This window comes from Dyadobacter psychrotolerans (assembly GCF_004349265.1).
Taxonomy (GTDB): domain Bacteria; phylum Bacteroidota; class Bacteroidia; order Cytophagales; family Spirosomataceae; genus Dyadobacter; species Dyadobacter psychrotolerans.
The window spans coordinates 634,386-692,056 of the sequence record NZ_SMFL01000002.1 but is presented as its reverse complement, the minus strand read 5'-3'; the positions used below and the strand labels follow the sequence as shown (position 1 = coordinate 692,056).

Here is a 57,671-nt window from a genome sequence, read left to right as displayed (position 1 = left end):
AGTTCCATTCAACCTGAAACCGGATGTCACAAACTTACTTCAGTATAATTGGGAGTTAACTGAAAACGGAAATGTTACCACGACTGTCCTTGATGCTGCTTCTCAGGGGATTTTCTCCAAAACATTTACGCTTCCACAGGGCTCAACAACAGTAGTCAAAAATAAACTAACTCTGTCTGTTCTAAATGCTGTTCAAGGCTGTCTTTCAGCTTTGGTTGAACATACAATAGTAGTGTTGCCGCAATTGACTGCAACAATAGGTTCTAATGTGGCAACTATATGCGAAGGAACTACGGTTGCCGCTAAATTGACTGCCAACGTAGTTGCATCGCTGGTTGACGGCTTAGGTGTAGGTTACACGTATGCCTGGTACAAAGGAACTGAGCTTATCTCAGGTGCCACAAGTGAATCCCTTGATGTTACAACAGTGGGGGAATATATTTGCAAAGTAGTTTATCAAACTCCAAGTGGTTCTCAAAAACATTCATCGGTGCTGACTGCAATAACACAAGGTACAAAATCGGTTGTTGTTACACCGCTTGCTTCTGTACCGCTTCTTACAATCGACTAACATAAACAACATCAGGAAACGATTATCCGTCGATTACATGAAAAACATTGCAACAGTCATGTTCCTGTTACTTCTTTCCCGTCTTGCCTTTGGGCAAGGCGGGACCAAAGAAGTTGTGATATGTAATGGAACAAACGTCAGACTCAAAGCCGCCTCCACAGGAGCAAATGGCTTCGAATGGCGTAAAGACGGACAAATTATTCCCGGCTTTTCCGGTAGTGAACTTTTGATTTCCGAAGAAGGCAATTACGCGGCCGTTGCGCTTAACATTGATGGATGCGCGTCTGACCAATCGGTGGTCATTATCCTGGAATTTCGCAGGCCACTTGCTGTCAACGATTTTTACCGGGGACAAAAAAATGTCGAACTTACTATAAACACACTTGATAATGACCAAAGCACCTGCGCAGAATTTGACCCTAATACACTAAATATAAAATCAAGCCCAAATTTTGGAAATGTAATAATTCAAAACGGAAAATTTTTATACACACCACCTACAGGCTTTACGGCAGAAGCAAAGTTTCAGTATTCGGTTAAAGACAAAAATGGACTTGAATCAAACGTTGCCACGGTAACATTAGACTATACCGCACCGTTACCTGTAACATTAACCGCTTTTAACGCGGAGAAAAAAGAATCCGTTTCTCTGCTTACATGGACAACATCCGAAGAATTGAGAAGTGACCGATTTGAGATTCAGAGAAGTACCGACAGTAAAAGCTGGGCTTCAATTGGTAATATTGCTGCCAGAGCAAACGGAGCCCAAAAACAAAACTACGACTTCACAGACGAGCTGCCTGAATCGGGCATCAACTACTACCGGCTTAAGATGATTGATTCAGACGGAACTTTGGCATTTAGTCAGATCCGTTCTGTACACTTTCCTGAATTCTCATGGGCCAAGCTCTATCCAAATCCGGTTAGTCATACACTTCACATCAGCATCAGAAATAAACAAGCAAAAAAATTACGTTTGATTAACCTTGCAGGACAGGTTCTTTACCGGACCAACATCCTTTCGAAGGATATGGATCTGAATATGCAGCCTTATGCTTCCGGTGTTTACTTTGTACATCTTGAACAGGAGAACGGCTTGGTTTCTATATTTAAAATTATGCACGAGTAAATTTCCAAACACATTAATTGCCCGTTTGCGCACGGAAACTGTTCATTATCGAACACGATTATACTTACACTCACTTAACAGGGCCCCAAAAGGGCCTTTTTTTATATTGGTATATATTTTATACACAGAACTATGTTATACAATGTACCGGTTGTAGATTCGGTATAAATAAGCAATTTATTAGCCAACATATAAAATCGCATGACGTGATGTGTGATAAAATCAAAACGTTCTGCCAAATTCACAAAACCATGTTCAACAGTTACTTCAAAATTGCCTGGCGGAATCTTTTGCGAAACCGCGCTTTCTCTGCCATTAATATTGTAGGGCTGTCCATAGGCCTGGCTTCCTGTATGCTCATCAGTCTATATGTCCTGGACGAGTTAAGTTTTGACCGTTACAATGAAAAAGCGGATCAGATTGTGCGCGTATCGTTTAAAGGCACAATGCAGGGAGGAAAAATGGATGAGGCACACGTAATGGCACCAACCGCCCAGGCTTTGAAAAATGATTATCCCGAAGTCCTGTCGGCAACCCGTTTACGTCAGGGAGGATTTCCAAAAGTTGTTGTTTCCGGCAAACAGTACACCGAAGACCCCATGGCTTTTGTCGACAACAATTTCTTTGAAGTTTTTACGCTGCCGTTCACAAATGGAAACCCAGGAAATGCACTGTCCGAGCCGAATACGGTTGTTGTAACGCGGAAGTTGGCGGACAAATACTTTGGGACTAACGATGTAATCGGAAAAATTATCAGCTTCAAAGGTTCTGACATCGCTTATAAAGTTACAGGCATATTAGAAGAAGTTCCAAAGAATTCACACTTCCATTACGAGCTTTTTGTCTCAATGGCTGGTTTGGAAGAAGCTAAATCGACCTCCTGGATGCAATCAGAGTTTTTCACCTATCTTCTGCTTCAAAAAGGATTTGACTATAAAAAGCTCGAAGCCAAATTGCCGCAAACGGTTGAAAAATATATGGGGCCTCAGTTACAAAAAGCTATGGGCGTCACGCTGACCGAGTTCCGTAAAGGAGGAAATGACCTTGGATTATACCTCATTCCCTTAACGGATATTCATCTTTATTCAACCGCCTCATATGATCTTGGAAACCCGGGAGATATTAAATACGTTTATATTTTTGGAGCAGTTGCAATTATTATGCTGCTGATTGCCTGTATTAATTTCATGAATCTTTCTACTGCCGGCGCTTCCAAAAGGGCACGTGAAGTGGGGGTAAGAAAGGTTATGGGATCAAACAAAATGGAATTAGTATGGCAATTTCTATTGGAATCTGTGCTGCTGACTTTGATCGCGCTGGTTCTGGCTTTGATTTTTGCATTTATTGCTCTTCCGCTTTTTAATAATTTATCAGGAAAAGATTTGGCATTACAGATCAACTCCGCCCCTTCCCTTATACCCGGGCTTTTGTTATTTGGCTTAACTGTCGGCATACTAGCCGGAAGTTATCCGGCCTTTTTTCTCTCATCTTTTAAACCTATAGCCATTTTAAAAGGAAAATTCACTTCTGAAAAAGGTAGTATTGGGTTACGCAGCGGGCTGGTTGTTGTTCAGTTTTTCATATCAGTCACCCTGATGGTTGGAACAATTGGTATATACCAGCAACTGAAATTTATACAAAATAAAAAACTGGGTTATGACAAAGAACAGGTTTTGGTAATTACAACATGGCCATTGGGCAAAAACCAGGAAGTATTTCGTGAAGAAATACTGAAAGATCCTAATATATTGAGCGTCAGCTCATCAAGCTACATCCCTGCCGGACCGTCGAATAACAATAATTTTACGATTTATCCTGATGATAAAACTACGCAGCTCGTAAAAACGCTCAGATACGATGTCGATGCTAATTACATTCCTACGCTCGGGATGGAAATGGCAGCAGGCCGTAATTTCTCAAAAGAATTTGGAAACGACACGTCAGGTGTAATCCTGAATGAAACGGCAGTTAAAATGCTGGGATGGAAAAACGACGCAGTTGACCGAACCATAAGCAACACCAGTAACGACGGAACAAAACATGAATACCGGGTAATCGGAGTCGTTAAGGATTTCCATTTCAGATCGTTACACGAAGGTATTTCGCCTCTTGCCATGGTATTAAAGGGTGATGCCGGAGCTATGATCGTTAAAATTAAAACCAGCAAGATTGAAAGCTTACTTGCAAAAATGAAAGATAAATGGAACGGGTTCAAACCGGACATGGCTTTTACCTATTCATTTATGGATGACAGAATTAACGATACTTATGCTGCTGAACAAAAGACCGGGCAGATTCTGGGTGTGTTTTCCGGGCTGACAATCTTTGTTTCGTGCTTAGGACTATTTGGTTTGGCAACATTTACAGCCGAACAGCGTACAAAAGAAATTGGCGTTCGTAAAGTGCTCGGTGCTTCCGTAGCCAGCATAGTTGGTCTTCTTTCAAAAGAATTTCTGAAACTAATCCTGATTGCTATCATTGTCGCCATACCGGTGGCCTGGTATGGAATGAACAAATGGCTTCAAAGCTTCGAATACAGAATCGATATTTCGTGGTGGATGTTTGTTTTGGCCGGTTTTCTTTCAGTAGCGGTTGCCCTGGCAACTGTCTCATTTCAGTCAATCAAGGCGGCACTGATGGATCCCGTAAAGTCTCTCAGGTCGGAATAAATTTTCTGATTATGTAAGTTTTTGATGCCCTTAAACTACTAATAGTAAAAGTGGTTTAGGGGCACTATTATGAAAAAATCAATTTGGCAGAAAATCATAATCCTTTGGGTACATTTCGAAATCGTCTTCATCATTTGGATAAGTTATTCGATGGCTTCCGTTTTGGAGACCCTTCCGCTTCCGTAACCCGAGAAGACGATCAAAAAGTTGTTCTTAAAAGTCTAATTTCCTTCATCAATTACTGACAGATTAATGGAAGAGAAATTCCTGAAAATTCTGAAAGAGAATCAGAACATCCTTCATAAAATATCAAGACTATACCGCGATTCCCATGATGATCAGCAGGACCTGTTTCAGGAAATTGTTTATCAGTTGTGGAAGTCATTTCCGGCTTTTCGCGGAGATGCCAAAATAAGTACCTGGATTTACCGCGTTGCACTAAATACGGCCATTGCCTCATTTCGAAAAGCAAAGATTTCAACGGACCACTTTGACAGCATTCCTGAACAGTTGCAACACAATGATAATTCCGGAATTTCAGAAAACGAAGAGCGTTTATTTGCAGCCCTGCGAAAGTTGAACGATTCGGAAAAAGCAATTATTTCCCTGTTTCTGGAAGACTATTCCTATCAGGAAATTGCGACCATTACCGGGATAACAGAAAACTATGTTGGGGTAAAAATAAATCGGATCAAAGAAAAATTAAAAATGATTATAAACAAATAAGACAATGGATATCAAAGACTTAAAAGCCGAGTGGCAAAAGGCAGGAAGTGGCTCGGTGAACGAAGAAACACTTAAATTGATGACCAAAATCAGTCAGCACCCAACGCTTAGAAAGCTAAGGATTAAGCTAATTTCAGAAGCTATATTCTTAATCATCCTGCTGTTCGTTTACTACGATGGATTCGATGGAGACAAAAAGCCGATTTATGTTAATGTTCTTCTTGTGTTAAGTATTTTGCTATATATTACAAATAATTTCCTGGGATTTCTCTTTATAAAAAATCCGGTTCGCGGAAACAATATCATAGTTTCATTACAAAAACTTTGTTTAGTATTAAAGCGCATGACTGTGTTTTCATTATTGTCTTCCACTATTTACGCCGCAACCTTAATATTTTATTTTTCTGTTTCAGTTGAATTTACCTTTCTAAAATATATCCTTCTCGGAACCATGATGCTTATTTTTGTAATTATATCTTTCTTTTCATATAAAAAATGGAAACAGAAGATTGATTATTTTAGTCATGTATTGTCTGCTTACATAAAGGACGTCGCCTGATTGCTTATGAATTTCAAAGCTTTTGAGATTTCGGATTTATCGAATCTATCCGAACTACAACCGGCGGACTGGGGTGATTTGCTGCCCAGATTTCAATACTTTATTGATTCAACCTACTGTCACCCGATTAAGTTGGTTGAAAACGGACAGATGATCGCGGTTGGAACCAGCATGCTTCATAATGACACTGCCTGGCTTGCATGCATCGTTGTCCACCCTGATTTTAGAAACAGGGGTCTGGGAAATAAACTGACACAGCAGCTCATTGATGGCATCGACCATCAGCAGCATCCGACTATTTATCTCGACGCAACCGATTTTGGTTATCCCGTTTACAAAAAGCTGGGATTTGAAATTGTATCGGAATACATCCATTTGAAAAAGCAACAGCCTATTGAACCTTACACACTCTCGAAAAACATTTCTCCGTTTCGTTCGGAATTTACCGATTCATTGTTAAGACTCGATAAAGAAATTTCCGGAGAGTGCCGACAAGGAATTTTGACCGATTTTTTAGGATCTGCGCAGGTTTACGTCACAGGAGAAGATGTTCAGGGATTTTATATTGCTGACTGGGGCGACGGGCCTATTATTGCGAAAAATAATGAAGCCGGCTTGGAATTATTGAAACTACGCAGTCAGGAAAGAATGGGCGCCGTCATCCCTGATTCAAATGAAACCGCATTGAATTTCCTAAAAACTCATGGTTTTGAAACCTATAAAACATCTAGACGAATGTTGCTTGGAAAACATAAGAACTGGCAACCTACCGGAAGTTTCAACTGGATCAGCGGGCAATTGGGGTAAAGATATCGGGAAGTTTTATTAATGCCTTGATATTTGCTAATTGCAGTTAACTATCTAACAAATTAAAATATGAAGAAAATTACCAGCATTTTAACATTATTTATTCTAAGTACTGCTTTCACTTTTGGGCAGAGCAGTCCGGCATACACTGAAAAACTTAAAACGATGTTTGAGGTGTCCGGATCGGCTGTTTCGTACAAGGCTGCGATTAAACAAATGTTTTTAATGTTTAAAAAGCAAAAGCCTAGCGTTCCGGAAGATGTCTGGACAGAATTTGAGGCGGAGTTCCTGAAAACGTCATTGGATGACTTGGTAGTGATGCTGGAGCCTGTTTACGCAAAACATTTAACGATAGAAGATCTAAATCAATTAATTACCTTTTATGAAACCCCAACTGGAAGGAAATTTGCTAAAAAAACGCCGATGATCATGACAGAATCAATGCAGGTCGGTCAGCAATGGGGTACAAAAATAGGCAAGGAATTTCAGGAGAAATTAAAGGTTAAAGGATATTAGTTGAATCAAGTATTAAAGGTCATCACCGACTAGGCATCTCATAACTAATGGCATCTTCGGAGATATAAAGTGCATTTGAAGCGATTTCTTCCTTCAATATCACCACAACTGCAATTCACCAATTGTCGCTGCAAACTCGGTGTGAGGAGACATCGCTTTAACGACTCCGTTTTTATCAAGCAAAATAAAAAAAGGCGTTTCGCCAATCTTATAGCGGTGATTGAAACCATAGGATTCAGGAACAGGAATGAAACCGCAATTACGTTTTGGAATAAACTCCCTGCATTCCTCCTCAGTATTCAGGGTTGTTCCCAGTGATACGATATCGATTCCCTTTTTATGATTTTTGTCAATAAACGCAGAAATTATTTTCGTGCTGGCTAGGGTGTAAAGAGGTTTTTCAAATTTTACCCAAAAACCAAGCAACACATATTTACCCCGAAGTTTCTCGGAATTATATTCCTTTCCATCCAGTCCTCGCATCACAAATGGCGGAAGCTGCTCGCCTACTTCAGGCATCAGGTCCGCATTCATGATTATCGATCCATCTGAATGTATATCTTGTGCGTTCTTTTTAATCAAGGCATAGGAAGAAGCCTGACCATATTTATCAAAAACAGGCTGTGTCCTGTATTTTCCAGGATTTCTGCTCAGGATATCATCATAGGCAGCATAGGAAATCCGCCTACCGGTCGATTGGTCGATGATTACGGACTCCTTATTCATTACAAATTGCTGGCTTACTTTCCCTTTGTAATTGGTAACCTGGGCCAAAGTCTCACTACCACACAACACACAAAAAGGGACAAAAAATATCCCAATTTTCCTCAGATTCATTTGGAATGGTTTTAGTAATTTTATATTGGAAATAATCCAAATTCAATATTGGAATTTCGCACTAAAGCTGTGCCGACGATGTTCTAATAACTGAAAACTATATGTGATTATTTTAGGCAACTCAATTTTTTGAAAGACTTTATATGTTTGAACGGATTCGTGAGAAACTGGAAATACTTGCCGATGCGGCAAAATATGACGTATCGTGTTCATCCAGTGGCAGTAACAGAAAAAATCACAACAAAGGCATAGGCGACGCAGAAGGTACAGGCATATGTCACACCTACACGGAAGATGGACGCTGTGTTTCACTTTTGAAGATCTTACTTACCAATCATTGCATTTACGATTGCGCCTTCTGCGTTTCCCGGAGAAGCAATGACATCAAACGCGCTGCTTTCACAGTAGACGAAGTGGTTGAGCTGACGATGAATTTTTACAGGAGAAATTATATCGAAGGTTTGTTTCTAAGTTCAGGAATTTTTAAAGATGGTGATTATACCATGGAGCGGCTCTTACGAATCGTGAAAAAACTCAGAGTAGATGAGAAATTTAACGGGTATATTCATTTGAAAACGATTCCCGGCGCCAGTCCTGAATTGCTCCATGAAGCAGGATTGTATGCTGACAGAATGAGTATCAACCTGGAAATGCCTACAGAAGTGGGACTGAAATTACTTGCTCCGGAGAAATCACATGAAGATGTAAAAAAGCCTCTTGACCAGATTCAAAAAAGTATTGTGCAATATAAAGACGAAAAAGCGCTCATCAAAAGCACTCCGAAGTTTGTCCCCGCAGGACAAAGCACGCAAATGGTCATTGGCGCAACTCCTGAGTCCGATAAGAGATCATGCATACCGCTAATGCTTTCTACAAAAATTTTTCTCTGAAAAGAGTATATTATTCAGGCTACATACCGATAAGCAATGATACGCGGCTGCCCATTATCGGCAGTCAGCCACCATTGATCAGGGAAAACAGGTTGTATCAAACCGACTGGCTTATGCGGTTTTATGGTTTCAATGTGGAAGAGATCCTAAATGATTCCAATCCGAATCTGGATGTTGACATTGACCCGAAATTAAGCTGGGCTTTGCGAAATTTGGACCAGTTTCCTGTTGATATCAATAACGCGGACTATCGTATGATCCTTCGTGTTCCCGGCATAGGGGTAACTTCGGCTTTAAAAATTGTGCAGGCCAGAAAGTTCGGCAGACTTCACCAGGATCAGTTGAAGAAGATTGGTATTTCCTTTAACCGGGCCAAACATTTTATCCGTTACGCCGATAGTCCGGTTCAGCTTAAAGATTTTGAAGCAGGGCACATCAAAGGTGTGATACTTTCTGAAAGTAATAGTAAGTATCTTAAAGTACCGTCAAACCAGTTATCGCTTTTTTAATGGAGCTATATGTTTTCGACGGAACTTTGGAGGGAATTCTGACGGCCGTTTTTGACAGTTACGAACGAAAAGCATCTCTGGTAAAACTGGTGAGTTCAGAGCATCATTTGCCGGATGCATTTCAGGAAACCTTCACAGTGATCAGTGAAGATTATAAAGCGAAGCGTGTTTGGAACGGATTGATAAAAAAACTGGATAAGGAATGGATGAAAAGGTTTTACAAATCCTTTCTGTCTGAGCAACCGCAGACTTTTCAGGATCTGTTTGATTTTGCGCATTATATTTTTGACAACCTTCCCGGAGCAGAAAACAATTTTGGAAATCCGGTTGTGCTGGCCGTTTCACAAATGGACCGGAAAGTACATCGTGAGAAACATCGTATGGAAGCATTCATTCGATTCCAGCAAACCGGAGATGGAATTTTTTACGCACACATCGATCCGGATTTTAATGTTTTACCGCTTATTTCAGATCATTTCAGAAAACGGTATGCAGACCAAAAATGGATCATTTACGATCTAAAAAGGAAATATGGGTTATTTTATGACCTGGAAAAAGTAGAGGAGATCACTTTCGATTTTACAACCGAGATGTCTTCCAGCCTGAATGCTTTGCCCGCGCAGGTTTTAGATCCAAAAGAAGAATTGTATTCACTTTTATGGAAAGATTACTTCCGCAGCACAAATATCCCGGCACGCAAAAATATGAAATTGCATATCCGTCATGTTCCCAAGCGCTACTGGAAGTATCTTTCTGAAAAACAGGTTTAAATAATTATTTGATTTTGCTATCCAGCCAGGATTTTCTAAAATTTTTCATTTCATCTGTTACAGGCAAAGACAGCTCTTCGTTGAGACGAACAACCAATTTTGGATTTCCTGTCAGTTTGACAATCGCTGTTTTACTCTCACCCCTGTGCGTGAATTCAATGACCACCTCCTCACCAGGTTTATGAGAAGCTAGAATTGTCTCCAGAGAAGCTCTTGTATTAACCGGCTTGCCATCCAGCTTTACGATCTGATCATCAATATCTAAACCTGCTTCATATAACGGAGTATCAAATCTTGTGTTTGTAGTTACCTTTAAAGAATTACCCTCATCGAACCTGTAGTCACCCAGCCAGGCTTGATCCTCAAATTGCTTTTGCAAACTCAAACCTGCCTTTTGTAATAACGGCGTATAATTAAATGACTGAAAGCCATTCACATATTTTTCAAAAAAGTTTGATGCAAATGTTTTATCCTTTGTAACCGAGGCTAATACATTTTCCAGATCTGAAACAACATAGGCTTGCTCTGGCTTGCCCAGCTTTAACCAGACGGCTTTCATAAATTCATCCAGCGACAAACCACGTGACCTAAGTTCAAGGTCTAATGCAAGCGCGATAGACCCGCCGTAGGGATAATAAGAAGTGTAGTAATTTGGATAGTTAGTTTTGTCTACCGCAACGCCGGCATCTACGAAAATAGCCAGGTTGCTTGCATCAACGGGGGAAACTCTTTTGGCGCCGGATGTATTTTCTTTTGTATTAATGAGCGAACTCAATGTCCCGCAATAATCTTTCAGGGATCTGAAACCTGCCCTTTCCAGAATCAGCTCACCGTAATATTGTGTAAAGCCCTCAGCAAACCAAAGCTCAAAACTCATGTTGCTTTTTTCATAATTAAATGGTTCCAGACTCTTGGGACGTATTCTTTCGACATTCCAGGCATGAAAAAACTCATGTGAGAAAACACCTAATAAATTGTCGGATCCGGTAAAGGTGGTTGGCATGGCGATCATCGTGCTATTTCTGTGCTCCATCCCATCCCCCTTGACATAAGGATTGATACTGGCAAGAAATGTGTATTGTCCGTAGTCAAATGCGGGAAATTCGCCATAAACCTGCTGTGTTTCCTGAGTGACCTTTTTTATTTTTCCGGCAAAACTACTTATCAGAGAATCACTTCCGGTTGCTTCCAATGCTAACCGGAAACGATAGTTTTTTTTATCCGGATTTGCAAGATCCCACTCCTTTATCACCAAACTTCCTATTTTCACAGGAGAGTCCATGAAGTACTGTAAATCAGGAGCAGTGAAAATATTTTGGTTTTCCGAAGGTCTAAGTTGTGTGGCGATTGTCCATTTTTTATCGGACGGCAAATCAAATTTTATTTCAACCGGTGCTTTCTCCAAACCCTTAATCCACATAAAAGATGCTGGTGCGTTCAGCTGAATACTGGACGGATCAATTCCGGCATATGTTCCGTCAGGATGATTGGCATAAAGCGTATACTGGACTTTTACAAAGCCATCTGAGTTCGGAACTTGGTATACATCACCATCCAGGCGGGAAACCTTTACCACTTTTCCTGATCTGTCAAATGCCTTGACATCATAAACATTTTTTCCAAATTCGTGAGTTGCATAGCGCCCCGGAGACGACCTGCTCATTCGGTAAACTAAGTCTTTCTGACCAGCTCCTGTAACTGTTACATCAATTTTCGCTTCGTGATGCACAATGTTTGGAAAGGAAACCTGGTAGGAAACCTTTTGGGAAAAAACTGTATAATTAGATAGACAAAGTAAGGCAGCTGCGACAACTTTTTTCAACATATCGAAAAGATGATTTTACATTTATGCCTCTAATTTAAAGCTATATCTGCTATATTTAGCGGTGGACCGCTATTTATATCACACCACTGTATGTACCTTAGAAAATATCAGGAAAGCGATTTTCATATACTTAACAATTGGGTTACCGATCCCGATACGCTTTTTCGGTTTTCAGGAAGTGCCTGGTCTTACCCGCTTTCCTATGAACAACTAAAAAAATTTTATCAGACGAATCCTTTTCGCTTTCCATACCTTGCATTTTCAGATGACAATTCGCCTGTCGCTTTTGGTGAAATTATCAGTGGAGACAGCCACACACCAAGATTAGGACGTTTGCTGGTTGGCAACAGGGACAGTCGTGGAAAAGGTCTGGGGCAAGAATTTGTTTATATAATGATCAAGGAATGCCAAAAATTACTCGATCCGGATAAAATACATTTATTTGTCCTGGAAGATAATTTTCCTGCAATCCGGTGTTACGAGAAAATAGGATTTATATTTGATTCCGAAGTTCAAATAACTGAAACCTTTAACGGTGAGCAGAAATCAATTTTGTTAATGACCCTTACGCTGAAATGAATACGAAAAAGTTATTGACAAATGCCGCCTTTCTTCTCGTTGTCCTGGCAAATGTCGGCTGCGATCAGATTTCCAAGCGTATCGTTAGAGAAGAAGTAAGCAGTTATGTAACGATTAGTCTGATCAAGCACCATTTCGTTCTGACTAAGGTCGAAAATACAGGTGCTTTTTTAAGTGTAGGAAGTGCCTTGCCTGATTTTCTGAAATTCTTTTTACTTTCTATCATTCCGCTATTAGCACTGAGTTATGGAATTGTCTATCTGGTAACCAAACCAAATCTGACCAAAATAAGCGCTTTGTCCCTGAGCTTTGCGATTGGCGGTGGGATCGGCAATATTTATGACCGTATCATTCACGGTTCTGTAACTGATTTTATGCATATCGATCTTGGCATCGTTCAGACCGGTATTTTTAACATGGCCGATGTTTCCATTACCTTCGGGATGATTTTGTTTTTTGTGCAGTCTTATTTCGTGAAAAAGAAGGTTGTTAAAGGATAGTCACCGAATGGTTTGGAATTGAGCAACCCGGTAGCATAGTCATGAAAAAACAAAAAAAACCCCGTTTTCAGGAGTTTTTTTTGTCTTTTAGAAATAAGTTCGAATTATGCTCCTACCGAGCGGCGAATAATGTTCAGTGCAGAACCTGCTTTAAACCATTCAATTTGCTGCGAATTGTAAGTATGATTTACCGGAAATTCGTCAGTTGTTCCGTCATTGTGATGCAGAACAATTGTCAAAGGCTGACCTTCCGCAAAAGTTTCCAAACCAATGATATCGATACTGTCATCTTCCTGAATTTTCTCGTAATCAGAGTTGTTGGCAAAAGTTAGCGCCAACATACCTTGTTTCTTTAAATTCGTTTCATGAATTCGGGCAAATGATTTTACCAGGATTGCACGAACACCAAGAAACCGAGGCTCCATTGCAGCGTGCTCACGTGAAGAACCTTCACCATAGTTTTCATCCCCAACTACAATTGTTCCAATTCCGTGTGCCTTGTAATCACGCTGCACAGCAGGGACTTCCGAATATTGATTATTAAGCTGATTTTTAACGGTGTTGGTCTTTTCGTTATAGAAATTAACCGCACCAATCAGCATGTTATTGGAAATGTTATCCAGGTGACCTCTGTATTTCAACCATGGGCCTGCCATAGAGATGTGGTCAGTCGTGCACTTGCCTTTTGCTTTAATCAGCAGCTTAAGTCCTTTAAGATCTGTACCTTCCCATTCCTTGAATGGTTCAAGAAGCTGAAGACGATCCGATGTTGGACTTACCAATACCTTCACTTCGCTTCCGTCTTCCGCAGGTGCCTGATATCCTGCATCCTCCACATCAAAACCTCTCGTTGGAAGTTCCAGTCCGGATGGTTCATCGAGCATCACTTCAACACCGTCCACATTGGTCAGCGTGTCCGTCAAAGGATTAAAGGTAAGACGACCGGCGATAGCCATGGCCGTTACAATTTCAGGAGATGCTACAAAAGAGTGCGTGTTTGGATTTCCATCTGCACGTTTTGAGAAGTTCCTGTTAAAAGAAGTAATGATTGAGTTTTTTTCTCCTTTTTCTGCTCCATGTCGTGCCCACTGACCGATACAAGGTCCGCAAGCATTGGCAAGAACCACACCACCAATTTTAGCAAATGTGTCCAGAAACCCGTCACGCTCAACGGTAAAACGTACCAGCTCAGAACCAGGTGTGATCGTATATTCAGAAGTTACCTTCAGATTTTTGTCAACTGCCTGTTGCGCCAGTGAAGCAGCACGGCTCACATCTTCATATGAAGAATTGGTACATGAACCGATAAGACCTACTGAAAGAACTTCCGGCCATCCGTTTTCGCGAACCGCGGTAGCAAATTTAGAAATCGGCCACGCCAGATCCGGTGTGAATGGACCGTTAATATGCGGTTCAAGTTCTGAAAGGTTAAGTTCAATAACCTGATCGTAGTAAGTTGCGGGATCGGCATACACTTCATCATCTGCACGAAGATATCCTCTCACCTGATCGGCAGCATCAGCTACATCGGCGCGTTCTGTTGCCCTCAAATAAGCTGCGCTTTTATCATCATAGGCAAAAATTGAAGTTGTTGCTCCAATTTCAGCACCCATGTTACAGATTGTACCTTTACCTGTTGCAGAAATACTTTCAGCACCTTCGCCGAAATATTCAACTACATAACCGGTTCCACCTTTAACAGTTAGCTGGCCAGCAACCCAAAGAATGATATCCTTTGCGGCAGTCCATCCGCTTAACTTTCCGGTCAGTTTAACACCGATCAAACGTGGCATTTTTAATTCCCATGCAAGACCTGACATTACATCACTCGCATCCGCACCACCTACCCCGATCGCAATCATTCCCAGTCCACCTGCATTAGGAGTATGTGAATCCGTTCCGATCATCATCCCGCCCGGAAATGCATAGTTTTCAAGCACAACCTGGTGAATGATACCTGCCCCTGCTTTCCAGAAACCTAAACCATACTTATCAGATACAGAAGAAAGGAAATCGTAAACTTCTTTATTTTTATCTTCGGCATTTTTCAAATCCTGAACAGCGCCGACCTCGGCCTGAATAAGGTGATCGCAATGAACCGTTGAAGGAACAGCAACCTGCGGCCTGCCGGCCTGCATGAATTGTAAAAGTGCCATCTGAGCCGTAGCGTCCTGCATGGCAACCCTATCCGGAGCAAAATCTACGTAAGACTTACCACGTTCATAAACCTGAGATGGAGAGCCTTCCCATAAATGAGAATATAAAATCTTTTCCGACAGCGTTAAAGGCCGCCCGACAACTTTTCGGGCAACCTCCACTCTTTCCTGCATTCGGGTGTAAACACCCTTAATCATATCTAAGTCAAAAGCCATAGTAATTAAATTAATGTCTAACATTCACTTAACAAAAACCGAACCACCAACAACTACCTAAACAGCTTTATCTGCTTAATTGCTTTACCGGAGGTGCAAACTTGGTAAGATCAATGCCAACCACAGCAGCTTTATACTCACTGATATTAGGTATACGTCCAAGAATTGCTGAAAGAACAACAACCGGCGTAGAAGCAAGTAAAGACTCTCCCTTTTTACGATCCGAATCTTCTACAACTCTTCCCTGGAAAAGACGGGTTGAAGTTGCCAAAACAGTATCTCCTTTGGCTGCTTTTTCCTGGTTACCCATGCAAAGATTACAGCCTGGACGTTCCAGATACATCATATTTTCGTATTCGGTACGCGCCGCTCCTTTCGGTGCATTGTCGTCGAATTCGAAACCAGAATATTTCTGTAATACATCCCAGTCACCTTCATTTTTAAGCTCTTCTATAATATTATAGGTAGGCGCTGCCACTACCAGCGGAGCATGGAATTCAACCTTGCCTTGCTGTTCCTCTATATTTCTGAGCATTTGAGAAACAATTTTCAAATCTCCCTTGTGCACCATGCAGGAACCTACAAAACCGAGATCCACCTTTTTATCTTCCCCGTAGAAAGAAAGCGTCCGAATGGTGTCATGCGTATAGCGTTTGGAAACATCTTTATTGTTGACATCAGGATCCGCGATCATTGGCTCAACGATCACGTCAAGATCAATAACAACCTCCGCATAATATTTCGCATTTGCATCCGGAATAAGGCCTGGTTTTTCACCGGATTTAATCTCAGCAATTCTTTTATCTGCTTTGTTGATTAATCCCTGAAGAACCTGTCTATGATTATCCATACCTTTATCAATCATGATCTGAATTCTGCCTTTGGCAATTTCCAGTGATTCAATCAGCGTATCATCCTCAGAAATACAGATGGAGGCTTTTGCCTTCATCTCCGCCGTCCAGTCTGTAAAAGTAAATGCCTGGTCAGCAGGAAGCGTTCCAAGATGAACCTCAATGATTCTGCCCTGGAATACGTTCTCTCCACCAAACTTCTGAAGCATCTGAGCCTGGGTAGCATGAACTACATCACGAAAATCCATGTGATTCTTCATGTCACCTTTAAACGTCACTTTCACGGATTCCGGAATTGGCATGGATGCTTCACCTGTAGCCAATGCAAGTGCGACCGTTCCTGAGTCAGCTCCAAAAGCAACACCTTTTGACATTCTTGTGTGAGAGTCGCCGCCGATGATGATCGACCATTCGTCCACAACGATGTCGTTAAGAACTTTGTGGATCACATCAGTCATCGCGTGATATTCGCCTTTCGGGTCACGGGCTGTGATAAGACCGAAGTCATTCATGAATTTCATCAGCCTTGGGATGTTGGCCTGCGCTTTTTTATCCCATACCGAAGCAGTATGACAACCTGATTGGTAGGCACCATCAACAATTGGAGAAATCACCGTTGCAGCCATAGACTCCAATTCCTGAGAAGTCATCAGACCAGTCGTATCCTGAGAACCAACGATATTAACTTCCACCCGAACATCCGAACCGGCATGTAAAACTTTGCCCGGCGTTGTTCCAACTGCATTTTTATTAAATATTTTTTCTACTGCCGTTAGGCCTTGTCCTTCGTGAGAAATCTCTTTTGAAGGTGCATAAACAAGAGGAATATCAATACCAAGAATTCTGGCAGCAACGGTCTGTATCTTTTTACCAAATACTATGGCGTAAGATCCACCTGCTTTTATAAACTCCATTTTCTGAGGCGTAAGTGCCTTAGAGATATCGATCAGTTCCTGATCACCATTATAGAGTTTCTTTGTTTTCGTATTAATTGTTAAAACAGTTCCTGTCTCTACTGAATATACTTCTTCAAGAACAGGGTCACCACTTTCATTACGGATAACCGTTCCATTTTCATCAACCTTTTTTACCCAGTTTTTTAGGTCAATACCAATACCGCCGGTAACGTCAACCGTAGTAAGGAAAATCGGAGAAATACCGTTAGTACCTCCGACAATCGGCGCAATGTTAACGAATGGTATATACGGGCTCGCTTTTTTACCGGTCCAAAGTGCTACGTTGTTCACACCAGACATCCTGGATGAACCTACACCCATGGTACCTCTTTCAGCGATCAGCATCACGCTTTTGTCAGGATGTTCTTCCTGCAATGCCTTGATTTCGTGCTGCGCCTTCGTTGTAATCATACACAGACCATGAAGTTCCCGGTCAGATCTTGAGTGAGCCTGGTTACCCGGAGAAAGCAAATCTGTTGAAATATCGCCCTCACCGGCTATATAAGTAACAATCTTAATTTCTTCGGCCACCTCCGGCAGCTTGGTGAAGAACTCAGCCTGTGCGTAACTTTCAAGAATTTCCTTAGCGATTTCGTTACCGCTTTTGAATGCCTCCTTCAAACGGTCAACATCGGCATCGTAGAGGAAAACCTGCGTTTTAAGAACCTCTCCCGCTTGTTTTGCAACGAAGGTATCCTCACCGAGAGCCAGGTCGATCAAAACCTCAATCGAGCGTCCGCCTTTCATGTGAGATAATAACTCAAAAGCGTAGGCAGGCGATATTTCTTCAACGACGGATTCCCCGAGGATGATTTCCTTCAAAAACCTGGCTTTTACGCCAGCTGCGCTTGTGGTACCGGGTAACGTGTTGTAAATAAAAAAATGAAGAGAGTCGGCGCGGTATTCATTGTTTGAATCTTTAATCTGCCAAATGATTTCGCTTAGCAATTCGGCACCATCAATTGGCTTCGGATTAAGCCCCTGGGCTTTTCTTTCTTCAATCTCTTTGATGTAATCCTTATAAATATTCATTAAATTAAATTGAATTATCTGTTGTCATTAAACGTGCGAAAATACGAAATTACAGAACATACAAAGGAGTTCTATACGTAATTGATGCTATTTAGTATCATTATATACTAGCCAGCTATTATTACAACCACCCCTCTTCGTTTTTTGTTCTGATGTTGTGCCAATTATTGAGAATAAATCCCTGAAAATCGGCTCAGAAAAGGCATTAAAAAACAATTTAAAAACTTACCTTTCTCTACATACTTTGATTTTTTGCTTGTTTCTGCCCTATATTTGAGCATCCAAAGTGCTACCCGGTACATTAAATTCAAAATTATGTCTAAAAATCTGGTGATCGTTGAGTCACCGGCGAAGGCCAAAACCATTGAAAGTTATCTAGGCTCAGATTATACTGTGAAGTCAAGTTTCGGACATGTTCGGGACCTGCCTGAGCATGATATGGGCGTTGATGTTGAACATGGTTTTCAACCCTCCTACGAAATCTCAGCCGATAAAGTAAAGGTAATTACGGAACTTAAAAAGCTGGCAAAAGGCGCAGAAGTGTGGCTTGCAACGGATGATGACCGCGAAGGAGAAGCTATTTCATGGCATTTAAAAGAAGCATTGGGACTTCCTGACGATACGAAAAGAATCGTTTTCAGAGAAATTACCAAAACCGCATTGCAAAAAGCAATCTTAAAACCACGTACCATTGACGTGGATCTTGTGGATGCACAGCAGGCGCGGAGGATTCTGGACAGGCTGGTTGGATACGAGCTTTCGCCTGTACTTTGGAAAAAAATAAGAATCGGAAAATCCAATCTTTCTGCGGGAAGGGTGCAATCCGTTGCGGTACGTATCATCGTAGAGCGTGAAAGAGAAATTGAAGCTTTTAACAGCAAGGGAAGCTTTAAGATCACGGCACACTTTGACCTTGGAAACGGGAAAGTACTCAACGCCGAACTTTCCAAAAACTTTGCTGCCGAAAGCGACGCGATGACCTTTTTGGAAAAATGTATCGGCGCTCAGTTTTCGATCAAAAATCTTGAAGTCAAACCTGCTAAAAAAACACCTGCACCCCCATTTACAACTTCTACACTACAACAGGAAGCATCCAGAAAATTAAGTTTTTCGGTTGCGCAAACCATGACAGTTGCCCAGCGTCTTTACGAAGCAGGTAAGATTTCCTACATGCGTACGGATTCTACCAACTTATCGGAAGAAGCACTGGAAAAAGCACAAACTCAGATTGTAAAAGAATACGGTCAGGAATATTATTATAAGAGAATTTTTAAAACCAAAAACGAGTCGGCACAGGAAGCTCACGAAGCCATTCGCCCGACGGATTTTTCTACCTTAAATGGCAGCAGCGACCGCAACGAACAGCGTTTGTATGAGCTGATCTGGAAGAGAGCAATCGCTTCTCAAATGTCAGATGCTCAGCTTGAAAGAACGACTGCAACCATTGCTATTTCAACCACTTCCGAAGAGCTTGTTGCGCAGGGCGAAGTCATCAAATTTGAGGGTTTCCTGAAAGTATATCTGGAATCCAGCGATGATGAGAATGATGAAGAACAAAAAGGGATGCTTCCTCCGCTGAATATCAGCCAGATACTGAATCTTGCGGACATGAAAGCAACGGAACGTTTTACCCGTAACCCGCCACGTTATACGGAAGCGAGTCTGGTAAAAAAACTCGAAGAAATGGGCATCGGACGCCCGTCTACCTACGCGCCAACGATCTCAACTATATTAAGAAGAGAGTACGTGGTTAAAGAAGACCGTCTGGGAATTGACAGAGAATTCCGTGAAATGATTCTCACAAACAATAAAATTGAAAGTAAGGTAAACAAGGAAACCTACGGTTCGGAGAAATCAAAGCTGTTCCCGACAAGCACCGGAATGGTCGTTAACGACTTTCTTGTCAATAACTTTGAGGACATTGTAAATTACTCATTTACAGCCAAAGTAGAAAAAGATTTTGACCATATTGCCGATGGCACTTTGGCCTGGCAGCAGATGATAAAAAGCTTTTACACGCCTTTTCAACAGAAACTAACGCAAGTTAAAGAACAGGAAATTGACCGGACTCTTACTTCCAGGGATTTGGGTGAAGATCCGACTTCAGGCAAAAAAATCTCTGTTCGCATAGGAAAATACGGCCCTTACGTACAGATCGGTGATGCCGAAGATGAGGACAAACCGAAGTTTGCCAGCCTGATGAAAGGTCAGCTGATGGAAACGATCAAACTCGAAGAAGCGCTCGAACTGTTCAAATTGCCAAGAACAGTTGGTCTTTTCGAAGAGTCTGAAATGATCGTCAACATTGGAAAATTTGGTCCTTATGTAAAACATGGCGGCAAATACTATTCGCTTACGAAAGATGACGACCCGATGGCCGTTACTGAGGAACGCCTGATCGAAATTATCGAAGATAAAAGAGTCATAGAAAGCAATCGTACAATAAAAGAATTTGCTGAAAATGAAAACGCAAAAGTTCTCAATGGCCGTTACGGACCCTACGTTGCTTTTGAAAAACGAAATCTAAAAATACCAAAAGGAACAGAGCCCGCCAGTCTGACCTACGACGACGTATTGAAAATGGCGGCCGAACAACCAGAAAAACCAGCTGGCCGTGGTTTCAAAAAAGCCGCTCCGCGAGCCGCCGCTCCGCGAGCCGCCGCTCCAAAAGCAGCAGCTCCGAAAAAAGAAGCGGCTCCTAAAAAGGCGGCAGCAAAAAAACCGGCGGCCAAGAAGGTTGCAAAGAAAAGTTAAATAAGAAGGTTATCACTGAAGAAGAGATAAAAGAACGCAAAGGACGAAATTGATCTTTGCGTTCTTTGTGTAAAACTTCTCTACTTTGCGTGAAAATAAGTGGACAAAATGAAAAAACTTGTTGTTCTTACCGGTGCAGGTATCAGTGCTGAAAGCGGCATCAGTACCTTTCGTGACAACGGCGGCCTTTGGGATAATTACAGAATTGAAGACGTGGCAACACCAGAAGCATGGGCACGTAATCAGGAGTTGGTTTTGGATTTTTACAACCAAAGAAGAAAGCAGGCTGAGTCTGTAAAACCTAATGCTGCACATTATGCTCTTGTAGAGCTCGAAAAGAACTTTGAAGTAACAGTTATCACCCAAAACGTCGACAACCTGCACGAGATTGCCGGCTCCTGCAATGTAGTTCACCTGCATGGAGAGCTTTTCAAATCGAGAAGCACCAAAAATCCCGATCTTGTTTATGAGATGAAATCCTGGGAGCTTAAAACCGGAGATCTTTGTGAGCTCGGCAGCCAGCTTCGTCCGCACATTGTATGGTTTGGAGAAGAAGTGCCGATGATGGAAACCGCTGTTGAAATTACCGAAGAAGCTGATATATTTGTCGTAGTAGGAACATCCCTGGCCGTTTATCCCGCTGCAGGATTGGTTCATTATGTGGACCGGAACAAACCTATTTTCCTGATTGATCCCGCAAGACCTGATATCAAGCTCAAAGACAACATGACTTTTATCCAGGAAAAAGCGACGGTGGGGATGGGAATGCTTATGGCGGAACTGAAGAAAATATAACGCCAGGTACGATCAGTTAAAAGGTCAGGGATTGTCATTTGTTGCAAGTAAGTCTTAACCTTACTAACCAGACCAAAAATGACTACTCCTTACTTTAAATGACCACCACTTGACAAATAAATTAACAACATAGCAATATACTGATGCAATTACTTGACGGGAAAGCCATTTCTTCCCAAATCAAATCTGAAATAAAAATTGAGGTAGAAAACTGGATTGCTGCCGGTGGAAAAAAACCGCATTTGGCTGCCATTTTGGTTGGACAAGACGGAGCCAGCGAAACATATGTAGCTTCAAAAATCCGCAGCTGCGAAGAAATAGGTTTTACCTCGACGCTTGTAAAATTTGAAGCGGACATTACAGAGGAAAAGTTGCTTGAAGCCGTTGCCTCGTTAAACAATGATGCTGACGTAGACGGATTTATCGTCCAGCTTCCGCTTCCGAAACATATTTCAGAAAACACCGTTATGGAGGCTGTTGATCCCAAAAAGGACGTTGACGGATTTCACCCGATTAATGTGGGAAGAATGTGTAAAGGACTGCCCGCCTATATTTCGGCTACCCCATTCGGAATTCTCGAAATGCTGATCCGAGCCGGAATTGAAACCAGTGGAAAACACTGCGTAGTTATTGGCCGCAGCCAGATCGTGGGTTTGCCGATGAGCATATTGATGCAGCGTAACGAATATCCCGGAAACTGCACGGTGACTATTACGCACAGCAAAACCAAAAACCTGAAAGAGGTTTGCCAAACCGCAGATATTCTGATCGTGGCCCTGGGTCGTCCTGAATTTGTAACAGCTGATTACATCAAGGAAGGAGCAGTAGTTATCGACGTCGGTATCAGCCGCGTTGCTGACGCTACCAAAAAAAGTGGATTTGCCATTAAAGGCGATGTCAATTTTGCAGACGTAGCGCCTAAAAGCAGCTTTATTACGCCAGTTCCTGGTGGTGTTGGCTTGATGACAATCTGTGGTTTGCTGACGAATACACTGAAAGCAGCACGGAAGGAGATTTATAAATGAGAATTTAATAGCTTATAGCAGTAATTCCCTGTTGAACTTACTTTTTCACGAAGTGAGTTTGGCGGGGAATTTTTTTTAACTGTTGATTTACTTCTCAGAAGACCAAAGTTTAAACAACGGAATTGAGTTTGAAAATCTATTCAAAAAAGGTTAAATTTAATCAAGTCAACTAATGCCACGCACACTAAATTTCACGACACTCATAATCTTCGTACTCATCAGTCTTGCAACTGTTGGACAATCTATTGATACAGCCGTTGTGTCAATTCCAATGGTTCGGTCTGATTCATAACCTCTGTCAAAAATCCCCTCAGAAGTGGTATACAAGGATGAAATTTCACCTTTATTTGGTCTTTTTGAAATTATACTGGTTGGCGCTATTGGAATGGGTATTGGCGCTGGTATGTTGATAGCTATCTTGGCTTTTCTGACAGTAATGGGAGTCATTTCCACCGGGGTAATTTCCAGCGCAATTATTGTTGGATACTATGAAAAATCGCTCACAAAGGCACTCCGAACCATTGTCATTTTGAGTTTTACAATAGCCGGTCCTGTAATTGGAACAATAATTCCGTGGATCGTGATTGAAATTCTTGATATACCAAATATGCAAATCCTCATTATAATTGGCGCAGTTTGCGGCCTAATAATTGGATACGGTTTGGGACACTTAGCATTGTGGTTTTTAAAATTCGTAATTCTCTATTTTAAACGGAAGTTAAATATTAACTACTAAATTATCTTTTAGAAAAGTTGCCTTGTTGTTACAACCCAAACTCCACTACCCCGATATTTACATAAGCACCTTTCTCTCCGATACGTTTTTTTAAAACTGCTACACTGCTGCAAACACAGCTTTGGGGATAAACTACTTCGGGGTTTTGTAAAGCGTCAAAAAGTTCGCGGTTTACGTATCGGGCCAGTGTCAGGTGCAGATTTAGTTTGGTAATTTTCCCGCCAACAGCAGTCATAAAAAGACTATTAAAATCCAGCACAGGCTTAGGATATTGTATACCAAGCTTTAAAGTAATCCCACCCCTGCCCGGAAAATATCCGACTTCACTGAATTCAACATTCAGATGGCATTGTGTTGAAAGAAATGTTTTAATGTCATTCATAACCTTTTCATCATTCTCGGGGCAGGTAATTCCGTCGATTGAAATATGCGGCATTTTCGTGAACTGAGATTGTTTTAAACCGAAATCTTTTATTAAAATCCGGTTTAAAAATTCGATCTCCTTTAACGTTTCCGGATCGGGCAGCAGTACCGGGTAATATTCGCAGCGGATTGTAGGCGCACCAAATAATTCGATCTGATTTTCCCGTGTTAATGTCATTTAAATATAATTTTATAAAAAATAAAAAATCAATTCCTACTCCCATTTCTCCCACTCTAGTTTCCTCCAAGCTTAAAGATATCGCAATCCTTTACGAAGCCATGAAACAAACCTGTCCGAGTAAGGAGGATAAAGAAACTTCATCGTTCCAAATCTCCTTCGCATCACACCTTTTGCATTTGAGAATTCTTTAAATCCGAAAAAACCGTTTGACTTACCAATTCCGCTGGTATTAACACCTCCAAAAGGCAATTCCGGATTACCAAATTGTGTCAGGACTTCATTAACTAAAGCATTCCCCGAGCTGCTGTTCTGTAAGATAGAATCAATATTTTTCCTGTTGTCGGAATGTATGTAAAGTGCAAGTGGTTTCGACTTACTGTTTACATAATCAATCGCTTCGCTTAGTTCTGAGTAGGACATTACCGGTAATATCGGACCAAATATTTCTTCCTTCATAACCTTCATTGAATCACTTACATTAGACAGAATCGCTGGCGGAAAATAGCGTGTTTTATCATTTGCTATACCTTCTGTTTCCAGTAATGCCCCTTTTTCCAGCGCATCGTCCAAATAAGTTAGTAAACGCTCAAATTGCTTTTCATTTACAATCCTGGCGTAATCCCGCGAATTTTCGATCCCTTTTTCCTGCGGGTCATACATCGAAATAATCGCTTCTTTCATTCCAGCTATAAGTTTTTCTTTAACGGATTCATGCACGAGAATATAGTCCGGAGCGATGCAGGTTTGTCCGTTGTTAAAAAATTTCGCCCAGCAAATACGTCTGGCGGTAGCAGCGATATTAGCTGTTTCGTCGACAATCGAGGGAGACTTCCCGCCCAGCTCCAATGTTACCGAAGCAAGATTCTCAGCCGCCGCCTTCATGACAAGTTTACCAACGGCCGGACTTCCTGTAAAAAAGATGTGGTTAAAAGGGAGCCTTAATAACCCGGAAGCGGTATCCGCATCGCCCAAAATTACCGCGACTTCATCGGCATCAAACACATTTTCAACAACTTGTTTTACAAAAACAGAAGCATGAGGTGTAAGCTCAGAGGGCTTTATCATAGCAGGGCACCCGGCAGACACGGCAGATACCAATGGCTTCAATGCCAGCGCAATCGGATAATTCCATGGAGAAATAATCAGCGAACAGCCCTTTGGTTCATAATGAATTAGAGACGAAGTTCCAATCATGCTAATAGTTGCCGGAACGCGTTCAGGCTGCATCCACCGTTTGAGATTTTTTATGCTAAAATTGATTTCGCTGATCAGTACCATCAGCTCACCGATAATTGTTTCCGCGGCAGGTTTCCCAAAATCCAGATGAGTCGCTTCGCAGGCTTCATCAATGTGTGAAAGCAGATATTCTCTTAATTTTTTTAGCTTGGCAATTCTTTCCTGCGGCCCGGATTGGGCAATCCTTCGTTGATTCTTACGTTGTTTAGTAAAAATGTTTAGCAACTCATCGGAGTTAGTCATACAGGATTAGGTTTCGGTTTTTGTGGACTTATTCGCCCATTCGGTTTCACTGGCTATTGAAGCGGTTTATTTTTCTTTTTAAAAGGATAATGGCAGTAAAAGTATTCCTTAAATATGCAGAATTTGTTTTTTACTAAAAAATTTGTCAATTAGTCCGTAACTTTCCCGAAACGGCTGTTTATCATGAGTATCGTAAGCAACAACATCAAATATCTTCGCAGGCTGAACGGCCTGACACAGGAACAGTTTGCACGAAAAATTGCGATAAAAAGATCTCTTCTCGGTGCTTATGAAGAAGCGCGCGCCAATCCAAATCTAACCAATTTGAAAAACATGGCCGCTGCTTTTGGCATCAGCGTGGACAATTTACTAAAAAATGATCTAAGGAAATTAAGGGAAACGCCGGATATGTCGCTTCCTTTGAATGCGTCACGGCAAATGACGGTATCCCATTCCGGATCCACCTCTGCTCCGGCCCCCGCACGCATGCCTACGTACGCAGAGCCTCAGCCGCTTTCTAAAATTGTGGAGAAGTTCCAGCAGCCAAAACAGGAAATAAGAATGGTTTCGCGCCAGGTTAACCTGAAGCCTGTAAGCGGAGAAGCTCCGTTGCCTGCTGCCACTGCTCAGCCAACTGTCCAAAAATCTGCCCCAAACAATCCGTATGCAACCAGCAACGTTCAGTCCAATTCATACCCAACTCAGCAATTACCGGTTTTTAACAATCAATATGAAGGTAGTGCATTAACGCATAGGCCGAATGTACCGGCAACAAACTATCCGACGATTCAGTGGGTTGCACAAAATCAGAGTAAAGAATATCTGGCGCATTATCAGAATCCTGCTTTTTTAACTCAACTCCCTTTATTTCAATTACCGAATTTACCATCAGGTTATTACCGCGCTTTTGAAAGCGGAGCAGATTTTATATATCCTGGCTCACTGCTGGTGGGCACATTTGTACGTAACTGGTATGAAATTCAGAACGGCAGTCCTTATATTTTTGTGCTTCGTAATCAGGGATTTCTTTACCGGAGAGCCTTTAATCAGGTTAAGGAAAAAGGCTTACTGCTGCTAAATTCGGATATTTCGGGAATACCGGATATTCAAATTCCGCTGCATGATGTCCTTGAAGTATGGGATATAAAAGCTTTTGTCAGTCTGCGCATGCCCGCGCCAATGCCATCCATTGAGCGGATGGGACAATTGGTCGACGAGATGTATAAGGAATTAAATCAGCTCGGTTAAATCAGCCTTTTGAAAGCGACCCAAACAGTGATTCGATTTTAGCAAGTTCTTTGCTTTTAGCAGAAGGTTCTACCACGGCAATTCCAAGCTGATACCAAAGCCCGTCTCCTGCGGTAATATAACTGCCATTTTTGGATGGTTTCTTTTCAGACGCATTGTCCTCAATAAATTCGGCCTTGTAAACCGTATCCATCACTTTCTGAAGTTGTGTCCAGTTAAGGCTTTCAGGTGCATTGCCGTCTTTTACTACGGTAAAGGATTTATTAGCAAATGAAGCTTTCAGCTCAACTAGTTTTGATGTACCTTCTGAAATATTAAGATAAGTTAACTCAAAAGGTTTTTCTCTGCCTCCTGATTCGAAAATTGCCTGCATAAACTCCTGAAGAAAATATGACCAGCGCTCCTTGTCAACAGGATATACGGTTACATCTTTCTCATTTTCTTCCAGTTCAATCTCTATAAAATCTTCAAATTCCTTTTCTTCCCGCTGTCTGATGATTTTTGAAGAAGCAAAAATGTTTTGAAATTCTTTTGTCCAAATGGCAGGTACCGAACCTTTCCATTTGTAATCATCATCCAAAGTAAAACCTTCGTCCAGGATTTCATCCTCATCAATTTCGTCCCGATCCGTGTAGGAAATCGAAAAATCTACATCCAGTTCTGTTTCTGAAAGGATATTCAGTGTTAATGTGTAATAATGCGAAAACGGCGCGGGAACAACGGGTGCCGACTGGTAACGAACAATATATTTACCGGGAATCTGAATATTTTTATCCATTGATTGATGTGAAAAGCATTTCTGCTGTGCGACGTTTATCTATTTTATCCGTCTGGGTTTTAAAAAACTTATTTGCAAAGTAAACATGTTTTGGTGTTTGATAAACCGAAACTGCCTTTCTTATTTCTTCAAGAAGCTTTTGTTCTGCAAAGTTTTTACCTGTTTTTTCAACAATCAGGATCAGTTTCTGTCCCAATTTTTCGTCCGGCTGATACCAGCAATAAAAGGTTGCCTTATAATTTAATTCGTAGAAAACCTTGGCGATCTGTTCATCTACACGATCCAAAATAATTTTCACACCTCCGGAATTAATTACATTGTCGATCCTTCCAAGCCATTTAAAAGCCGATTCACCGGTAAGTTCAATAAGGTCATTGGTCTGAATTTTTTCAAAATTTGTCATCGGGCCTGAAACATACAGACAGCCGCGGCTGTCAATCCCGGCATTAACTTCCGGTAAAAAACTATATTCATCTTTGATATCCGATCCGTTTAATCTTTTCAGCGCCACATGAGAGACCGTTTCAGTCATTCCGTAGCTCTGATAAACCGGATTGTCCATTGTCGATATTTTTTCAGCCAATGCAATTCCAACAGGAGCGCCGCCAAGTAATATTTTACCAAAACTATTAACCCTGCCGAAGGTTTGATTATCTTTAAGAGCAGCAGTCAGCTGCATGGGCACCAACGCAGTGAAGTCAAATTGTTTACTTTCGCCGAGTACTAAAAGCGGATTGGAAACCGGCTCAACAATAGTCAAATCCCAGTTCAGTTCCATGCCTCTTACAAGCATCATCAATCCCGCAACATATTCAACATTTAAAGCCACCAGCGCCTTTGTGCCGGGTCTTAAATCCAGAGCCTTTCCCGTCATTGCGGCGCTGCTGCTCAGCTGTTTTCTTGTAACGCGAATGATTTTAGGTGTCCCGGTTGAGCCTGATGTCTGTAATTCGAATTGCTCTTTGCCGCTTAACCATAGCTGAATAAAATCAAATGCCTTTGCAAAGTATGGCTGTAACGGACGTGACTGCTTTTGTAGCAGTTCTTTATTCGTATACCAATTGCTGTCGAATGCGGATTCTTCCTGCTTCATTTTGTGTTATTCATCGTAACCAAACCGAAAGTTATTGATTCCTTTTTGAAGGAAAGGTAAACAATCTGTAATTTCGGGGATTAAAACATAAAGTGGGTCGTCCGATACTGTTATCACAGATAAGTGTCCAGGACTGATTCACTCATTAATAAAATCATTCATTCATTGCTCTATATGTCCAGTTCAGTTCAATGGGAAACCATTAAGGAATACGAAGAAATTCTGTTTTCAATTCACGAGGGAATCGCTAAAATCAGTATCAACCGTCCGCATAAGCACAACGCGTTCACGCCGAAAACGGTTGATGAAATGATTAACGCCATGCACATATGTCGTGAAGATCCACAGATTGAAGTCATTATTTTAACAGGAGAAGGCGGCAAGGCATTTTGCTCAGGCGGCGATCAGTCGGTTCGCGGAGATGGCGGATACATCGGTGACGACCACGTTCCGAGATTAAACGTACTCGATCTGCAAAAAATGATCCGGTCTATCCCCAAAGCAGTTATCGCCATGGTTGCCGGATGGGCAATTGGCGGCGGACACGTCCTTCATGTGATTTGTGACTTATCCATCGCTGCTGAAAATGCGCGTTTTGGACAAACCGGACCGAAAGTAGGAAGCTTTGACGGCGGTTTTGGTGCTTCTTACCTTGCCCGGGTTGTAGGACAGAAAAAAGCGCGGGAAATCTGGTTCCTTTGCGATCAGTACGATGCGCAGGAAGCTTTGCAGATGGGATTGGTTAATAAAGTTGTTCCTTTGGAAGATCTTGAGACAACGACGATAGCCTGGTGTAAAAAAATTCAGGAAAAAAGTCCGCTGTCCATCCGTATGCTGAAAAGCTCGTTCAATGCAGAACTTGACGGTCAGGCGGGTATTCAGGAACTTGCGGGAAACGCAACACTTCTTTACTACTTAAGCGAAGAGGCCAAAGAAGGAAAAAATGCATTCATCGAAAAACGCCAGCCGGATTTCAGCAAGTTTACCAAGTTTCCGTGAGGAGAATTAAAAATTAATAGTGAAGAATGAAGAATAAATTGAAGTGATATCCAACTGCTTTCTATTCTTTTTCCTTTATCAAATTATTTTTCATTCTTGATTCAAAACTCTTAATTAATACTATGAATTATTGGCTTATAAAATCTGAACCTGATACTTATTCATGGGATGACTTCGTCAAAGAAGGAAAATCGATGTGGGATGGTGTTCGTAACCATACTGCACGACTAAATATGATGGCGATGAAAGAAGGCGATCTCGCCCTTTTTTATCATAGTAATGAAGGAAAAGAGATTGTCGGTCTGGCTAAGGTTGTAAAAGAACATTATCCTGATCCTACGGCAGACGATCCGAGATGGGTGGTCGTTAACTTTGTTCCGGTAGAAAAATTTCCGAAACCGGTAACGCTCAAACAGATCAAGGCAGACAAAAGATTTGAAGACATGGCGCTTGTCCGTTTATCACGCTTATCTGTCGGGCCGGTTAAACCAATGGAGTTTGATTTTATTATGCAATTGGCACATGATTAAAGGACCTCGCCCTTTTTCGCTGAATACATTGTTGTTTTTGACTTTGCTAATGGCAACTTTTTCCGCCACAGCGCAAAGCGTAAAACGGATAGAACTTCCTTTGGCCGGAAACAATACAACTTACCAGGCAATGCCGTTAGGTGAAAAAGGCGTTTTACTTATTTCAAAACCAGATAAGGGCACTTTTAATGTTCAGAAGTTTGATGCCAATCTGGAAAAGATATGGTCAATTGACGGGCCCGTGGAGGATAACCTGGATTACATCGCATCCTCCTACGACGGACAGTCTGTTTTTTTATTGTTCAGCAAATACCGAAGCTCTCTTTACCAGATCGTGAAAGTAAATGTCGGTCCTGGCTTTGTAGAAACTTTCACGATCAACACGATTGACCGGTTTGAGATAACCGACTTTAAAACATTAGGTTATTCGGTGTTTATGGCAGGCATGGTTCGCAATGAACCGGTGCTGATCCATACTTTACTTACAACGTCACAAACCAGAATACTGCCAACCGCCATCAAAGGCTCAAACGCAATTCAGACCGTTGAAGTGGATACGGTTAACCATTTGGTGAATGTATGTTTTGCAGTAAAAAAAGGCAGACAGACAAAAATCGTGGCACGTGCATACGAAGAAACAGGTGAACTTTACACGCAGGTTTCGATTGATCCCGAGGATGATTTCTCCTTACTCAGCGGCCGTTTACAGGTTTTGAATGATTCGGTAAGGATGGTTATCGGAACCTATGGCTATCGGAACATGCAAAGTTCCAGCACTGCTGCATCCCAGGGTTTATACATCAGCAAAGTTGTTAACAATGATGTGGTGTTTACCCAGTATCATAGTTTTACCGACTTCAAGAATTTCTTTAATTATATGAATGAACGCCAGCAGGAAAAGATGGAAAAGCGTATTCGTAAAAAGAAGGAAAGCGGTGATGATGTGAAACTAAGCTACCGGCTTTTGGTCCATGACATTGTGCCAAAAGGAAATAACTTTCTGCTGGTGGCAGAGGTGTTTTATCCTGAGTACCGATATCAAAATCCTAACATGATGGGCGGCTTAGGCTATGGCGGCATGATGGGATATCCCTTCGGAATGGGACTTTACAACCCATACCTCTGGAACCCGATGTACGGCGGAAGCAGAGGATACAACCAGCAGATTTTTGATGGCTTTACCTACACGCACGCTATTCTTGCAGATGTAGATCAAAACGGAAAACTGCTTTGGGATAACAGTATCAGCTTTGATAATGTCAAAAGCTTGGAGCTGCGTCAAAAAATCAAAGTTCAGGATGCTGCAAACGGCAATACACAACTTGTTTACAGCCATGACGGAGCGATCAGAAGCAAAATCATCAAAGGCAGCCAGGTGATAGACAACGACAAGGTCATTCCGAACGGTACCAATGTAGAGGGCGACAAAGTCCGTAAGACAAGCACCGACGATATTGATTACTGGTACGGTAACTTTTATTTAGCCTGGGGCGAGCAGCGTATTGTCAATGCTGCCGGTGACCCGCAAACAAGGGGCCGTCGCAATGTTTTTTACTTAAATAAAATAGCTTTTTAGCAGTCGGTGACCAACTGTGAGCGACCAGCTGTGAGCGACTAGCTGTGAGCGACCAACTGTGAGCGACTAGCTGTGAGCGACCAGCTTTTGGCTCGCTTTTGTTTGGTTACCCTTCTCTAAATTTTTTATTGCTTAACCACTTATTTGAATGCTCTTACTTTCCCCCGACCAACATACCGATTATCAGCTGATAGATTCAGGAGGCTTCGAGAAACTTGAACGTTTTGGTCAGTATATATTATCCCGTCCCGAGCCACAGGCCATTTGGGATAAATCCCTGTCTTCACAGGAATGGGAAAAACAGGCACATGCTACTTTTAAACGTGATAAAAATTCACAGGAAAAAGGCCAATGGATCTCAAAACCGGAAATGCCGGATAAATGGGTTTTTCAGTACCGTACAAACGCTTTGCACTTAAGAGCAAAACTGGCTTTGTCCTCGTTCAAACATGTCGGTATTTTCCCCGAGCAGGCTACAAACTGGGATTATATTGCTAAAAAGCTAAAACAGATTCCGGAAGATAAACCAAACGTACTTAACCTGTTTGCCTACACCGGCCTGGCTTCCATTGCCGCAAAAGTTTCAGGTGCAGACATAACACATGTTGATTCGGTAAAACAGGTGATCAACTGGTCGCGCGAGAACATGGAACTGACAGGCGTTGATAATATCCGCTGGGTCGTCGAAGATGCGCTGAAATTTGTACAGCGGGAAGTGCGCCGTGGAAACCAGTACAATGGCATTATACTGGATCCGCCAGCTTACGGACGCGGTCCGGACGGTGAAAAATGGCTTTTGGAAGAAAACCTGAATGAAATCCTGAGACTGTGTGCACTTCTACTCAAAAAGAAAAACTTCTTTTTTATCATCAATTTATACTCGCTGGGTTTCTCCGCACTAATTGTCGAAAACCTGATTAAAGCACATTTCGGAGATCAGATTCACCACGAATTCGGCGAATTGTTTATTCCCGATACATTTGGTAAGAAGCTGCCGCTTGGAGTATTTTCCCGATTTTCGGATCAAAATGTTTAAATTAAATATAGTTTGTTCAATTTTGTATTCTGACTGAGGCAGCAAAAAGAAAGTTAACTGACTCATTGGCTTTACATGCGTATCAAAAGCATTTTATATTCTTCAATCTGGATTCTGACATTGGTTTCGATGTTGGCGTTAGAATCGTGTCAAAGCGATGCAAGAAATAGTACCCGCATACCTCCCGTGATCAAAAAGTCCAAAGCACAGTGGGAAAAGGATGCACTTCTGTCCCTGTCGGATCTTATTTCACGCAGTATCGATCTGGATGTAAATTACTTTAAAAGGGCGCGTATCTATTTTGACCAGGAACAATACAGACCGGCCCTGGAAGATATCAACGAAGCAATTGACGAACAGGAGAACGTTGGAGAGTATTTTTTACTAAGGGGTAAAGTATACCGTGAACTTGGAGAGCTGGATAAAGGTCTGGAAGATGCAGAGCGTGCGGAAGCTTTGCAACAGGGAAGTCCGGAACTTTATGTCTTACTGGCAGATCTTCTGCAGGCAAAGGGGAGATTTCGCGAGGCCAGCCGCTATCTTTCTCACGCCATGAAACTGGCTCCTTACGATGCATCCGCCTATTATGTGAAAGGAATGCTGGAAGCGCGGCAGGGCGATTCGCTGGCTAGTCTTTCCAGTTTGAATTATGCGATGGTCAACAATCCACGCATGCTTCGGGCGTATATTCAGAGCACCATTATTAACAGAAGATTAAACAATTTTGGGCAGGCAATTGTGATCAATAACCGGGCAATTCAACGATTCAAAAATATCCCGGAACTCTATTACGAGAGAGGTGAAATTTACAATGTTCTTGCCAAACCTGATACAGCTGTCATTTATTACCAAATGGCATTTAAAGTAAATCCAAACTATACCGAGGCAATTATTAAACTGGCGAATATCGAGCTTTACCGTGGACATTATTATCAGGCGTTAGTTGCTTTTCAGCAACTACAGAAAACGAGCCCCCAGTATCCCGGCATCAATAATCTGCTTGGTTTTTGTTATGAAAAACTGGGTGATTATACCAAGGCCAGAGAATACTACACTGTTGCGCTGACCATGAATCCGGATGACAGGCCCGCTCATAATGGTATGTGGCGTATGAGGAGAAATGAGATGGCCGGGAGTCAGTTTCCCTCCGAAGAAGGCAACGGAGATGAATACCGGTCATTGGATTCAGCACGTGTAAAAATCAATATGATACAACCGCGTAAAACCATAAATATGCAGGTGGATTCGTCACGAAAAGCTAAAATTCAATAGATTTGTGAGTTCTCGTTTTTGAACAACTCAATATTCGGACGAAAACCAGGATTTTTTTGTTAAAGAATAAATAAAGTCTGAAGTAAACAGTCAGGCGAAAAACACGTATAACGTTTACAGTACACCATTTAATGAAAGACGAGTCTCAAATTAAAATTACCCTGCCCGATGGTAGCGAAAGGTTTTATCCAAAAGGTATTACCGCCATGGGTATTGCATTAAGTATAAGTGAAGGGCTTGCCCGCAACGTAATTGCTGCAAAAGTGAACAGTGAAGTATGGGATCCGACGCGGGAAATAACGGAGGACTCTCTTGTGAAGCTGCTTACCTGGAATGATGAGGATGGAAAAGCCACCTTCTGGCATTCTTCTGCTCACTTGCTTGCAGAAGCACTGGAGTCGCTATATCCGGGTGTGAAATTTGGTACAGGACCTTCTTTGGAAAAAGGATTTTACTATGACGTCGACCTGGGAGAGCATACACTGTCGCAGGATGACTTCCCAAAAATTGAAGCAAAAATGCTTGAATTGGCCCGTCAGAAAAACGACTATTTAAGAAAACCTATCAGTAAAGCCGACGCTGTTAAATTATTTACAGATAAAGGCGATCAATATAAATTAGAGCTGATTGACGGTCTAGAAGACGGTTCAATTACGCTTTACGAGCAGGGGAACTTTACGGATCTCTGCCGCGGGCCGCATATTCCAAATACCGGAATTATCAAGGCTGTAAAACTGACTAACGTTGCGGGTGCTTACTGGCGCAACAAGCAGGAAAATAAAATGCTTACCCGTATTTACGGTATCACTTTTCCAAAACAAAAAGAGCTGGAAGAGTATGTTGTGATGATGGAAGAAGCAAAAAAACGCGATCACCGACGTTTAGGTAAAGAGCTGGAATTGTTTGCGTTTTCAGAAAAAGTAGGTCAGGGACTTCCATTATGGCTGCCAAAGGGTGCCATGCTTCGCGAGCGCCTTCAGGCATTTTTGAGCAAAGCACAATCCCGTGCCGGCTATTTACCAGTAGTAACGCCACATATCGGCAGTAAGGATTTGTATGTTACTTCCGGGCATTGGGAAAAATATGGAAAGGATTCGTTTCAGCCGATTAAAACACCAAACCTGGGTGAAGAATACATGCTGAAACCGATGAACTGCCCTCATCATATTGAGATATACAAAACTGCTCCGCGTTCGTATAAAGACCTGCCTATCAGGTATTCTGAGTTTGGAACGGTTTATCGTTATGAACAAAGTGGTGAGCTGCATGGTTTGACACGTGTTCGCGGATTTACACAGGATGACGCGCATATTTTCTGCCGTCCCGATCAGGTTAAAGAAGAATTTATCCGGGTGATCGATCTGGTACTGTACGTTTTCAAATCCCTGGGATTTGAAGATTATAGTGCACAAATTTCGCTTCGCGACCCGAGCGACAAGCAGAAGTATTTTGGGAAAGATGAGGATTGGGAAAAAGCAGAAAGTGCTATTATTGAAGCATCACAGGAGAGAGGCCTGAACACGGTTACTGAACTCGGTGAAGCTGCATTTTATGGGCCGAAACTGGATTTCATGGTGCGCGATGCTTTGGGCAGAAAATGGCAGCTTGGAACAATTCAGGTTGATTATCAGCTTCCACAGCGATTTGCCCTTGAATATACCGGCTCAGACAATCAGAAACATCGCCCGGTTATGATTCACCGTGCGCCGTTTGGTTCTATGGAGCGTTTCATCGCGATATTAATTGAAAACTCAGCCGGACAATTCCCGCTTTGGCTTGCACCGGACCAGATTGCGATTTTGCCGATTTCTGAAAAATATGCAGAGTATGCAGAAGAAGTTTTCCTTCAATTGCAGGAACAGGACATCCGAGGTTTTGTAGACAACCGTGATGAAAAGATAGGTCGCAAGATCCGTGATGCGGAAGTTACCAAGGTTCCTTTCATGCTAATCGTTGGTGAAAAGGAAGCGGCCGAAGGTAAAATATCCATTAGAAGAAAAGGTGAAGGTGACTTGGGAAGCATGTCTGTGGAAGAATTTACAGCTTATTTCAAGAATGAAGCAAAAATTATTTGATCATTTTATAGTTTTTTGCTATTATTCCGCCACGAAGGCACTATTTTTGTGATAACAATGTTAACTTTTTTGATTTTCACCCAAAAACCCAAAAATCACCAATCCCAAGTTATATGGCATTAAGACCCCCAAGTGGACGTTTCAGAGTTGTAGAAGAACCTTATAAAATAAATGAACGCATCACTGCCAAGGAAGTACGCCTTGTTGGTGAAAATATTGAAGCAGGTGTTGTAGATATTAATACGGCAAGAGCGATCGCGAAAGCGCAAAATCTTGACCTGGTTGAAATTGCACCAACAGCTGTACCTCCTGTTTGTAAAGTAGTAGATTACTCGAAGTTTAAATACGAGCAGAAGAAAAAACAGAAGGAGATTAAAGCCAAGGCACAGAAAGTAGTTATTAAGGAAATCAGGTTCGGTCCGAATACGGATGATCACGATTTTGATTTCAAATTGAAGCATGCAATAAACTTCCTTAAAGAGGGCTCAAAAGTAAAAGCATACGTTCACTTTGTTGGACGTACTATCGTATTTAAGGAAAGAGGGGTTAATCTTTTGAATAAATTTTCAGAAGCTCTTGCAGATTACGGTAAGCTTGAAATGGAGCCAAAACTGGAAGGAAAAAGAATGACAATCATTCTTGCGCCTGCTCCTGCTAAAAGCAAATAATTTGTTGTCTGTTATCTCTTATTTGCATACAGATATCTTTATACATTTAAAATTGAAGACGTGAGACGGATGTAATATCTGCCTCACGTTTTTTGTTTTAGCAAGAAATGACTAATTTTGCGGGCTGTTTTATATTATTCAATTATTACTAATTTGTATCATGCCTAAAATGAAAACCAACTCCGGTGCCAAAAAGCGTTTTACGCTGACCGGTACAGGAAAAATCAAACGCAAACATGCGTTCCACAGCCACATTTTGACCAAAAAATCAAACAAGCGTAAGCGTGGTTTGGTGAAAACAGGTCTTATTGATGTGTCTAACCACAAACAAGTATTGGCCATGCTTGGGAAGTAATTCCAAAAGCCAGTAAAATTAAATTACCATTTCGGTTTTTTGTTCAACCCGATAGAAGGCATTTAAAGTCTCAAATGAGCGCCGACCGTCAAAAACAGTTAAATCATGCCACGTTCAGTAAATCATGTTGCGTCACGTGCAAGACGTAAAAAAGTATTAAAGTTAGCGAAAGGCTATTTCGGCCGTCGTAAAAATGTTTGGACCGTAGCTAAAAATGCAGTTGAAAAAGCATTGGGTTACGCTTACACAGGTCGTAAACAGAAAAAACGTAATTTCCGCGCATTGTGGATCCAGCGTATCAACGCAGGTGCACGGCTTCACGGATTGTCGTATTCTGCTCTAATGGGCAAACTTAATTCAAATGGAATTGAGCTTAACAGGAAAGTACTTGCAGACCTTGCAATGAATCATCCGGATGCATTTAAGGCAATCGTTGATCAGGTAATATAAAAACAGCATCCCGCTTCGGCGGGATTTTTTTTGGAACAGATGTTTTGATCTATGTGACTTTTCTTACAAAGCTTCGTCCAGACATCCGTACTTAAACTAAAACTTCATGTTAGATCAACTCCTTGGCCTGATTCAGGAAAATTCTCAACACGCTATCGTGCAGAACCCAGCAGTTCCAAACGAACAAAATAACGACGTTATGCAAACTTTACTTGGTTCAATAACCGGTGGTTTGCAGGATCAGGCTCAAAGTGGCAACCTGCCGGGTATTATGAGCCTGCTTTCAGGAAATAGCGGAACATCCGGAAGCAGCCTGATGAACAATCCGATTGTAGCATCCATTGCATCAAAGGCTGTGAGTGCAATTATGGAAAAGTTTGGCATGAGCAGCGGAGCGGCAGGCGGAATTGTTTCTTCTGTACTTCCTGGCGTTTTGGGCGGGCTGATAAGCAAAGTAAGTAACTCAGCTGATTCCAGTCTGGATTTTAACAGCATACTAGGTGGATTGCTTGGCGGATCCAACCCTGGACAGCAGGCTGCGCAAAATTCAGGATTTGATTTCAACGAAATCGGATATGCAATGGCGGATGGTAAACTGGACATGAACGACCTGATGCGTATGGGCGGAAGCCTGATGGGTGGCTCGAACACTACGGCACCTGCCAGTAATAACCAGCAACAAAGCGGAGGACTTGATTTGGGCGGCTTACTTGGCGGTCTTTTCGGAGGAAAATAAAAATTAGAATATAATAAGTAAAAGCAGGCTATTACCGTGAAGGTAGTAGCCTGCTTTTGTTTTCAGGGTGAAAGGTTTTAGAAATAAGGGATTATTCAATATATTCAAAAAATGATTTAACATACCGATAAACTAAGGAATAGTACATTTGCGTCAAAACAGGGTATTCATTCCAACAGATTATTCCTACAATCACCCATGGACTCAAGAAGAGATTTTATTAAAAAGGCCGCTATGCTTACAGGCGGTGCAGGATTGTTCAGTGCCCTACCCGCTTCGATCCAGAAAGCGCTTGCTATCAATCCCGCTCCGGGAAGCACGTATCTGGATGCGGAACATGTAGTGATCCTGATGCAGGAAAATCGTTCTTTTGATCATGCCTATGGAAGTTTGCAAGGTGTAAGAGGCTTTAACGACCCAAGGGCGATTCGTCTTCCGAACAAAAATCTGGTTTGGATGCAGACCAATGCTTTTGGAGAAACCTATGTTCCCTTTCGTTTAAATATGAAAGAATCCCGTGCGACCTGGATGGGCTCTTTGCCGCATTCATGGACCAATCAGGTAGATGCCCGGAATGACGGGAAATATGATCAGTGGCTGATTGCCAAACAAGCGGGTCATAAGGATTATAAAAAAATGCCGCTGACGCAGGGTTTTTATAACCGGGAAGATATTCCCTTTTACTATTCTCTTGCCGATGCTTTCACAGTTTGCGATCAGAATTTTTGTTCCTCCCTGACCGGCACCACGCCCAACCGGCTTTATCTATGGACCGGAACCGTGCGTGAAAAACCTGAACCAAATTCCTACGCCAATGTCCGGAATGAAAATGTAACAGAACGCAATGAAGCATCCTGGAAAACTTTTCCTGAAAGACTTGAAGACAATGATGTTTCCTGGCGCATATACCAGAATGAGCTGAGTATCAGCACGGGTCTTGTAGGCGAAGAAGATTCCTGGCTATCAAACTTCACGGATAATCCTATTGAGTGGTTTAGCCAATACAACATTCGTTATTACACGGGTTATCAAAAATATTTGAAAACCAGATCTGAACAATTGCCTCAGGAGATTGCGGATACTGAGAAAAGACTAAATGGCTTAACAGGAGAAGAGGCTGTTAAAGTCGGTAAAATATTAAAAGAAAAACAGACACATCTTCAAATAGCCAAAGAAGAACTGGTAAGATGGAGCAAAGAAAATTTTGATAAGCTTTCGCAAAAGCAGAAGAATATTCATCAAAAGGCTTACACTACGAACATCAGCGATCCCGATTACCGCAGCGTAGCAACAGTTTCCTACAATGATGGCGATATTATTCATGAAGCCAAAGCACCGCAGGGAGATGTGCTCCATCAGTTCAGGACGGATGTTACTTCCGGTAAACTCCCGACCGTATCCTGGCTGGTAGCTCCTGAAAATTTTTCCGACCACCCAACTTCTCCATGGTATGGTGCATGGTATGTTTCAGAAGTAATGGACATTTTAACCCAAGATCCGGAAGTCTGGAAAAAGACTATTTTTATTTTGTGTTATGACGAAAACGACGGATACTTTGATCACGTCCCTCCCTTTGTTGTCCCAAATCCTTATGAAAAAGAAACAGGACTGACATCTGCCGGCATAGATACCAAGATTGAATATGTCACGCTTGAGCAGGACATGACCAAAAAGGATAAAAAGGACGCAAGGGAAAGTCCGATCGGGTTGGGCTACCGTGTACCCTTGGTCATTGCTTCGCCCTGGAATCGTGGCGGAAATGTTTGTTCAGAGGTATTTGACCACACCTCCGTTTTACAATTTCTGGAAAAATTTGTCAGTCATAAATCAGGAAAGCAAATTACGGAAACGAATATCAGTGAATGGAGAAGAACAATCTGTGGCGATCTGACTTCAACCTTCAAGCCTTATGACGGAAAGGATATTCCACTTCCCAAGTTTGTAGCGCGCACCGAATTTATGGAAGGCATTTATAATGCGCAGTTCAAAAAACTCCCTAACGGATATAAGGTACTGTCTGAATCTGAAATTGAGGCCATCAATAAGGATCCATTTTCGTCAGCGATTATGCCAAAGCAGGAGAAAGGAACGAGACCTGCTACGCCCCTGCCCTACGAATTATACGTCGACGGCTATCTAAATACTGCCAAAAATGCATTTGAAATCAAGTTTAAGTCAGGAAATGGCATATTTGGCAAACAATCTGTCGGAGTTCCTTTTGTTGTTTATGCCTACGGATTAAAAAGTGATAATGTCAAGGTGAGAAATTACACTGTGAAAGCAGGTGATACGCTTGCAGATTCCTGGGATATGAATAGTTTTGACGATCAGAATTACCATCTGGTCGTTTACGGCCCTAACGGATTTATGAGGGAATACAAAGGAGGAAGCGCTGGCAGTTCATTGATCTTAACGGCTGATTACCAGCTTAATGCAAATAAAAAACCAACAGGAAACCTTACACTGAAAATCAAAAACCCTGGCAAAACAAAAGCATCTATCAGCATTGCAGACAATGCTTACAAATCGGCAACAATCAACAAAAGTCTTGCGGCAGGCTCGGAAACCAGTGTTATTTTAAATCTTGAGAAGAATTTTAACTGGTATGATTTCTCTGTTGCTGCGGATGGAGATAAACAACAATTGATACGTTATGCGGGACATGTAGAGACTGGTAAAGAGAGCAGAAGTGATCCTTACATGGGACAAACTGTTTAGAATAAAACACTTAACAATCAAATACTAGTAAAAAAGGAATTCGGAAAGAAGATCGATCCTTTGAAAACGTAAAACAATCCGGTTTTTTACCAATTGTTTTCTTTCAGGATTTTTCTTTGAAACCGGGATTCCTTTTTCTATTTCAGGACTGACACTTTGTCATTTAGGGTTAAATCAATAACATGTGGTACGGGCTTTTTAACAAAACCTGTAATGACGAAATTTCAAGAACTGATGACAGCGTCATTTATAACGAATCAAATAATACTAACTTATAAAATAAAAAAATGGGAAAAATTATTGGCATAGACTTAGGAACTACGAACTCTTGTGTAGCTGTAATGGAAGGTAATGAGCCTGTCGTAATAGCAAATAGCGAAGGTGCTCGTACTACACCGTCCGTAGTTGCCTTCATGGATAACGGCGAACGTAAAATCGGTGCGCCTGCAAAACGTCAGGCAATCACCAATCCCAAGCATACGGTAAGTTCTATCAAACGTTTCATGGGTAAAAAATATGACGATGTATCCAGCGAAATGAAGACCGTTGCATACAGCGTTGAAAAAGGCCCAAACAATACCCCACGTATTCCAATCGGAGATCGTTTGTATACACCGCAGGAAGTTTCTGCTTTCATTTTACAGAAAATGAGACAAACTGCTGAGGACTATCTTGGGCAGGAAGTTACAGAAGCGGTTATCACGGTTCCTGCTTATTTTAATGATGCGGAACGTCAGGCAACGAAAGAAGCTGGTCAGATTGCCGGTCTTGATGTAAAACGTATTATCAACGAACCTACTGCCGCAGCTTTGGCTTACGGTCTAGACAAACAACACATCGACATGAAAATCGCTGTGTTTGACTTAGGTGGTGGTACTTTTGATATTTCAATTCTCGAATTGGGTGATGGTGTATTCGAAGTAAAATCAACTGACGGTGATACACACCTTGGTGGTGACGACTTTGATCAGGTGATTATCAACTGGCTTGCAGATGAATTCAAATCCGACGAAGGCGTTGATCTTAGAAAAGATCCTATGGCTTTGCAACGTTTGAAAGAAGCTGCTGAAAAAGCAAAAGTTGAACTTTCCAGCTCTACTCAGACTGAAATCAACTTACCATATATATTCCCTGTTGACGGTATTCCAAAGCACCTTGTTCGTACGCTTACAAAAGCGAAATTTGAACAGCTGGCAGATACGTTGTTCCAAAGAATGATGGAGCCTTGCAAGAGAGCGATGAAAAATGCCGGATATTCTAACAGCGATATCAGCGAAATAATTCTTGTTGGTGGTTCAACCCGTATTCCCCGTGTACAGGAAGAAGTTGAAAAATTCTTTGGTAAAAAACCTTCAAAAGGTGTTAACCCTGACGAAGCAGTTGCAGTAGGTGCAGCAATCCAAGGCGGCGTGTTAACAGGTGAAGTGAAAGATGTACTTCTTTTGGATGTTATTCCTCTTTCTTTGGGTATCGAAACCTTGGGTGGAGTTTCTACAAAACTGATCGAAGCCAACACGACGATTCCTTCTAAGAAAACCGAGGTATTCTCTACTGCCGCTGATAATCAGCCATCTGTTGAGATCCATATTCTTCAGGGAGAACGTCCTTTGGCAAACCAAAACCGTACATTGGGCCGTTTCCACTTGTCGGATATTCCACCGGCACAACGTGGGACACCTCAAATCGAAGTTACTTTTGATGTGGATGCAAATGGAATTCTGCATGTATCTGCAAAAGATAAAGGAACCGGAAAAGAACAAAAAATCAGAATTGAAGCTTCAAGCGGATTGACTGACGCTGAGATCACCCGGATGCGTGAAGAAGCGAAAGCTAACGAAGCAGCTGATAAAGCTGAACGTGAGAAGATTGATAAGATCAATGCAGCAGACAGTCTGATTTTCTCGACTGACAAGCAGTTGAAAGAATTCGGAGACAAACTTTCAGCAGGTAACAAATCTGCAATTGAAGGTGCATTAACAGAATTGAAATCTGCACATCAGAGTCAGGATCTTGCAGGAATCGATTCTGCAATGGAAAAACTTAATACTGCATGGCAGGCGGCTTCTCAGGAGATGTATGCGCAGGGAGGCGACGGACAGCAAGGTGCACCGGGTGAAAACCCCCAAGGTAATCCTTCTGCTAACGAGGGTGCTGGTGCAGAAGATGTAACGGATGTTAACTTCGAAGAAGTTAAATAAGGGAATCCATTCATAAAAAAATCCCCTTCTGAATTTCGGATGGGGATTTTTTTTAACGTTAAACTCTTAAAGTGGGTAGAATTTGTGCATCACCGGCAACATAAGTACCCAAGGTTTACTGGCACCAAGTTTTTATAACTCTAAATACAACTGTCAATCATTCAGAGACTCAAAACTAAATACAAAAAATTTATGGACGCAAGAATGGCATTACCAGAACTAATGTATTTGTCGCCGACAACCCGCGAAAAAGCAGTTACCATTGCTCAGGAGCTTTTAAGGACAAACAAAATTTCACCACGTGAGGCTGTTGCAAAAGCCATTTTGATCGCCAAAAACTGGGCTGTTAAAAATGTCAACAGAAATGTTTGGAAAAAATTAAAGTCCATCGAAACAGAAATGATATGACGGAGTTGAAATTGAAAGACCAGGTTGCCATTGTTACAGGTTCAAGTTCCGGAATTGGTAAGGCCTGTGCCATTCATCTGGCATCTCTTGGAGCAAAGGTGGTAGTAAACTATTCTTCGAATTTGGAAGAAGGCCAGAAAACAGTTGACGAAATTGAAAAAAACGGAGGTATAGCTATTTTGGTAAAAGCCGACGTCAGCCATGAGGAAGAGGTGAAGGCCATGTTTAACAAAACTGTTAATGAGTTTGGCCGGTTAGATATTTTAGTAAGTAATGCTGGTTTACAGCAGGATTCTTCGTTTTTAGATATGACACTGGCGCAGTGGCAAAAGGTCATTGATGTTAATTTAACCGGACAGTTTTTGTGCTGCCGTGAAGCATCAAGACAGTTCGTTGCGCAGGAAAAGCGAAAGTCTGAACCGGATCACAGTGAGCTTTCCGTCGGAAAAATTATTCTGATGAGCTCTGTTCACGACATTATTCCCTGGGCTGGTCACGTGAACTATGCCGCTTCGAAAGGTGGTATTATGATGTTCATGAAATCCATTTCCCAGGAGCTTGCCCCGTATAAAATCAGAGTTAATTCTGTTAGCCCGGGAGCGATTAAGACCACGATTAACAAAGACGTGTGGTCTGATCCTGAAAAATATAAAAGTCTGTTACAACTTATTCCTTACAAGCGAATTGGAACTCCCCAGGATGTTGCAAAGGCGGTAGCCTGGCTTGCAAGTGATGATTCTGATTATGTTAACGGAGAAACCTTGTACATCGACGGAGGTATGACCCTTTATCCAGAATTCGCGGATAACGGTTGAAAAATAAAAAACTAAAGACCAAATAATGCAAAAACGCGCCAGAATTCTCTGACGCGTTTTTTTGGGCTGCACGGTGCAGCTGGCCTGAACGAAAAGGTTTAGCTGAAATTTTGGGCTAGATTACTCCGCGTTCAGCCCGACTTCGCCGTTCAGATTACAATGAACCGTTCAGCTCGATTCTGCGTTCAGCCGGAATTAACCGTTCAGCCCGACTTTGTCGTTCAGACCAGTTACTTGTCTGAACTATATTCAAACTCCCCCTTTTCAACTGACCAGTCGTTTCCAAAGAACCCGGCCATTTTTACACCTTTAAATCCGCTGTTGAGCATATCAGAAGAAAAAATCATCAGATCCGGAAAACCGCTGCCCCCGGCAAAATACTGATTTGCATTCGCTGCCTGCATCCCTTTTTTACCTGTTCCGCTGATTACTGCAACTGATGCCGTTTTGCTATCCTGGCGCGGCCAGATAAAGTAGGCAGATAAATCGTCCCCGTTGAATTGCCTTGTTCCGACGGTAATCTTTCCAGTTGAAATCTGAACCGGGCAATTTGCCAAAAGTTTTCCCCAGGCGAGGTTGTTGGAAGAATTACCATAAATGACAACTCCCCTATCCTTAAAGGCCGACGGATTGAAATCTTTGTCTGCAACCAGCTCCACTGCTCCGTTTCCTCGGTAGTACCACGTTTCCGCATCGTAACGGGCTTTCTCAAAAGCCCAGGTATTTTCCTGCGGGGTCCCAGCCGTTGCATAAACAAATACCATCCGGTTTTTGAACGGCTCTTTGAACGTTCCACTGCGTGCAGTATTCTTTTCCTGTTCCGACAAAGAACCGGATAAAGCCCACTGGTTTGATTTTCTGAGAATGATCGTTTCGCTATCGCCTTTTACTTCGTAGCTAATCGCCGGTAAACTATCCAGCACAACCTTTAAGCTTGTTCCTTTTTTAATCGCTGCCAGATTTAAAGATAATGTCGCAACGTTTTCCGTTGTTCCGGTTATTACGTTCTTTGTTTTATTTAAATCGACTATTATTTTACTGTATTTCAATGGCGAGATCTGCTGATGAATTGTCGCCCATTTGTATTTCCCAGAAACACCCGGATTCGCGGTAGTAAAATCGATATGGTTCGTTGCCGTATCTTTCGCTATGGAATGCCAGCTGAAAAAATTAAAAATTGGCGGCCAGTCAACACTGATGTCTCCATACCAGTGCTCCCCGCCGATGTGTTCGTAATAACTAAAATCGCGATGGAATCCGGCCAGGATTTTCTTCATTTGCCGGGCATATTCAACAGAAACAGTCCTGTCTGCATCTCCATGCGCGATGTATACGCCAAGACCTTTGTAATTTTGAGTAAGCGCCAGTACATTGCTCGCGTTGCTCGCCCGAAGTAAGATCGCTTCAACGGCTGATCCCGCACTATCCGGAATTACGCCATCATGGGAGCCATAAGATGAAAGCGTCGGATACCCGGCCGATGGAGCGATGGCAGCCCATTTGTCAGGATAAGTCGCTCCAAGAAACCAGGTGCCGTGTCCTCCCATGGAATGCCCGGTCAGGTAGATCTTGGAAGGATCGGGAGAAAATGTCTTTTTCGCTATATCTAAAACCTCTAAAGCATCCAGTCTTCCCCAATCTTCCCAGTTAAATCCACGCGGACGCCGGTTTGTAGGTGCCACCAAAACACCCCAATCCTTTGGTTTGTATGCTCTTGCCTGACTAATCGCCTGCACCTCCGCACCGTGGACAGAGAAAAATAATGCTGGTGCTGTATTTGTTTTTGGACCTATGTAAGGAGATACTGCATAGTATTGTACACTACCATCGATATCACTTACGAAGGTGCGGCTGTATTGTTTACCAGCCTCGTACGTTTCCATTTCGATTGATTTAGAATCAATGCTCTTTCCGTTCTGCATCAGGTTTATAACAACAGGAAATTTGTTCGGCGTTTCTGAGGAACCTCCATTAACTAAAACACTCACCTTTCTTGTCGTAAAAGCTGCTATTCCCGGAACCGTGGTAGTGATTGATTTGCCGGCAGCGTCTGATTTTACCGTCAGAGTAGTTAGAGGTTTTGCAGAAGTATTTACAATGACAATTCCAACCCAGAGCGAATCGTTTTTTAGACCTACCACAGCATTTGGCGCGGTTAAATCTTCCGTGCTTAGATAAACAGGCTTTTCAGGAAAAGTTAGTTTTGCTGTAATTCCACCAAAGCGGCCAAAACGAGCAACCCGAACATAAAACTCATTTTTTCCTTTTTTCAGTTTAAGTGGCAGGTTCATCCAGCCATAACGATAAACGTCACCTCCTCGTGGCGCACCGTTTACGAAGACCATATCGTTGCCTGTAACATTTAAAACAGCAGCCTGCTCTTTTTTTGAATCATAAGTCAGGTACACATAACCATTTGAAAACGAGTCACCTCGGAAACGATGAGACGTGTCAGTCTTTACCGGTTTCCATTTTAATTCAGCTTGTGTAGTACTGATTTGAGAACCTTCTTTCGGACTTACAAGGGTTCCGCTGTAAAGCAGATACGCAAGCTGATCTTTGTATAGAGCCTCCCTGCCATATTGGTGAACGGGACCAACTCCCAAGCCTTCACTAAAAAAATGAACATTCTGGGCAATAGAATTGGTAAAAGTCAGCAGAAATATGCTGGCTGCGAGAATAAAATTCTTCATCAGTAGATTAAGAGAGATAATAGTTTCCGATAACTGCTCCTGGCTAAAACTGAAAATTACGGATTAAACCAAAAACGCGATAGACGAAAATAACTTAAAAGAACTTAATTGAGAAGTGGTATTAGTCCGAAACAGATACGCAGAAGGACAATTAACTGGTTAACAATGACTTAAATTTTTAAAATAATTTAAATAATGAATCTAGGTTAATCTTTTTCTTTAATGATGACGCAAAACTTGTGAGGTTGCATTACACAGAGCATTCGTGGATACCCAAAAAGGGCATGCTGAAATCCAGTCAAGAAGCCTTAGACGTTCACATGTTTTTGGAAGAATCTGCGCCGAAGTATTGGAGAGAAGTTCTACCCGACTCCCTTATTAAGTTCACTAATAAGGGAGCGGATGAGAGGAGGGTTTGAATTTCTATGTGAACAAGAAGAGCTGTGTGTATAACGTCAATTCCTATTCGATTTTCATAATTCAAATTTCGGCATAATAAAATTCCCTTCTATCATGGAAAACCATGATATATACGTACGGATATCCATGATTTTCACCTCTTTATTTGGAACATCCCCGTAAGAAAGGGATATTTATATCAACCCTATGAATTTGACTGTACAAAGCCTAAAGCCAGTCCTGCCATGAAACTGAGATACCTGGCAATATTTTTTCTACTGCTGAGATGGACTGATTGCTTACCGCAAACATCATTCCGGTTCAGACACGTCGGCGTAGAAAACGGATTATCTCAAGGCTCCACTTACCATATTATAAAAGATTCGCGGGGATATATGTGGCTTGGTAGCCAGGATGGAATCAACCGCTTTGATGGCAAAAATATTGAAGTGTACCTTTCCGGCGCCTCCGGACAATCGACCAATGTTCAGGGCATTGCCGAAGATACCGCCGGTAACCTTTGGGTTGGTTCACACAAAGGTTTATATCAATATATAAGAAAGAAAAATGCATTTGTAAAACCGGCTTTGAAAAACGGACCGGATAATAGATCCATCCACGTTTTCAGTAATCACAAGAAAAGCATTTTCCTTTTAACAGAACAGGGATTAAGCCAAATCATTGGCAATGAAGTTAAATTACTGACCAGGCAAATTACCTACAACAGATCTCAAATAAACAATTTTGTAAAAGAAGCGGCGAATGGCGATTTTTGGTTTCTTGATGTTAAAAACGGACTAAGCAGATACGCTTTTAAAACCGGGAAAGTCAGCCGATACTTTTCAGCCGGCGATGGAAATGTATTCGGACTCCCATCGACTTTCAACTGTATTTCCACCGACAAAACTGGCAATATCTGGCTTGGAAGAGGTAATGAATTGATTAGGTTTAATCACCAGACCCTTGAAACCGAAAATTACACCTCCTGTTTAGAACTTAACAAAAATACAATCTTTGACATTGCAAGGGATGGTGACAGCAATCTTTGGCTGGCGACAGAAGGAAACGGGATTGTCATTTTCGATCCTGTTAAAAGGAAGATCGTACAACATCTTAAACATGAAGATGATATTCCAAACAGCCTTCGGTTTAATGAAGTAAGCACGCTTTTCATTGATGAAAACAATGATGTTTTTGCAAATACTGATCCCCAGGGGCTTGATATAATTACCGCAGTTCCCTCCGCTTTTAAGTATTACTCTTTTGGTAAAAATAAAAAGTTCAGCCTTAGCGGCTATTCTGTCAGAGGCATTGTCGAAGATAAAGATTCGACTATCTGGATCGGAACTGAACTTGCAGGACTGAACCGGCTTAATCCGCAAACAGGCCAGATAAAACAATATTCTTCCAACAACGGATTACCTGGAAGTTCAATACGATACGTTTACAAAGACCCGCTCAATCGTATCTGGGTTTCCACAGAAAGTGGTATCGCCTTTTTTTCAACTGCTCAGGACCGGCTTGAAAAAGTTCCTCTGCCGTTTAACTGCGAGATTACAAACATTTTGTATGTTGAGAATGGTGTACTGCTGCTATCTACTGACAAGGGGCTTATCCTGCTAAATACTGAGAATAAGAAGATAATCAGTCATTCTTACCGGACTCTGGTGGGAGGATATGCATCGTTTAAGGACAAAACCTCCGGGTTGATTTATGTTTCCAACCGGTATAGGGGAATTCAAGTTTTCAAGCTTGTTAACGGTGAGCTCAGAATTGTAAAAAAGCTACTACCCGATTTTCATGTTCTTCACACTTATACGGACAGTAAATATATGTGGGCTGCAACGGACCGCGGGCTCGTTAAATGGAATATTAAGAATAACAAAGTTGAAAAAACCTACGGGGTATCAGACGGGCTTCATCATGAATACATCTATTCTGTTTTATCGGATCTGAACGGGAACTTATGGCTAAGCACAAACCGTGGCTTATCAAGATTTAACCCTCATTCCGAACGTTTCGAGTTTATAAAGGAGATTTCGCCGAGAGAGTATAACTCCAGATCTTCACTTGTTACCAGATCAGGGGATCTGTATTTTGGAAGCACAACAGGACTGGACCGGATCCAACCAAAATTACTGACGCTCCGAACTGACCACGTTGGCGTCCAGTTGACCGGAATAGAATATGATCATCACCAGGGTGTAAAAGATTCTGCTTATGTCGGCGAACTTTCCCAGATTACCTTGCCATTTAACAGCAATACGATCACAATCAGATACACTGCAACGGACTACCGCGGAGAAGGGTTAAATCGTTACCGCTACTTTTTAAAAGGTTATGACGAAGATACCATTTATTCCGGGACGGTAGACCAGGTAAGGTATGCGCAACTCCCCTCTGGTAAATATGAGTTTTTTCTTCAGGCCTCCGACCTGGGAGGAAACTGGGCGTCACCTGTAAAAAACTTAATGATCATAGTTCAACCGCCGTTCTGGCAAACCTGGTGGTTTATCTTGATGCTCTGTATTTTCATCGTCACGTTGGTAACATTTTCAGTTAGCCGGTATCTCGATATCCGGTTGAACGCGCAAAGTCTGGAATCCAACAAAAAAATAGCGCTGGAAAAAGAACGAAGCCGAATAGCAAGGGACATGAATGACAGCCTCGGGTCTGAACTCTTTGGTCTTAAATTACTCGGTCAGGTTGCGTTATCCCAATCAAGCAAAGAAGATGCAAATTCTTATATCCAAAAAATTGTAGATGCCTCGAAAGGAATTTCCGAAAAAATCAGTGAAGTAATTTGGGTGACAGATTCGGATCAGGACAATGCCGAAAGCTTGTGGAATTACATTCAGAAAAACGCACAGATTTATTTAAAGCCTTCCGGGATAATCTACCGGTTTGACACCTTGCCATCGGAAAGACTGATTTCCATTTCCGGTGAAAGAAGGCATGAGATCCTTAACTTTAACAGACAACTTTTTCTTGAATTGACAAAGGCCTGCGATTTCCCACAATGCAAAATCAGTTTCCAAATACAGGAAAGCTCCCTGGTGATTTTTCTGCAAAATGTGGATTTGAGCCAAATGGATAAAGCTTTAAATGCCAATCTGGAAAAGCTGCAGGGGAAATTAAATGTAAATGCAGATCATGAAGTCAGAATACAAATTCCCCTAAATAACTAAGCCAGCAGATCGTGTTTTACTGCAAAAAGTACCAGGCCAACCACGCTTTTTGCTCCAATCTTTTGCATCAGGTTCCGCCGGTGTGTCTCAACCGTAGGTACACTAATAAAAAGTTTTTCCGCAATTTCGTTCGTCGACATTTCCTGCCCTACCAGCCTTAATATTTCCAGTTCACGCAGCGTAAGCTTCGCGAAAGTCCCTGGTTTGCTTGTGGGGTCAATGTCTTTCCCTACCGCAAGCTCGATGATAACTTCATTGCTAAAGTATTTTCTTCCATCCATAATGGTGCGGATAGCTAAAAACAATTCATCCGCGTCTGCCATCTTCAAAACATAACCATTCACACCAATTTTGATCGCTTCTCTTATTTGTTTAGCGTCTTCGACCATTGTGAGCATCAGTATTTTTGCAGCCGGATCGATTTTCCGGGCTTCCACACAAACTTCCACTCCGTTCAAAATTGGCATACGCATGTCAGTGATGATCAGATCTGCGCCATTATCTTTGAAATACTCCATGGCAGCCCTGCCATCGGTAAACTTGCCAACCACAGCGATCTGATCAAATGACGTAAGCAGCAGTGAAAGGCTTTCCAAAACAATCTGATGATCGTCAACCAATAATATTCTTGCCTTTCCGGTACTCATGGGGAATTATTATAACCAGCAAATTCTCCTCAACAATATTGTATATTTTTAGATCAGGACAACTATAAATACATTTTATTTAACCGTATGTATCAAAAAATAGAGTTCTGTGCTACTTTCGTCAATTATTAACAATCTCTCGTTTATCCGCCTGTAATGCTAACGTCAATTATTAGAGTATTTTCCGAAACAAAGTGGTTTGCCTGGATCTGGACAGTTTTAATTTTGATCGCATGCAGCTGGCCAGGAAAATCCATGCCGGCTGCCCCCATTGTTGGCTTTGACAAAATCGTCCATATCGGACTTTTTGGTGTTTGGATCGTATTATGGCTTCTTGCATCCCGTCATAAAACAATCTTATTTATTTGCCTGGGAATGGCATATGGCATCGGACTTGAATTTTACCAACAGCTCCTGCCTTTTGACCGCACCTTTGACTGGTGGGACGCACTGGCAGATGCTGTTGGAATTATTTTGGGATTTGGCTTCAAAAGCCTGGTTCTGGATCGTTATCTCCAGCGTTTGTATTGATTAATCAAACCGTTTGTAGAGCTGTCATGATTGGCAACCGGCCAGTCATTTTGCAGCTCAGGGTAAATATTATTCGCAAGTTGCTTTCCAAGCTCCACACCCCACTGATCAAAGCTGAAAATATTCCAGATCACACCCTGCACAAATATTTTATGTTCATACATTGCGATCAGGCTTCCAAGCACTTTTGGGCTAATTTTCTTTACCAGAATTGAATTCGTGGGCTTGTTTCCCTGGAAAACCTTGAAAGGCGTCAGAAAATCGATTTCTTCTTTATTCTTACCTGCCGCTTCAAGTTCTGCCTTGGCTTCCTCATAGGTTTTGCCATTCATCAGCGCCTCTGTTTGTGCAAAAAAGTTAGACAGAAGCATTTTGTGATGATCGCCAAGCGGATTGTGGCTGGTTGCAGGTGCTATAAAATCGCAGGGAACCAGTTTTGTACCCTGGTGAATCAGCTGGTAAAATGCATGCTGTCCGTTTGTTCCGGGCTCTCCCCAAATAACCGGACCGGTTTGATAACCTACCGGCTGACCATCACGTCCTACATATTTACCATTACTCTCCATATCTCCCTGCTGGAAATAAGCTGCAAACCGATGCATGTATTGATCGTACGGAAGAATGGCATGAGACTGCGCGTCAAAGAAGTTATTATACCAAACACCAAGCAGAGCAAGAATAACCGGGATGTTCCGATCCAATTTAGTTGTGCGAAAGTGTTTGTCCATGTCATGAGCACCGGCAAGCAGCTGCTCAAAATTCTGATAGCCTATAAAACAGGCAATAGAAAGTCCGATGGCAGACCAAAGCGAATAGCGCCCTCCTACCCAATCCCAAAAACCAAACATGTTTTCCGGATCGATACCAAATTTCTCCACCTCCGATTTGTTAGTCGAGATAGCTACGAAATGTTTTTTTACATGCTCGCTGTCGACCGCCTTTTCGAGAAACCAGTTACGGGCAGAAATGGCATTTGCCATTGTTTCCTGCGTAGTGAAAGTTTTAGAAGCGATCATAAAAAGAGTCGTTTCCGGATTCAGAGATTTCACAGTTTCAGCAATATGAGTTCCGTCTACGTTTGAAACAAAATGCACATTTAAACCTGCTTTGCTGTAAGCTTTCAAAGCTTCTGTAACCATCACCGGGCCCAAATCGCTGCCACCAATACCAATGTTTACAATATCTGTGATTTCCTTGCCGGAGTAACCTTTCCAGGCTCCTGAACGAATACGACCCGAAAAATCTTTCATCTTGCCAAGAACATCATTTATGTCAGGCATGACATCCTTCCCATCCACCAACACCGGAGAGTTGGAACGGTTACGCAGGGCTGTATGAAGAACTGAACGTCCTTCGGTAGCATTGATTTTTTCCCCGGAAAACATTTGTTCAATTGCATCTGCCAGCCCTGCTTCTTCTGCCAGCTGAATCAAATACGACCTTGTACGGGTTGTAATCCTGTTTTTGGAATAATCAAGAAAGATATCTCCAAAACGGATAGAAAATTTCTTAAAACGGTCGGGATCTTCCTCAAACAAAGCTCTCATAGATTTCTGAGCGATGCTTTTCTGATGTGTTTTTAGCTTTTTATAAGCAGCCGTCTTATCAAATGGTGTGGTGTTCAGCATGTTATTATGGAGTTTAATATCAAAAAGATCATTTTGGTGAGGAACAAATCATTATCGCCTCACTGTTCAGCAGCAAAAATAGGACATTACTAAACGCCAAACCACTTTTTGGTATCAGACAACGCTACAAACTCCTCTAAAATAACCAACGGATTCAGCAATTCCGGCAAGCGGATCTTTCATATCTTTCTCATATTCAAGACTGCATGATCCCGAGTATTTTACTTTTCTTAACATTTTTACGTAGGCAGGAATATCGATGATGCCACGTCCCAGCTCACAGGTTGATCCTTCTTTTTTGGCAGCAGTCACGTTTTTCAGGTGCATATCGAAAATTCGCTTGTGATATTTTCCAAGATCAGCCGCTGCATCCCGACCATCTCGGGTATCATGTCCCATGTCAAAACAGATGCCAACCCGCGGATCCAGGTCTTTAATCAGATTATAAATGGAAGCTGCATTTGGGTAAAGCTTGTCTTCCGGACCGTGGTTATGTATAGCAAACCGGATGTCATGTTCTTTCACCTTCTTTTCAAGATAGGGTAAATCCTCATGATTCGGAATGCCGATAATCAATTTCACTCCAACTCTTTTGGCATAGTCAAAAGCATTATCAATTTCCTGAGTCGTTTTAACATAAATCGGCCCTACCGCGTAACCGGTTACATTTGCCTGTTTCAACTTTTCATGGAAAGTGGCAATTTCCTCGGCTGTACTTTTATAGGGCAGGTGAAAATCTTTTATGCATAAGTACTGTACATTCAACTTCTTCATCATTGCCAGAGCTTCATCCAGCTTGAAATGCAGGAAACTGTATCCCGCAATTCCCAGTTTGAAAGTGTCCTCCTTTTTTTCTTTCAGCGTTTTCGCCTCTGAATTTTCTGATAAAGAAAACATACTTCCGGCAAAAACTCCGGCAATTCCTTTTTTTACAAAATCGCGTCTATTGTTCATTTTGATATAATTATTGAATGCTTTTTAATAAGGACGAATAGTTTGAGATTTACCACCTCCGCTGCTGATAAATTGTAAGTTTTCAAATTCAACTTTAAATTTTTAGCTTCACCCCCAGCCTGTTGATAATCCCGGTGAGTGTTATAACCAACAAAGAAAAAATCAGTGATTTCACCAGCCCAATCATTCCGGTTCGTACTATCGGCGGCAAACTAATTCCAAAAATGGTAATGACTGCGTACCAAATATAGGGAATCAGATAACAGGTAAGCGTTGCTGTGCCGGCGGGCGCAAGAGGTAGTGCCCACTTTTTTGTGTTTTTAATGTCAACAAGCCAGTAAAAGAATGCGTAAACAATAAAACCAATTCCCGAGCAAATACCAACCCAGGCAGGCGTAGCTCTGATCTTTGAAATACCCCAGAACGGTCGTAATGCAAATCCATAAACCAAACAAATTATCCCAAGCCCAACCAGAACTAAAATGAACAACTGAGACTTTCCTTTTGGCTGATACTTCATATAAATTGCTGAGGCCGCAACACCCGCCATCGTAAAGGCAGGCATTGATCCGCTGCCTACAATCCAGAAATATTCCCGGGTATTATCCAAAAATCCCAACAAGCCTGCGAAATCAGCTATGTTGAATGCGACAAAGAAAATCCAGGCAGCGACAACCAGGATCAGGTTATCTTTTAGAAACAGATAGGCAACAGCACAAAGCAAATACGACCAGCCGATTAAACCCAGAATTCCCCACCAATGGGTTTCCATCCATGAGGGATTTGCTACTTCGCCACCTTTGTAAATCGCTGCAAGAAATGCCAGCAAAAGGTATCCGATAATTTTTAATCCGGTAAATAATTTTGTCTTTTCAGGATTCTTCGGGTAGACATTCCAAATCAGAAAGAAAGCAGTAATCAGCAGAATTCCCCAGACGTATTTTGGTAAAAGCATTCCCTCTGAAAACATGCTTTCATAGTTAACCAGAAAGACGCCCATCAGCAAAAGTGCAAACGTACGTTCCAGGATGTGGATTAAAATGGTCCTCTGACTATCGCCTTTTACCACTCTGTTAGTAACGGCGAACGGTAACGACAGCCCCACGATAAATAGAAAAACAGGAAATACGACATCCGATAGACCCATGTCATCTGCCGCGGCTTCGCTGTGCTCCAGCCATTTGGGGACACCTTCAAGTGACCACAGATCATTTACAAAAATCATCAGAAACATGGTCGCTGCGCGAAATATGTCAATAGAATCTAACCGGAGAGAAGGTGTTTTGAAGTTCTGCATTAAGTTGAGTGAGATGAGTACGGCCTAAGATATTATTTATTCATGGCTTCAAAAAGCCGTGTGAAACATTCCAACTGTCCGTGTTTCTTGGTTAGATCCGATTTCGATTGATCCATGGCACCTAGAAAACTCCCTGCTCCCGACCAGATTGTTTGCATCATCCCCTGTAGCGTTCGGCAAGTTTTGAATTTAATTTTGATTTATAGGTTTTAGAATCTTCGTACTGAGACAAGGCAACCAACGGCTTGTTCCAAACGCAGGTAATGACGTTGAATCCTTTCATAGCCAGGTAAGCGGAGGCATGCAAGCATAAAAGCAATTTTCATGAGGTCAGGATTTATTCGTTTAAAACCGAATATAATTCAATTTCTCTCATGATTATTCAAATTACAATTATATACCGATTTAGCCGTGATTATAATTACATTGCGGCTTTCATAAAATCTTATCCTCAAACTTTTTATGCCGAAATTATCCTCCTTCAATATCATAATCTTTTTGCCTGTAGTTTGTCTTTTGGTTGCCCCATCTGTCTGCAAGGCACAGGCAAGTTGCCCGGCCAATATATCGGTTTGCGAGAATACAGCGCCATTTGCATTATCCGGTGCCTCACCGGCTGGTGGAGTATTCAGCGGAGCCGGCGTAGTGAATGGAAATTTCAACCCTTCTGGCGCAGGCACCGGAATTAAAACGATCACATATACTTACACGGATGTTAATAATGTTTCGTCCGTTTGCCAGTTCAATATCACTGTAAATGCTGCTCCTCAAATCGCATGCAACTTAGGTTATAGTTACAAATGCCAGACAGAACTTCGTCCGTTGAACGGCTGTGGAATTTCAATCAGTACAGGGGAACCGCTTGAAGTTACCTGGAGTGGTCCCGGGGTATCCGGTAGTCCTGCATTAGGTTACCAATTTGATCCGCTGATTGCCGGGCTGGGTTTGCATGACTTTACGGTAACGGCAAAAACTGGAAGCGGATGCCAGGAATCGGGATCTATGAAAGATGGCGTCGACCAAACTTACTCAGTCAGCTGTCCACCCATGCAAACCTTCAGCATAACAGACCCACCTTTTACGCTTACCGGAGGCGTAGTGATCCAGGGCTCAATAGAAGATGCACTGGTCGGTATAAACTCCGATGAATATGCAAAATACACCGGACCAGGCGTTTTGCCCATGTCACGAACCTTTGATCCGGCAACGGCCGGTGAAGGGATTCATGAAATCACTTATACTTATGCCGCTTATTCATGCTCAGCGTCCTGTACTTACCAGCTAAAATCTTCTCCCTTACCAGTACGGCTGACATCCTTTACTGCTTCTGCGGATAACGAAAAGGTTACTCTTCTTTGGAAAACAAATGTGGAAAAGAATTTTAAGCATTTCGATGTTCAAAAAAGTAAAGATCCTGAACATGGTTTTTTTGCGCTGACTACAATCCCTGGAAAGGGGACCAGTAGTAGCTATGCCTTCGACGACCGGGAGAACCCGGGATTTTTACCTTACTATTACCGGTTAAAAATGACCGATCACGACGGCTCATTTGGTTTTAGCAGTGTAATTTGGGCAATAGGAAAAGGAGACCAAAAGGTGACGGCTTATCCAAATCCTGCATCGAGAGAGATTACTATCGATGCACCTGAAGCTTTAACTGAATTTGCTCTGATTAATTCCTTCGGCAAACCGGTTTTTACAGATAAATTAAATAAAGGGAAAAACAAACAGATTACTTTGCCGCGACTTCCAGCCGGATTGTATTTGCTGAAAACCATAACAAGTTCAGGTACATCGTCATTTTCAAAAGTCCTGATCGAATAAAAACTACCTTTAAAAACCGAAAACGAAAGTCCCTGCCGAAGTTATTCTCTGGCAGGGACTTTTT

General features: G+C 42.0%; 45 protein-coding genes and 1 pseudogene (1 of these 46 only partly in view). 33 read left to right on the top strand and 13 right to left on the bottom strand.

The genetic code is table 11. The annotated features are described in order from the left end of the window. The 7 genes from E0F88_RS06625 to E0F88_RS06595 form a co-directional block, all read left to right on the top strand. Nucleotides 1–571: the 3' portion of a hypothetical protein gene (locus tag E0F88_RS06625; protein ID WP_131957426.1), read on the top strand. It extends 92 nt beyond the left edge of the window; 571 of the gene's 663 nt are visible here — the last part of the coding sequence; its start codon lies off the left edge, out of view; its stop codon occupies nt 569–571. Between the two features lie 37 nt (nt 572–608). Then, nucleotides 609–1,700, top strand: coding sequence for a T9SS type A sorting domain-containing protein (locus E0F88_RS06620; protein WP_131957425.1), 1,092 nt, complete (start codon nt 609–611; stop codon nt 1,698–1,700). 251 nt (nt 1,701–1,951) lie between these two features. Further along, nucleotides 1,952–4,369, top strand: a complete 2,418-nt coding sequence (locus E0F88_RS06615; protein WP_131957424.1) for an ABC transporter permease — start codon at nt 1,952–1,954, stop codon at nt 4,367–4,369. A gap of 252 nt (nt 4,370–4,621) precedes the next feature. Beyond that, the gene (locus tag E0F88_RS06610; RefSeq protein WP_131957423.1) at nt 4,622–5,095 is read left to right on the top strand and encodes an RNA polymerase sigma factor; all 474 of its coding nucleotides are present in this window, start codon (nt 4,622–4,624) and stop codon (nt 5,093–5,095) included. Nucleotides 5,096–5,099: 4 nt separating this feature from the next. Next, nucleotides 5,100–5,654: a hypothetical protein gene (locus E0F88_RS06605; protein WP_131957422.1), complete on the top strand. Its 555-nt coding sequence runs from the start codon at nt 5,100–5,102 to the stop codon at nt 5,652–5,654. Nucleotides 5,655–5,660: 6 nt separating this feature from the next. Further along, nucleotides 5,661–6,461: a GNAT family N-acetyltransferase gene (locus tag E0F88_RS06600; protein ID WP_131957421.1), complete on the top strand. Its 801-nt coding sequence runs from the start codon at nt 5,661–5,663 to the stop codon at nt 6,459–6,461. 69 nt (nt 6,462–6,530) lie between these two features. Further along, nucleotides 6,531–6,977 carry a DUF2059 domain-containing protein gene (locus tag E0F88_RS06595; RefSeq protein ID WP_131957420.1) on the top strand — a complete coding sequence of 149 codons (447 nt, stop codon included), beginning with the start codon at nt 6,531–6,533 and terminating at the stop codon, nt 6,975–6,977. A gap of 99 nt (nt 6,978–7,076) precedes the next feature. On the opposite strand, the gene E0F88_RS06590 is transcribed toward E0F88_RS06595, so the two are convergent. Next, nucleotides 7,077–7,814 (bottom strand): thioredoxin family protein, encoded by a 738-nt coding sequence (locus E0F88_RS06590; protein WP_131957419.1) that lies wholly within the window; start codon nt 7,812–7,814, stop codon nt 7,077–7,079. A gap of 143 nt (nt 7,815–7,957) precedes the next feature. On the opposite strand from E0F88_RS06590, the pseudogene E0F88_RS06585 reads away from it, so the two are divergent. After that, nucleotides 7,958–9,213: pseudogene (locus E0F88_RS06585) on the top strand (putative DNA modification/repair radical SAM protein). Continuing rightward, nucleotides 9,213–9,983: a TIGR03915 family putative DNA repair protein gene (locus E0F88_RS06580; protein ID WP_131957418.1), complete on the top strand. Its 771-nt coding sequence runs from the start codon at nt 9,213–9,215 to the stop codon at nt 9,981–9,983. The pseudogene E0F88_RS06585 and the gene E0F88_RS06580 overlap by 1 nt, the downstream one beginning before the upstream one ends. Before the next feature lie 4 nt (nt 9,984–9,987). On the opposite strand, the gene E0F88_RS06575 is transcribed toward E0F88_RS06580, so the two are convergent. Further along, nucleotides 9,988–11,808: a M61 family metallopeptidase gene (locus E0F88_RS06575; RefSeq protein ID WP_131957417.1), complete on the bottom strand. Its 1,821-nt coding sequence runs from the start codon at nt 11,806–11,808 to the stop codon at nt 9,988–9,990. A 90-nt stretch (nt 11,809–11,898) separates the two neighbouring features. Between E0F88_RS06575 and E0F88_RS06570 the strand changes: the two genes are divergently transcribed. Together E0F88_RS06570 and lspA are read left to right on the top strand one after the other, a co-directional pair. Beyond that, entirely contained in the window at nt 11,899–12,387 is a 489-nt protein-coding gene (locus E0F88_RS06570; RefSeq protein ID WP_131957416.1) for a GNAT family N-acetyltransferase, read from the top strand. Further along, nucleotides 12,384–12,887 carry a signal peptidase II gene (gene lspA, locus E0F88_RS06565; protein ID WP_131957415.1) on the top strand — a complete coding sequence of 168 codons (504 nt, stop codon included), beginning with the start codon at nt 12,384–12,386 and terminating at the stop codon, nt 12,885–12,887. Before E0F88_RS06570 ends, lspA begins: the two co-directional genes overlap by 4 nt. Nucleotides 12,888–12,991: 104 nt before the next feature. On the opposite strand, the gene E0F88_RS06560 is transcribed toward lspA, so the two are convergent. After that, nucleotides 12,992–15,259 (bottom strand): aconitate hydratase, encoded by a 2,268-nt coding sequence (locus E0F88_RS06560; RefSeq protein WP_131957414.1) that lies wholly within the window; start codon nt 15,257–15,259, stop codon nt 12,992–12,994. A gap of 67 nt (nt 15,260–15,326) precedes the next feature. Next, on the bottom strand, nt 15,327–18,098 hold the full coding sequence (locus E0F88_RS06555; protein ID WP_131957413.1) for a bifunctional aconitate hydratase 2/2-methylisocitrate dehydratase: 2,772 nt from the start codon (nt 18,096–18,098) through the stop codon (nt 15,327–15,329). Nucleotides 18,099–18,413: 315 nt separating this feature from the next. Between E0F88_RS06555 and topA the strand changes: the two genes are divergently transcribed. The 4 genes from topA (at nt 18,414) to E0F88_RS06535 (ending at nt 23,408) form a co-directional block, all read left to right on the top strand. Further along, nucleotides 18,414–20,852, top strand: coding sequence for a type I DNA topoisomerase (gene topA / locus E0F88_RS06550; protein WP_131957412.1), 2,439 nt, complete (start codon nt 18,414–18,416; stop codon nt 20,850–20,852). Between the two features lie 108 nt (nt 20,853–20,960). Beyond that, complete coding sequence (locus E0F88_RS06545; RefSeq protein WP_131957411.1) at nt 20,961–21,647, top strand: SIR2 family NAD-dependent protein deacylase; 687 nt, start codon at nt 20,961–20,963, stop codon at nt 21,645–21,647. 143 nt (nt 21,648–21,790) lie between these two features. Beyond that, nucleotides 21,791–22,672 (top strand): bifunctional 5,10-methylenetetrahydrofolate dehydrogenase/5,10-methenyltetrahydrofolate cyclohydrolase, encoded by an 882-nt coding sequence (locus E0F88_RS06540; RefSeq protein ID WP_131957410.1) that lies wholly within the window; start codon nt 21,791–21,793, stop codon nt 22,670–22,672. A gap of 316 nt (nt 22,673–22,988) precedes the next feature. Beyond that, nucleotides 22,989–23,408 carry a hypothetical protein gene (locus tag E0F88_RS06535; RefSeq protein ID WP_131957409.1) on the top strand — a complete coding sequence of 140 codons (420 nt, stop codon included), beginning with the start codon at nt 22,989–22,991 and terminating at the stop codon, nt 23,406–23,408. A 28-nt stretch (nt 23,409–23,436) separates the two neighbouring features. Here E0F88_RS06535 and E0F88_RS06530 read toward each other — a convergent pair whose 3' ends face one another. Then, nucleotides 23,437–24,009 (bottom strand): 2'-5' RNA ligase family protein, encoded by a 573-nt coding sequence (locus tag E0F88_RS06530; protein ID WP_131957408.1) that lies wholly within the window; start codon nt 24,007–24,009, stop codon nt 23,437–23,439. Between the two features lie 72 nt (nt 24,010–24,081). After that, nucleotides 24,082–25,491, bottom strand: a complete 1,410-nt coding sequence (locus E0F88_RS06525) for an aldehyde dehydrogenase family protein (protein WP_131957407.1) — start codon at nt 25,489–25,491, stop codon at nt 24,082–24,084. Between the two features lie 183 nt (nt 25,492–25,674). Here E0F88_RS06525 and E0F88_RS06520 point away from each other — a divergent pair, with 183 nt between their 5' ends. Beyond that, the gene (locus E0F88_RS06520) at nt 25,675–26,739 is read left to right on the top strand and encodes a helix-turn-helix transcriptional regulator (protein WP_131957406.1); all 1,065 of its coding nucleotides are present in this window, start codon (nt 25,675–25,677) and stop codon (nt 26,737–26,739) included. Between the two features lies 1 nt (nt 26,740). Here the strand turns inward: E0F88_RS06520 and E0F88_RS06515 are convergent, their stop codons facing one another. Both E0F88_RS06515 and E0F88_RS06510 read right to left on the bottom strand, forming a co-directional pair. Next, entirely contained in the window at nt 26,741–27,517 is a 777-nt protein-coding gene (locus E0F88_RS06515) for a hypothetical protein (RefSeq protein WP_131957405.1), read from the bottom strand. Beyond that, a complete protein-coding gene (locus E0F88_RS06510; RefSeq protein WP_131957404.1) occupies nt 27,510–28,610 on the bottom strand; it encodes an AMP-binding protein in 1,101 nt (366 codons plus the stop codon). Before E0F88_RS06510 ends, E0F88_RS06515 begins: the two co-directional genes overlap by 8 nt. A 174-nt stretch (nt 28,611–28,784) precedes the next feature. On the opposite strand from E0F88_RS06510, the gene menB reads away from it, so the two are divergent. The 14 genes from menB (at nt 28,785) to E0F88_RS06440 (ending at nt 44,446) form a co-directional block, all read left to right on the top strand. Further along, a complete protein-coding gene (menB, locus tag E0F88_RS06505; protein WP_131957403.1) occupies nt 28,785–29,609 on the top strand; it encodes a 1,4-dihydroxy-2-naphthoyl-CoA synthase in 825 nt (274 codons plus the stop codon). Between the two features lie 122 nt (nt 29,610–29,731). Continuing rightward, on the top strand, nt 29,732–30,139 hold the full coding sequence (locus E0F88_RS06500; protein WP_131957402.1) for an EVE domain-containing protein: 408 nt from the start codon (nt 29,732–29,734) through the stop codon (nt 30,137–30,139). Nucleotides 30,140–30,188: 49 nt separating this feature from the next. Then, nucleotides 30,189–31,715, top strand: coding sequence for a hypothetical protein (locus E0F88_RS06495; RefSeq protein WP_229213690.1), 1,527 nt, complete (start codon nt 30,189–30,191; stop codon nt 31,713–31,715). 148 nt (nt 31,716–31,863) lie between these two features. Beyond that, nucleotides 31,864–32,751: a class I SAM-dependent methyltransferase gene (locus E0F88_RS06490; RefSeq protein ID WP_131957401.1), complete on the top strand. Its 888-nt coding sequence runs from the start codon at nt 31,864–31,866 to the stop codon at nt 32,749–32,751. Nucleotides 32,752–32,826: 75 nt separating this feature from the next. Then, nucleotides 32,827–34,023: a tetratricopeptide repeat protein gene (locus tag E0F88_RS06485; protein ID WP_131957400.1), complete on the top strand. Its 1,197-nt coding sequence runs from the start codon at nt 32,827–32,829 to the stop codon at nt 34,021–34,023. A gap of 131 nt (nt 34,024–34,154) precedes the next feature. Further along, nucleotides 34,155–36,098 (top strand): threonine--tRNA ligase, encoded by a 1,944-nt coding sequence (gene thrS, locus E0F88_RS06480; protein ID WP_131957399.1) that lies wholly within the window; start codon nt 34,155–34,157, stop codon nt 36,096–36,098. A 113-nt stretch (nt 36,099–36,211) separates the two neighbouring features. After that, nucleotides 36,212–36,766, top strand: a complete 555-nt coding sequence (gene infC / locus E0F88_RS06475; protein ID WP_131957398.1) for a translation initiation factor IF-3 — start codon at nt 36,212–36,214, stop codon at nt 36,764–36,766. Nucleotides 36,767–36,926: 160 nt separating this feature from the next. After that, complete coding sequence (gene rpmI, locus E0F88_RS06470; protein ID WP_131957397.1) at nt 36,927–37,121, top strand: 50S ribosomal protein L35; 195 nt, start codon at nt 36,927–36,929, stop codon at nt 37,119–37,121. 105 nt (nt 37,122–37,226) lie between these two features. Then, nucleotides 37,227–37,571, top strand: a complete 345-nt coding sequence (gene rplT, locus E0F88_RS06465) for a 50S ribosomal protein L20 (protein ID WP_131957396.1) — start codon at nt 37,227–37,229, stop codon at nt 37,569–37,571. Between the two features lie 106 nt (nt 37,572–37,677). After that, a complete protein-coding gene (locus E0F88_RS06460; protein WP_131957395.1) occupies nt 37,678–38,307 on the top strand; it encodes a hypothetical protein in 630 nt (209 codons plus the stop codon). A 198-nt stretch (nt 38,308–38,505) separates the two neighbouring features. Continuing rightward, the gene (locus tag E0F88_RS06455; protein WP_131957394.1) at nt 38,506–41,025 is read left to right on the top strand and encodes a phosphocholine-specific phospholipase C; all 2,520 of its coding nucleotides are present in this window, start codon (nt 38,506–38,508) and stop codon (nt 41,023–41,025) included. Nucleotides 41,026–41,312: 287 nt separating this feature from the next. Then, nucleotides 41,313–43,223: a molecular chaperone DnaK gene (gene dnaK / locus E0F88_RS06450; protein WP_131957393.1), complete on the top strand. Its 1,911-nt coding sequence runs from the start codon at nt 41,313–41,315 to the stop codon at nt 43,221–43,223. Nucleotides 43,224–43,415: 192 nt separating this feature from the next. Further along, the gene (locus E0F88_RS06445) at nt 43,416–43,631 is read left to right on the top strand and encodes a hypothetical protein (RefSeq protein WP_131957392.1); all 216 of its coding nucleotides are present in this window, start codon (nt 43,416–43,418) and stop codon (nt 43,629–43,631) included. Continuing rightward, entirely contained in the window at nt 43,628–44,446 is an 819-nt protein-coding gene (locus E0F88_RS06440; protein WP_131957391.1) for an SDR family oxidoreductase, read from the top strand. The genes E0F88_RS06445 and E0F88_RS06440 overlap by 4 nt, the downstream gene beginning before the upstream one ends. 230 nt (nt 44,447–44,676) lie before the next feature. Here the strand turns inward: E0F88_RS06440 and E0F88_RS06435 are convergent, their stop codons facing one another. Continuing rightward, nucleotides 44,677–47,139 carry a carboxylesterase family protein gene (locus tag E0F88_RS06435; RefSeq protein WP_131957390.1) on the bottom strand — a complete coding sequence of 821 codons (2,463 nt, stop codon included), beginning with the start codon at nt 47,137–47,139 and terminating at the stop codon, nt 44,677–44,679. Between the two features lie 644 nt (nt 47,140–47,783). Between E0F88_RS06435 and E0F88_RS06430 the strand changes: the two genes are divergently transcribed. Continuing rightward, a complete protein-coding gene (locus tag E0F88_RS06430; protein WP_131957389.1) occupies nt 47,784–50,726 on the top strand; it encodes a ligand-binding sensor domain-containing protein in 2,943 nt (980 codons plus the stop codon). Here the strand turns inward: E0F88_RS06430 and E0F88_RS06425 are convergent. Next, entirely contained in the window at nt 50,723–51,373 is a 651-nt protein-coding gene (locus E0F88_RS06425; RefSeq protein ID WP_131957388.1) for a response regulator, read from the bottom strand. The genes E0F88_RS06430 and E0F88_RS06425 overlap by 4 nt on opposite strands. A 156-nt stretch (nt 51,374–51,529) precedes the next feature. Here E0F88_RS06425 and E0F88_RS06420 point away from each other — a divergent pair, with 156 nt between their 5' ends. Then, on the top strand, nt 51,530–51,904 hold the full coding sequence (locus tag E0F88_RS06420; RefSeq protein ID WP_131957387.1) for a VanZ family protein: 375 nt from the start codon (nt 51,530–51,532) through the stop codon (nt 51,902–51,904). Here the strand turns inward: E0F88_RS06420 and pgi are convergent. The 3 genes from pgi to E0F88_RS06405 all read right to left on the bottom strand — a co-directional run bounded on the left by pgi (nt 51,883) and on the right by E0F88_RS06405 (nt 55,783). Then, nucleotides 51,883–53,532, bottom strand: a complete 1,650-nt coding sequence (gene pgi / locus E0F88_RS06415; RefSeq protein WP_131957386.1) for a glucose-6-phosphate isomerase — start codon at nt 53,530–53,532, stop codon at nt 51,883–51,885. The genes E0F88_RS06420 and pgi overlap by 22 nt on opposite strands. A 114-nt stretch (nt 53,533–53,646) precedes the next feature. Then, a complete protein-coding gene (locus E0F88_RS06410) occupies nt 53,647–54,429 on the bottom strand; it encodes a sugar phosphate isomerase/epimerase family protein (protein ID WP_374756310.1) in 783 nt (260 codons plus the stop codon). 151 nt (nt 54,430–54,580) lie between these two features. Continuing rightward, nucleotides 54,581–55,783, bottom strand: a complete 1,203-nt coding sequence (locus tag E0F88_RS06405) for a DUF5009 domain-containing protein (protein ID WP_131957384.1) — start codon at nt 55,781–55,783, stop codon at nt 54,581–54,583. A 462-nt stretch (nt 55,784–56,245) separates the two neighbouring features. Here E0F88_RS06405 and E0F88_RS06400 point away from each other — a divergent pair, with 462 nt between their 5' ends. Beyond that, nucleotides 56,246–57,607 (top strand): T9SS type A sorting domain-containing protein, encoded by a 1,362-nt coding sequence (locus E0F88_RS06400; RefSeq protein WP_131957383.1) that lies wholly within the window; start codon nt 56,246–56,248, stop codon nt 57,605–57,607. Nucleotides 57,608–57,671: the final 64 nt, after the last annotated feature.

Coding starts and splice junctions, on each gene's coding strand:
- E0F88_RS06620 (WP_131957425.1), top strand. CDS start 609: ATGAAAAACATTGCAACAGTCATGTTCCTGTTACTTCTTTCCCGTCTT.
- E0F88_RS06615 (WP_131957424.1), top strand. CDS start 1,952: ATGTTCAACAGTTACTTCAAAATTGCCTGGCGGAATCTTTTGCGAAAC.
- E0F88_RS06610 (WP_131957423.1), top strand. CDS start 4,622: ATGGAAGAGAAATTCCTGAAAATTCTGAAAGAGAATCAGAACATCCTT.
- E0F88_RS06605 (WP_131957422.1), top strand. CDS start 5,100: ATGGATATCAAAGACTTAAAAGCCGAGTGGCAAAAGGCAGGAAGTGGC.
- E0F88_RS06600 (WP_131957421.1), top strand. CDS start 5,661: ATGAATTTCAAAGCTTTTGAGATTTCGGATTTATCGAATCTATCCGAA.
- E0F88_RS06595 (WP_131957420.1), top strand. CDS start 6,531: ATGAAGAAAATTACCAGCATTTTAACATTATTTATTCTAAGTACTGCT.
- E0F88_RS06590 (WP_131957419.1), bottom strand. CDS start 7,814: ATGAATCTGAGGAAAATTGGGATATTTTTTGTCCCTTTTTGTGTGTTG.
- E0F88_RS06580 (WP_131957418.1), top strand. CDS start 9,213: ATGGAGCTATATGTTTTCGACGGAACTTTGGAGGGAATTCTGACGGCC.
- E0F88_RS06575 (WP_131957417.1), bottom strand. CDS start 11,808: ATGTTGAAAAAAGTTGTCGCAGCTGCCTTACTTTGTCTATCTAATTAT.
- E0F88_RS06570 (WP_131957416.1), top strand. CDS start 11,899: ATGTACCTTAGAAAATATCAGGAAAGCGATTTTCATATACTTAACAAT.
- lspA (WP_131957415.1), top strand. CDS start 12,384: ATGAATACGAAAAAGTTATTGACAAATGCCGCCTTTCTTCTCGTTGTC.
- E0F88_RS06560 (WP_131957414.1), bottom strand. CDS start 15,259: ATGGCTTTTGACTTAGATATGATTAAGGGTGTTTACACCCGAATGCAG.
- E0F88_RS06555 (WP_131957413.1), bottom strand. CDS start 18,098: ATGAATATTTATAAGGATTACATCAAAGAGATTGAAGAAAGAAAAGCC.
- topA (WP_131957412.1), top strand. CDS start 18,414: ATGTCTAAAAATCTGGTGATCGTTGAGTCACCGGCGAAGGCCAAAACC.
- E0F88_RS06545 (WP_131957411.1), top strand. CDS start 20,961: ATGAAAAAACTTGTTGTTCTTACCGGTGCAGGTATCAGTGCTGAAAGC.
- E0F88_RS06540 (WP_131957410.1), top strand. CDS start 21,791: ATGCAATTACTTGACGGGAAAGCCATTTCTTCCCAAATCAAATCTGAA.
- E0F88_RS06530 (WP_131957408.1), bottom strand. CDS start 24,009: ATGACATTAACACGGGAAAATCAGATCGAATTATTTGGTGCGCCTACA.
- E0F88_RS06525 (WP_131957407.1), bottom strand. CDS start 25,491: ATGACTAACTCCGATGAGTTGCTAAACATTTTTACTAAACAACGTAAG.
- E0F88_RS06520 (WP_131957406.1), top strand. CDS start 25,675: ATGAGTATCGTAAGCAACAACATCAAATATCTTCGCAGGCTGAACGGC.
- E0F88_RS06515 (WP_131957405.1), bottom strand. CDS start 27,517: ATGGATAAAAATATTCAGATTCCCGGTAAATATATTGTTCGTTACCAG.
- E0F88_RS06510 (WP_131957404.1), bottom strand. CDS start 28,610: ATGAAGCAGGAAGAATCCGCATTCGACAGCAATTGGTATACGAATAAA.
- menB (WP_131957403.1), top strand. CDS start 28,785: ATGTCCAGTTCAGTTCAATGGGAAACCATTAAGGAATACGAAGAAATT.
- E0F88_RS06500 (WP_131957402.1), top strand. CDS start 29,732: ATGAATTATTGGCTTATAAAATCTGAACCTGATACTTATTCATGGGAT.
- E0F88_RS06495 (WP_229213690.1), top strand. CDS start 30,189: ATGGCAACTTTTTCCGCCACAGCGCAAAGCGTAAAACGGATAGAACTT.
- E0F88_RS06490 (WP_131957401.1), top strand. CDS start 31,864: ATGCTCTTACTTTCCCCCGACCAACATACCGATTATCAGCTGATAGAT.
- E0F88_RS06485 (WP_131957400.1), top strand. CDS start 32,827: ATGCGTATCAAAAGCATTTTATATTCTTCAATCTGGATTCTGACATTG.
- thrS (WP_131957399.1), top strand. CDS start 34,155: ATGAAAGACGAGTCTCAAATTAAAATTACCCTGCCCGATGGTAGCGAA.
- infC (WP_131957398.1), top strand. CDS start 36,212: ATGGCATTAAGACCCCCAAGTGGACGTTTCAGAGTTGTAGAAGAACCT.
- rpmI (WP_131957397.1), top strand. CDS start 36,927: ATGCCTAAAATGAAAACCAACTCCGGTGCCAAAAAGCGTTTTACGCTG.
- rplT (WP_131957396.1), top strand. CDS start 37,227: ATGCCACGTTCAGTAAATCATGTTGCGTCACGTGCAAGACGTAAAAAA.
- E0F88_RS06460 (WP_131957395.1), top strand. CDS start 37,678: ATGTTAGATCAACTCCTTGGCCTGATTCAGGAAAATTCTCAACACGCT.
- E0F88_RS06455 (WP_131957394.1), top strand. CDS start 38,506: ATGGACTCAAGAAGAGATTTTATTAAAAAGGCCGCTATGCTTACAGGC.
- dnaK (WP_131957393.1), top strand. CDS start 41,313: ATGGGAAAAATTATTGGCATAGACTTAGGAACTACGAACTCTTGTGTA.
- E0F88_RS06445 (WP_131957392.1), top strand. CDS start 43,416: ATGGACGCAAGAATGGCATTACCAGAACTAATGTATTTGTCGCCGACA.
- E0F88_RS06440 (WP_131957391.1), top strand. CDS start 43,628: ATGACGGAGTTGAAATTGAAAGACCAGGTTGCCATTGTTACAGGTTCA.
- E0F88_RS06435 (WP_131957390.1), bottom strand. CDS start 47,139: ATGAAGAATTTTATTCTCGCAGCCAGCATATTTCTGCTGACTTTTACC.
- E0F88_RS06430 (WP_131957389.1), top strand. CDS start 47,784: ATGAAACTGAGATACCTGGCAATATTTTTTCTACTGCTGAGATGGACT.
- E0F88_RS06425 (WP_131957388.1), bottom strand. CDS start 51,373: ATGAGTACCGGAAAGGCAAGAATATTATTGGTTGACGATCATCAGATT.
- E0F88_RS06420 (WP_131957387.1), top strand. CDS start 51,530: ATGCTAACGTCAATTATTAGAGTATTTTCCGAAACAAAGTGGTTTGCC.
- pgi (WP_131957386.1), bottom strand. CDS start 53,532: ATGCTGAACACCACACCATTTGATAAGACGGCTGCTTATAAAAAGCTA.
- E0F88_RS06410 (WP_374756310.1), bottom strand. CDS start 54,429: ATGTTTTCTTTATCAGAAAATTCAGAGGCGAAAACGCTGAAAGAAAAA.
- E0F88_RS06405 (WP_131957384.1), bottom strand. CDS start 55,783: ATGCAGAACTTCAAAACACCTTCTCTCCGGTTAGATTCTATTGACATA.
- E0F88_RS06400 (WP_131957383.1), top strand. CDS start 56,246: ATGCCGAAATTATCCTCCTTCAATATCATAATCTTTTTGCCTGTAGTT.